The following is a 57,671-nucleotide window of genomic DNA, read 5'->3' on the forward strand; positions in this document are numbered from 1 at the left end:
TATTAGTAAATGCTCAGCAAAAGTATATTGTTAAGCAAGTAAGTGGGAAAGTACCGTACGGTGGAAATCTAGCAAATTGCTTTAATTTAATAGATGAACAAAGTGTAAACTATATTGACGTTCCAGATAGTAATCCAGTTGTTATTGAACTGGATTTTACGAAAAAACCAATACAAATGTTAAATTGTTTCGGAATGTATTTTGGATGGGGAGAGAGTCCAAAAAAAATTAAAATTGAATATGCATTAAGCGCAACTGGAAATTGGGTTATCGCATCGGATGTTCCATTAAATGTAGGCGATACAATTATATCGAATATGAAGGCGAATCAACTATATAAAGTAAGAATTACATTAAGTGGTTATTCTCAAGATCATAAGCGTTTTCGAATTAATCGCATTTTTGCAAGGTCTTCTATGGAAAATGGGAATGCTTGGTTAGCTACAACTGGTGGAAGAATGTTTGGAGATATTGAAATAGAGGCAAGTAAAGGCATAATCATGAAGACAGCTAGTGGAATGAAATGGAAAGTTACTATTAATGAAGCTGGCCAACTTATTACGACTAAAATAACTTGAGGTGATGCTTAATTGTATATCCTTGGACGAGTTATAACGTAGTGTGATAAAGGCAATGAAAAAGAGATTGTAATTTGGTTTCAACCAAACTACAATCTCTTTTTTAATTTAATTCCACCAAATCCAAGTCCAAAGGTAATTTCTTGCATTTTGGGGAGTAATCCGTATGAAGCGTTCACCGTCAAAGAAGCAATTTAAATTTGGAAGTGTTTCGTCTGGATTTTCTGGAACAAAGGTGACGATGTTTTCGTTGCTTGTAACGGTTACTGTAATTGGTGGATCGGTAGGCGAGACTTGAAGTTGTAACGAAATATTGGCCGTATTTTTAAATTGATTATTAATAGGTGGACTTATTACTTGTACTGTGAATAACACGATAATTGTTTCATTTGGCTCTAAATTAGTGGCAACTAGGAAACCGATATTTGGGTTCGCTAGTGGAGAGCGTTCACCGTTAATAAAGACAGTGCCGTTTATAAATTGTAAACCTGCTGGAATGGTATCTTGTAAAGAAATATTTGAGAGTGAAATTTCGGAAGTATTTGTAATACGCACCGTGTAATCAAAGTATTGGTTTAAATAAGCGGAGCTGACGGAAGCGTTTTTCGTGACTGTTGCAGTTACAAATTGAACTGGTATACGAACAATATTTGAATTAACAATGAAAGTAATAATTGGATCCTGTGGTGTCAATTGAAAAGCAGCGGTAACTGTTGCAGAATTTATAATTGTACTGTTTGAAGGAATAGAAGTTACGAGAACTTGAAATGTTATAGTTGCTACTGTATCTGCAGATAAAGAACCAATATTAATACCAGTGTCTGGACGAACATTTTGAACCGAAGTACCGTTAATTGTTACGCTATTTTCTATAAATGTTGTACCAGCTGGAATGCTGTCTATAACAGAAGTACTGATTGTCGGAATGGGGGAGTGATTAAATACCGCTAATGTGAATGTAATGATATCTCCTATAACGACAATAGATTTGTCAGTTGTTTTTTCAATGCGAACCATCGGATCAATGACTGTCGTTGTAACGGTATTTGTTTGTTTTGTAATTGTAATAGGTGGTTTTGTTGGATCAATGATAACGGTATAGGAAACAGAAGCATCATTATTAATTGTAGATTGAAGAGTAGAAGAAGATATTGTCACTTGGAACGTAATAATAACAGATTCATTAGGAGCAAGATTTCCTAACGTAATACCATTTTCAGGATTTTCATTAGGCTGATTGATTCCGTTAATCGTAACACTATCAGCAACAAAAGTCGTATCTATTGGTACGGTGTCTATGGCAAGAAGGTCTTCAATCGTTACATTACCGCTATTCGTAATCGTAATTGTATACGTTAAAGTTTGACCAGGTAAGGCATTCGTTACATCAACAGATTTTATGGCAATGACATTATCATTTTGGACAGTAGTTGTGACGGTATTTGTTGTAGTCGTATTTGTAACGGGTACGTTATTTGGGTTGACTATATAGTTAAAAGTAGTAATTGCGTTGTTGTTTAGTTCATTTGGTGTTGGAATAGAAGTCACAGTTACTTGGAATGAAACGATAGCATCTCCACCAACAATTATAGTGCCAATTGGTATGCCGCTTACTGGATTCACTCCTGGAAGAGCTTCTCCGTTTACAATGACGCTATTTTCTATAAACGTAGTACCTTGAGGAATAATATCTTGAATGTTTACATCATTTGTTGCAACATTACCGGTTTGATTTAGTGTAATCGTATACGTTAACGTATCACCAACCGTTGCAAATGCAAGGTCAACAGCCTTATTACTATTCAAATTCGCGTGATTAATTTCTGTTGCGGCAGCTGATGAAATAATAGTTTCGGTAATAGGTGGTCGATCTGGTACCGTGTATTCATATTCAATTGTACTCGTGTTAGAGATTGGATTTGTTTGTGGAATCGAAGTAACCCGTACTTGGAATAGAATAGTTGCTGTCGTATTAGGCGGAATGTTATCAATTTGTATACCGTTAAGAGGGTTGTCATTTGGCCGAGCATTGCCGTTCACGATAACACTATTCTCTATAAAGCTCGTATTTGCTGGGATGATATCTGTAACAATAATGTTTTCGACTTGTATATTTCCGTTATTTATGATGGAAATTGTATAAGGGATGATAGTTTGTAAGTCAGCATATTGGATAGGCGTTGTTTTTGTCGCAATTACATTAGCAGAAATAACTTCAGTGAAGGTAATATTGCTAGTCGATATTTGTTCTTCCGCGTTTATTGTATAACGAGAAGTTGATTGATTTTGAACATGGCCGCTAGCAGGAAGAGCTACGACGGTAACAGAAAATGTGACTGGGATAGAAGTGTTAGGAGTAATCGTTCCTACAAGTATACCTGCACTTGGATTGGCGTTAAGCTGAGGAATGTTATTTACTAAAACGCTACCGTCAATAAAAGTTGTTCCATCAGGTATATTGTCTGTAAATACAACAGCAGTGGCATCCGTATTCCCTGTATTCGTTAAAGTTGTTGTATAAGTTAAAATGTCACCAATTGTTACAGAGGTCAAATCAACAGTTTTAAGTGAAACGATATCAGCATCATTAATTTGAACGAAAGTAGTATTGGAAGTAGTAGATTTTTGAATTGGTGCAAAGTCAGGATTGAAAATAAAGTCGTAGACGATGTTTGCAGTATTAGGTGCTGGATTTACAACAGGTAAATTCGTAACGGAAACTTGGAATGTTATTGTAGCTATTTGACCTGCTGCGACATTAGGAATGGAAAAGCCGATATTCGGATCTGCTGCAGGAAGTACAGTATTGTTAACTATTACACTTCCTGGAATAAATACTGTTCCATCCGCTATAGTATCTGTAAAAAAGATGGAGTTAGTTGTAGTCGATCCGTTATTTTGAATGAATACTGTATATTCAATGGTTTCATCAATGTTAGCTAATACAGTATTAGCGGATTTTGTAGCAATAAGAATAGCATCAATAAATTGTATATTTGTACTATTGGAAGATGTCGTTTCTGAAATTGGTGGTGCGCTTGGGTCTGGTTCATACTCATAGTGAATGACTGCGATATTATTAATGTTATTTTGTGGCGGTATAGAGACTACGCTTACTTGAAAAGTAACAATAATTGTATTATTTGGAAGGATAATATCAAGGTTGATACCGGTAATTGGATTTTCATTAGGTCTCGGTATGCCATCTACAAGAATGCTATTTAGAACGAATGTGGTCCCAGCTGCAATTGCGTCAATTAGGAGAGTATTTGTAATAGGTACTGTACCGGCGTTTGTAACTGCGACTGTATATGTGATGATTTGACCAATGCGTGTAATGGATCTATTGGCGGATTTAATGGCACTAACATTTGCCGTCCGCACTTCAGTATTTACTGCATTTGATAACGATCTACGCTGAATAATTGGAGAACTAGGGTCAATTTGGTATTCGTACGAAGTGTCTGAAATATTAATGACTGTATTGCCCTCTGGTATATTTGTAAGTTGTAATTGGAATGAAATAGTGACTGTTTCATTTGGTTGTATCGTGCCGAGAGTTACTCCGTTTTCAGGATTAGCGCCAGGCTGAATTACATTATTTATTGCTAAGCTATCTTCAATGAATATAGTACCTTCTGGAATGTTATCAATGAAAACGGTATTGTTAGCTGGAACGCTTCCTATATTTTGAAGTGTATTTGTGTAGGTAATAATTTGCCCGATTGATACGAAAGTTACATCCGCACTTTTAACAGAAATAATATTTGCATTTTGAAGTGATGTTGTAACGATATTAGAATTTGCAGAACGATTTACTGGTGGGGCTGCAGGAATACTTACATATTGGTAAGTTGCTGAAGATTGATTTACAATTTCGGTTTCAGTAGGTGGATTATTTGTTTGCACTTGAAATAGTATCGTTTTGGAACTGTTTGCTGGAATTGTTCCAATCGGTATTCCGTTTTCTGGATTTACACCTGGCTGAAGGATACCGTTAATTGTGACACTATCGGGAACGAATGTAGTCCCAGCTGGAATAGAATCTGTGAAATTAATATTTATTGCGTCAACATTGCCGATATTTTTTACTTCAGAAATATAAAGTATAGTTCCGCCAATATCAACAGTTGTTGGATTGGATGTTTTTGTAATTGTCAATTGTGCTTGCACGAAATTTGTAATGACGATATTACTAGTAGATGTTTCAGTAATAGGCGGTTGCCCTGGGTCTGGCTGAATTGTATAAGTTGTGTTGGATTGATTTGTAATTGATTCTTGCGAGAATGAATCGTTAATAAGAATTTGGAACGAAATAAGGTGCGTAGCGTTTGCAGCTAGGTTAGGCAAAGTAACACCTACATTAGGATTGGCATCAAGTATAGCTGTTCCGTTAAGTGTAAAACTATTTTCTACAAAGGTAGTCCCTTGAGGGATAGTGTCTGAAAATGTGAGATTCGTAGTTGGGATATTTCCTGTATTTTCTAATGTTATTGTATAAGTCAAAATATCACCTGTTGTTGCTTGTTGTGCATTGACTGCTTTTAAAGAAAGGATAGTCGCATCCGAAATTTGTGTGAAAGCAGGATTAGACGTAATTGTTCGAGAGATGATGGGAGCAGTTGGATCAGCGATAAAAGTATAGTCAATACGGGCCGTATTGGAAATTGGATTCACGCTTGGAATGGATTGAACGATAACCTGGAATGTGACGGTAACTATTTCTGACGGTGCGATGGAGTTTAATGGTATTCCTACATTAGGATCGGCACCTGGAACGGAAACGTTATTAATAGTTACGCTATTAGGAATAAATGCAGTTCCTTCTGGAACCAAATCTGTTAAAGTAACTGTATTTGCAGTAGTATTTCCGTTATTTTGAACGACTACTGTGTAAGTGATTGTACCGTCAGTAGATTGTACGAGAGAATCTGTATTTTTAATTGCGGATAACGATGCATCAACAACAGCTGTGTTAACCGTATTAGATGAGGATGTTGCTGTAACTGGAGGTTGACTTGGATTGACGATATACGTGTAACTTGTAATGGCTTGATTGATAATTGCTCCTTGCGGTGGAATAGAACTAGCGAGAAATTGGAACGTAATAGTAGCAGAATCACCTGGTGCGATAATACCAACTGGAATACCGAGAGTTGGACTTGCATCTGGAAGTGAAACTCCGTTGAGCGTGACACTATTTGGAACAAATAATGCTCCCTCAGGAATGCCGTTAATGAGTAATACAGAGTTTGCAGGGAAGTTTCCAGTGTTCGTTAATGTTGCTGTATACGTAATTACATCTCCGATAGATACGATTGTTCGATTTGCTTGTAAAACAGTTGTAACAGTCGCGTTATTAATTTGTGTTGAAGCGCTATTAGAATTTATCGTACTTGTAACAGGAGGAGAGGCTGGATCAACGATGAATGCGTATTGAATAGATGCTACGTTTGTAATCGGATTTGAAGGTGGGGTTGATGTAACAATGACTTGGAAAGTAACGGTTAAGGAACTACCCGTGTTAACTGTTCCGATATTAACTCCGTTATTTGGATTTGCGCCTGGAAGGCTACTTCCATTTACAGTAAAACTATTTTCAACAAAGGTTGTTCCTGCTGGAACCATGTCTGAGAAATTTACATTCGTAGCGTTTGTATTGCCATTATTTTGAATCAAAACTGTATAAGTGATTGTATCTCCAATATTTGCAAAGGCTGTATTAGTAGTTTTTACAGCTGAAAGTATTGCTGAATTAATAGAGGTAACGAAGACGTTCGTTTCCACATTGCCAGGTTGAGCCTGTAATGCATTGCCTACGTTATATTGGAAGTTAACAAATCCTAAGTTTTGGAGTTCAGGTGTGAGCGTTGTTGGGTTGCTTACAATTTGAACTTGGAATACGATTGTTACGATTTGATTTGGAGTTATTGTATTTATGCCAACGCCGTCAATGATAGAAGCGGATGTTAATGGAGTTCCATCAACAACAACTGATCCTGCAACAAATTGTGTCCACGATGGTATAGGGTCTGAGAATACAACATTGTTAGCTGGGATATTTCCTGTATTCGTAATAGTTGTTGTATACGTAATCGTATCACCAATCGTTGCAAATGCTTTATCTCCTATTTTAATCGTATTTAAAATAGCACTTTCAATTTGTGTTGAAACGCTATTAGAAGTAATGTTTTTTGAAACTGGAGGATTAGCTGGATTAACGATATATTGAAAGCTAACGCTAGCTTGATTAGTAATTGGATTTATAGGCGGAATTTCATTGGCATTAATATGGAATGCTACGATGACAGATTCGTTTGGCGCAATATCACCAATTGGAACGCCTGTAATGATATTTGCATTTGGGATGCTAGTTCCGTTCAGTGTAAAACTATTCGGTTCAAAGGAAGTTCCGTCTGGAATAAGGTCGGTAAAAATAACATTCGTCGCACTAACATTTCCGCTATTTGTAATTGTAACGGTGTAGGTAATATCCTGCCCGATATCTACCGTAGATACATTTGAATTTTTTTGTGCAGTAAGGGTAGCGCTATTAATTTGTGTTGTCGTTGTATTAGATTGATTGGAAGTTGTAATAGGTGGCTGGCTAGGATCAACGACATAATGATATGTGATAGAAGCAGAGTTAGAAATGGGATTAAGTGTTGGAAGTGTAATAACAGTTGCTTGGAATGTAACGATTGCCGCATTACCACCATTAATGGAACCAATATTTACACCAGTAGATAAATCAGCGTTTGGAATGGTTTGCCCATTAACTGTGAAACTATTTGGAACGAAACTTAAATTACTATCAAGAATGTCAATAATAGTTACATTTGATGCAAGTGTATTCCCGGTATTAGGGAGGTTAAGTGTAAATGTTATTGTATTACCAACATCCGCGAAAGTAAGATCTGCTGTTTTTGTGCTAATAATAGTTGCGTTGTTTATTTGAAGGAGTGTAGTGTTGGAAGTAGCTGTACTCGATACTGGCGGATTACTTGGATCAACAGTAAACTCATACGTCGTTGATGCTGTATTTGGTGCTGGGTTACTAGGAGGAATACTGTTCACTGTCACTTGAAAGACGATACTATATATTTCATTTGGTGGAAGTGTTGCAAGTAATACACCTGTATTTGGATTCGCGTTAGGTTGTAAAACGCCATTGACAGTTAATGTGTTAGGAACAAATGTGAGTCCACTTGGTAATACATCTGTGAAAACAATGTTAGTTGCATCGGTATTTCCTACATTGGTAATAGAAGTAGTATAAAAAGCAGTTTGCCCGATATCTGCAAAGGATACACTTTCATTTTTCGTCATGGATAATATGGCTTCTTTAATTTGCGTTGAAACAGGATTGCTAATTGAAGTTTCTGCATCAGGTGGTGAGACTAATTGGTACGATGTTGATGAGAAATTTACAATGGGGTTTTCCGTTGGTAATGACGTTACAGTAACTTGGAACGAAACGGTTACTGTAGTCCCGGCTGTTATAGTCCCAATATTCACACCATTCGATGGATCCGCACCGCTTTGAGGAACCCCATTAATAGAGAATGTGTTTGCAATAAAAGTAGTTCCGCTCGGCATTGTATCTGTAAATATAACATTTTGTGCGGATGAGTTTCCATTGTTTGTTAAAGCGACAGTATAAGTGAGTGTGTCTCCAATACGACTAAAGGATTTATCGACTTGTTTTAATGAAAGAATGGTAGCTGTATTAATCGTAGTGAACACTGTGTTTGAAGTAACATTTCTTGAAACAATAGGGGCATTTGGATCAGCGATAAATGTGTAAGAAGCACTAGCGGAATTGGCAATAGGATTTTGAACAGGTGTAGAAGTAGCGGTAACTTGAAATGCTATAGATATTGAGCTGTTAGGAGCAATTGCTCCAATCGTTATACCTGTATTAGGATTAAGACCAATTTGCGTGATGCCATCTATTGTAACGCTATCAGTAATAAACGTTGTACCATCTGGTATAAGGTCGGTGAAAGTAATATTCGTTGCATTTGTATTACCATTATTCGTTAAAATTGTCGCATAGGTAATGGTATCACCTAGCGTTACAAGTGTTTGATCAACTGATTTAATCATCATTATCATAGCATCTAATACAGGGTTTGTAACAATGTTTGTTGAAGTAGAAGTAGTAGCAGGAGTTCCGTTTGGATCAACAGTATAAGAATATAAAATTGTATCGTTACCCATAATTGAGCTTGAAGGGGGAACAGAAATCACATTTACTTGGAAAGTAACAGTTACTGTTTCACCAGGAGCGATATTTGGTATATTTACTCCGAGTGCTGGCTGTGCACCAAGCTGCTGGATGCCATTTATAGTGACCGAATCTGGTACAAAAGTAGTACTAGGAGGAATCGCACTTGTAAAAGTTATATTTGTAGCTGGTGTATTTCCTGTATTCGTAATAGTCGTTGTATACGTAAGTGTATCCCCGACGGAAATAATAGATTTATCAACACTTTTTGTTGTAGTTAATACTGCGCTATTAATGGTCGTTGAAACTGTATTAGATACAGCTGTTTGTAATGCAGAAGGTTGGCTAGGATCAATCACATGTTCAAATTGTATGGAACTAAAATTAGAGATAGGATTTATACTTGGAATGTTTGTAACAAGTACGTTGAGAGAAATAACGGCCGTTCCATTTGGGTTTATATTTCCAATCTGTATCCCGCTAGCTGGATTTCCGATTTGCTGTGTACCAGAATCGTTTGTAAGAGTGCCAGATATGAATGTCGTTCCGTCAGGTAAAATATCTGTGAAAATTATATTTTGTGAAGTGACATTTCCAGGGTTACTTAATGTAATTGTATAAGAAATTGTATCGCCAATCGTTGCGAAAGTTTTATCTACAGATTTGATTGCCACAATTTCTCCGGAATTTATTTGTGTCGCAACGGGATTGGATGTCGTACTTCTTGAAACGAGTGGTAAATTAGGTCCTGTAATAAATTGATAGTCAATGGAGGCACTATTTACAACCGGTGAGTTTGGTCCACCAGGTCCAATTGTGAAAATTGGATTTGGAATACTAACTACTTGAACGCGGAAGGTGACGTTTGTAAAATCTCCTGCAATAATATCCCCAATTGGTATTCCATTCGCTGGATTTACCCCAGGCAATAAAACTCCGCCGACTCGAACGCTATCTTCTATAAATATTGTGTTATTTGGAATAGGATCTGTAAAAATGATATTCGTAGCAGTTGTGTTCCCTACATTTTCTAATAAAACTGTATACGTTAAAAATGAATTTCCAGGTGCTACGTCAGAAAATAGTCGATCCACACTTTTCGTTGCTTGAATAATTGCTTCATTAATTTGAACTAAAGTTGGATTACTTGTAGCTGTTTCTGTCACCGGTGGCTGGGTAGGGTCAACAATGATCAAGTATGTCGTACTGGATTGGTTCAAAGTTGGATTTGTAGCTGGTATTGAGCCAACGATAGCTTGAAAGCTAATTGTTGTCGTTCCTCCAACTGGAATTGAGTCTAAAGAGATTCCGCTATCTGGTCTAAATCCAAGTTGTGGGATGGTATTAATTTGTACGCTATCAGGAACGAATGAAAGTTCAGGTGGTAATATATCGATAAAAACAGGTGTGTTTGCGGTAGTATTTCCGCTATTAGTGAGAGTAGTTGTATACGTAATTGTATCGCCAACAGCGGCAAATGCACTGCTCGCAGTTTTCGTTGCGATAACGGAAGCTGAATTTACTTGCGTAAAAGTTGTATTGGATTGAACTGTTCGTGAAACAGGCGGTTCATTTATATCAACAATAAAGCTATATTGAAGCGATGATTTGTTCGGAATTGGATTAGGATTTGGAAGCGTTGTGATGTTTACTTGGAAACTGAGTGTAACCGATGCATTTGAATTTAAGTTACCAATATTGATACCGTTTTGTGGATTTGCATTCGGGACGGTTACACCATTTATCTTAAAGCTATTTGGGACAAGGGTAGTACCGTTTGGAATTGTATCAGTAAAAACAATGTTGTTCGCAGTAGTATTTCCTGTGTTTGTAACAGATGAAGTGAATGTAATTGTATCACCAATCGTAGCGAAAGTTGTACTAGCACTTTTATTTATTACTAAAGTAGCGTCAATAATCGGTGTAACTGTTGTGTTTGTAACGGTACTACCAATAGCTGGCGTTTCAGCTGGATTCACTGCATATTCGTAGTTTACAAGAGCATTATTCGTTAAAGTTCCACTAGGTGGAATAGCCAGAATTTTCACTTGGAATGTAATGAAAGTAGTGTTTCCTGGTGAAATATCGTCTAAATGAATCCCTAATGAAGGATCTAATCCAGGTTGGGAAACGTTATTTATTGTAACGGAATTTGGGATGAAGGATGCACCAGGTCCAAGCCCATCTGTTAAAACTGTAGCACTAGCAGGGATATTTCCTGTGTTCGTAACTGCAATTGTATAAGTAACGATATCTCCAATTGCAGCATTCGGTGTGTTCACTGATTTTGTAGCGATAATCGTGGCATTATTGATTTGAGTTGTTATTACGTTACTCAGCGCATTAGCGGATGCTGGAGGTAAGTTAGGATCTATGACATACTGATACGTTGTATTACTTTGGTTCGGGATTGGATTCGGGTTCGGGATAGAATTTACTTGTACTTGGAACGAGATGATCGTATTTGTATTCGGATCTATTGGATCGATTGCAATTCCGCTTGCTGGATTGACATTAGGCAGTGCATTCCCGTTTACAGTAACACTATTAGGAATGAACGATGTCCCGTTTGGGATTACATCTGTAAATATTACATTTGATGCAAGTGTATTCCCGTTATTCGTTAAAGTAGTCGTGTACGTAATAATATCATTTACGTTAGCAAACTGTTTATCTGCCGATTTAGTAGCGGCAATTGAGGCGTTATCAATAGTTGTCTGTACAGTGTTAGAAGCAACCATCTGCATCACAGCGGGTTTGGATGGATCATACGTATATTGGAATGTTGTGCCTGATTGATTTGTAATCGGATTTACAGCAGGGATAGTTGGTACAAAAACTTGGAATGCAACGGTGCGTGATGAATTTGCTCCTATCGTACCAATCGAAATGCCGTTAGCAGGATTTGCATTAGCTATAGGGACATTATTAATCGTTACAGTATTAGGAATGAAGAGGGTACCCGCTGGAATGATATCTGTAAACGTTACATTAGCAGCAGGGATATTCCCGTTATTTGTTAAAATAGTCGCATATAATATGATATCACCGACATCAGCAAAGTTTGTGCTTGTTAGCTTTGTAGCAATGATATTAGCAGTATTAATTTGTGTAGTTACTATATTGCTAGCAGCGTTTCTAACAAGAGCGGGTAAATTTGGATCAGCGATAAAGCTATATTGAAGTGAAGCGCTGTTTTGAATTGGATTTGGTGAAGGTAGCCCATTTGCACTTATTTGAAAAACAATCGTTGTAAAACCACCCGAAGGAATGGAGCCGACTTGAAGACCGGTACTGGGATCTGCACCTAGTTGTAAAGCACCACCTATAAAAATACTATTTGGTACGATAGTGGTGCCATTAGGGATTATATCAGTAACAATAACATTATTTGCTGTAGTATTGCCAAGATTAGCTAAAGAAATTGTATATGTGATTGGTTGCCCGACATCGGCGATAGTTAAATCTACTTCTTTGACAATAACTACATTAGCTAAATTAATTTGTGTACTTACAGTGTTACTTACAGATATTTCTATAGTTGGTGGATCTCCCGGATTTAGAATAAAACTATACTGTGTACTAGATGAATTTATCGTTGGGTTTTGTGTTGGTAAAGAGGTGACGGTTACTTGATAAGAGACGGTAAGTGAGCCGTTAGCAGGAATGGAAGGTAGTGGAACACCTATATTTGGATCTGCGTTATTTTGGAGTACACCATTAATAAGAAAAGTGTTTGGAATAAAGGTAGTACCGTCTGGATTTGTATCTACGAAAGTAGGACTATCAGCAGAAACACTTCCTGCATTCGTCAAAGTAACAGTATAAGTTAATATATCCCCTACGGTAGCGAACGCTTGATCCACTGTTTTTGCTGAAATGACATTTGCATCGTTTACTTGAGTAAATGTAGTGGTTGAAGTAGTGTTTTTATTTACAGGTGAAGCGTTTGGATCCACGATAAAGTTGTAGGAGACGAAAGCGCTATTTGAAATAGGGTTTGGATTTGGAATGCTAGTTATTACTACTTGGAATGAAGCTGTAATTGTAGTATTAGCATTGATGCTACCAATATTGATGCTAGCTGGTGTTATGCCCGGCTGAGTAACACCGTTAACTATAACACTGTTCGGTACAAAGGAAGTGCCATTCGCGATGGAATCGGATAGTAATACGTTGTTCGCTGCAACATTTCCATCGTTAGTAAGAGCAAAGGTGTAAGTTAATACATCGCCAACTTCCGCAAACGTCTTATCTACAGATTTATTAGCATGGAGATTTGCTAGTCTAATTGTAGATGTAACAGAATTAGAATTTGCTGTTTTTGAAGTTGGTGGCAGACTTGGATTTACAGTGTAAATGTAAGAGGCAAAAGCGTTATTAAGGATAGGATTTTGTGAAGTAATATTAATAACTGTTACTTGGAAAGAGAGGGTAAAAGTAGCTCCAGCAGGAATTGTGCCAATAGGTAAAGCAACGAGAGAATCTACATTTTGCAAAACGCCGTTGAGCGTTACCGAACCTAATGTTAATATCGTTCCATTTGGAAGTGGATCTGTTAGTTGTACGTTATTAGCGGCTGTATTTCCACTGTTTGTAATAAGGATTGTATAACCTATCGTTTCACCAATTGTGGCAAATTGTTTGTTAGTTGATTTTGTTAATGTTACATTCGCATTGTTAATTTGAGTGGAAACGAGATTAGAAGAAATGTTTTTTGTAACGGGTGATTGGATAGGATTGACGGTATATTGATAAGAAGCACTTGATCCATTAGATACGACATTTGACGCGGGTATTGTGTTTACTACTACTTGAAATGTAACATTTTTTGTTGTGCCGCTTGGGATGGATCCAATGTTCACGCCGTTAGCGGGATTTGCGCCCACTTGTGTAGTGCCATCTATTGTTAAACTGTTTAGAACAAAAGTTGTTCCAGTAGGAATGACATCTGTAAAAATAACATTGTTCGCATTTGTATTACCTGTACCTGTAAAAGAAACGGTGTACGTTAGTGTATCACCAATATCTGCAAAATTTTTATCTACTGCTTTTACCATTGTTACAGTAGCGTTATTCACTTGAGTAGATACGATATTTGTCGTATCAGTCCCACTTACTGCAGGTTGATTTGGTACAGGAATATATTGATATGTTGTTGTTCCACTATTTAATATTGGATTTGTTTGAGGGATAGAAGGAACGAGCACTTGGAATGAAATAGTAGTAGTGGAATTTGCGGCAATCGAACCAATTGATATACCATTAGCGGGATTTGCTCCAGCTTGAGTAACTCCGTTAACAGTTACACTTCCTGGAATGAAAGTAGTTCCGCCAGGAATCGGATCCGTATATATAACGTTCGTTGCAGCGATATTTCCTATATTAGCTAAGGCAATACTGTAAGTTAATGTTTCACCAATATCGGTAAAAATTTTGTTGACTGATTTTGTTCCATTAATATCTGCCAGGTTAATTTGTGTTCCAGCAGAATTGCTTGTTGCAAGACCGTTAAAGGTTGTTCCTCCGGCGATAGGTGTATATTGAAATGTAATATTAGCGGTATTAGAGATAGGGTTTTGACTTGGAAGAGAAACGACAGTAGCTTGGAAAGTTACTGTACGAGAAGCACCATTATTGATTGTTCCAAGAGATATACCAGCGGCGGGATTTGCGTTTGTTTGCGGGACATTATCTACTGTTACAGTGCCAGGTATAAAGGAAGTCCCGTTAGGGAGAATGTCTGTAAAGGTAACATTATTCGCCGGAAGAAGTCCGGTGTTAGGGATCGTAACTGTATAAGTGAGAATATCTCCAATTGCAGCAACACTTTTATTCACGCTTTTTGTTGCTTGTATAGTAGGTGAATTTATGTTGATTTGTAAACCGACTGTATTTAACATATACGCATCTCCGTTAGTTGTTAAACGGATTGCGGCGGACACTTGTGAGTTTGTTAAATAAGGAGAAATATCAATAGAAGTAATATCCCAGCCCTGTCTCCCAGCGGAGATGTTTGTGCCTGTAGAAGCACTTTGATTTCGCGTTCCAAATGTCCCAGTTGTATCTAAGTTTCCAACAGCATTATTAACTTGAGAACCGAAGAAATTATTTACAGCATTATTTGGCCCAGATAAAGCATTTAATGAACTGAAATTTGGTCCAAATAATGCTTGATCCCCTATTAAATCTGCATCTCCTTCAATAGAACTTAAAAATAATCTCCCGCTTACAGGTCCTCCTGAAGGTGTTAAAAATCCAGAAACAGCTACATCTGCACTACCGGTATCAGCAGAAACACGGTTACCCGCTACATAAATGGTTAAGTTTCTTGCAGGCAATGTCCCGTTTTGATAAGCGACAATGAGTGTCCATCCAGCCGAGTTAATAGATCCATTTGAAGCATCTAAAGGATCAACAAGTCCAGGGACAGCTCCTGTAGTATAGGAACCAGAACCTCCCGCTTGAATAAGAGTTGTTACGTCTGCTGAACGAGTATAAAAGCCAAATGTAATAGAGTTTGAAACGAATGTTTGATTTGAAGCTGTAACAGCTGAAGGAGTAATTGAGTATGTTGAAACGGGTGTCGTAAATGAAATGGGATTTCCTAGAACACTTGTAATATTTTGATCGCGAGTTAAATAATTTCCTCCCCATATGAGTTCTGCGTAAAGAATAGTACTGCCAGCAGGGATATTTAAAATAGCGGTAGAACTATTTTGTGTATAGTTTAACGTTGTACCAGCAGGAAAAGTAGGAACTTGTAAAGCTGTATTCGTAGTTACGAACGCACCAATGGCCCCGATTGTACCAGCACGGTTTTGATTACTAATTTTACTTAAGCCTAAAGTATTACCTGTAATAGCGAGTGCGCCGTTAGTGGTGGTAGAAAATCGATTCGTAATGGGCATGTTGTCACCTCATTTACAATATAGTCTTGGTCAAAATAACATATGTGTGTGACAAATAAAGGGAAACATGTACAAGTTGATTTAGTAATAATGATTTAAATGTCTAGATAAGGGGATGGAGTATGATTGAATTGGAAATTAGGGTGGAGCGTCTTAGGAAAGAACAAATAGGCGATATTGTAGCGTTATCTTCTTATATTGGCTGGGATTATAACAGAGAAGAAATTGAAGCAGTTTTTAACTCAGGTATTGTATACGGCGTCTGGAATGAGAGAAAGGAACTTATTGCTAGCGCAGCAATTATATTATACGGGGAGGCGTTGGCATCTATTGGAATGGTAATTGTACATCCAGATTATAAGGGGAGAGGGATTGGAAAGATGATAACGAATTCATGCATGAATAGCGTATCAGCTCAAACTCCATGTATGCTTATTGCTACGGATGAAGGGAAGCCCTTATATGAAACATTAGGATTTAGGGTAGTAAGCTATGTTTCTAAATATATTTGTAACTCGTACAATGCGAATCATAAATGTGCAGAAAATGAAGAATATATGATGGTTTATAAAGAGAGTGATTTAGAAGGAATAATAAAAATAGATAAAGGCGCATTTGGGACAAGCCGAAACGAGTTTTTAAAACAAAGAATTATGCAAAGTGAGCAGTGTGTCGTTGTAAAGGATACGAAAGAAAATGTAGTAGGATACGGTATAAGTATACAAACGCCAGAAAATAAAATAATAGGACCAGTCGTTGCTAAAAATAATGCGATGGCGATGAGAATAGTACATGATTTAGCAAGAGGGCATAATGGAAAATTAAGAATGGATGTACCAGAAGGAAAGAACGATTTCATGAAAGAATTAGAGATTGCTGGTTTTAAAAAGGTGAATACACCACCAATTATGATGAAAAATAGTAATCGGTTAATAAAGAGAAATAGTGAACTATATAGTATTGCAGCACAAATTTTTGGATAAAGAAAGAATCCTTTTAAATGAAGGATTCTTTTTTGAGCTAATTTAATCACGATATTGGTCATGAGTTGGCTGAAAGAGGTCTTCCTCGATATCTCTCACCATAGAAAAATGATCAACGTTATAATGACCGTGTAAAGTTTTATTGTGATGAGCAATAATTTGCTCTGCAGATAATACGTTAGAATCAGTTGTGGAATGACCGTTTTTAATTAATGTAACATCAAATCCTTGTACAGTCGCAGTTCTAACTGCGGTGTCGATACAATGCTCTGTTTTACATCCACCGATAACGATATGGCCAATTTTCTCTTCTTTTAAAAGTTCAAGTAAAGAAGTGCCGTAGAATGAATTGGTTGCTGCTTTATTAATAAAGATTGCAGACTGAGGTACTTGAATTTGATTATGTACTTCAAATCCTTCTCCGCTGCCAGAAGCAACATCGATATCTCTTACGAAAACAATAAGAGCATTGGAATCTATTGCTTTCTGCATGGCTGTATTTAGTGTAGATAATAGCTCGGTTTTACGAAAAACTTCATTTTCTTGCTCATTTCCATCAATTAATTCTTGTTGAGCGTCGATAATTAATAGTGCTTGTTTCATCGTGTCTCCCCTTTAATATGAAATAAGTTCCACTGTACATATTCCTTCAGATTGTTAGGAAATCCTCCATTGCAAGCGAATTAGAAGAGCGATTTACAAAGTTGTCAAAGAAATTTCATTCTCATAGCGTGTAAAAACATGTATGATAGGAGATGGAGAATTTTTGAGTAGGTGGGAATAACATGCAAACAGTAGAAGATTATCTTTCATTCTTACATACGAAAGGATTTAAATTATCAGAGGAAGCACAAGGGTTTATTATGTTCGGACAAGGATATACTGGTGCGTCTGATGGGATTGTGAACGCAGCAATAGAAGCGACAATTAAACATCAATTGCAGTTTGATGGTAGTTATTTCGTTGCGTTATTAGAACGATTGAAAGAGGAAGAAATTACAGATAAAAAAAGCGCTAAGGCTTTTATGCGGAAGTTACAAGCATAACTTCACGCAGCCTGCGCTTCTTTTTTTGTTTTGGAAGGCCATTCAACAAAAATCATGCCCAGGAAAATACATAGACATCCGATAATAGCAGAAATAGAAAGTTGTTCATTTGCAACGAGAACGCCTGTTAATGCAGCAAAAACGGGTTCCATTGCGAAAATAATTGCTACTCTCGTTGGAGAAGTGTGCTTTTGGGCCGATGTTTGAATGAAAAAAGCAATAGATGTTGCAAACAGGGCAGTTAGAAAGAGTGCGAATAAAAAAGATTGATTCGTCCATAGTGATACTGAAAATAATTTTTCCCAATCTTCAAACAAGAAAGCGCAAATAGAAGAAAATATACCAACAGCTAATACTTGAGATGTGCTTAATAATAAAGGTGATATTTTCTTAGAAAAGAAGCCGTTAATAAGAATATGGGCAGCGAAAGCGATTGCACAACCGAGAACAAGTATATCTCCTATATTTAATTGGAAAGAATCAGCAGCTGTTAATAAGTATAAACCTGCTGTTGCTACAGCAATACCAAGTACGATAAAAATGGTAGCTTTTTGTTTTAAAAAGATAAAAGACAAAATTGGTACCATAACGATACTAAGCCCTGTTAAGAAACCTGCTTTTGAAGAAGTTGTATAAAGTAAGCCAAATGTTTGTAATACATAGCCAACACATAAAAAGAACCCAACGATTAATCCAGCGAGGCTACTCTGTTTTATATCTTGTTTTGAAGTGTTTTTTGAGAAAATCATTTGAACGAATAATAAAATAATTCCAGCGAATAAAAAGCGAATACCATTAAAGGTAAATGGACCAACGAAAGACATAGCATTTTGAACGACAACAAACGTAGCTCCCCAAATAAAAGAGACAAATAATAAAGCAAGAGGAGCAATCCAATCTTTTTTCACACTCATACCCCCGTTAATTTTGTAATATAGCTTTTCTAGCTAATTCATCAGCTACTTTATTTTGACTACTTGGAATCCACTTAATAAAAAAGAGATCGAAGTTTTTTATGTACTGTAGTGCTTCATCTAAAAGAGGTGCAAATATTTTATTTTTTGCGTATTCCTTTTCAACAGCCCGTTCGACAAGCTGGGAATCTGTACGAAAAGAGACAGTGCTATAATTATGCTCGATGCAATATTTTAATGCTAGAAGTAAAGCGCGGTATTCTGCTTCATGATTGGACATTGTTCCAAGTGGTAATGATAATTGTACAGGTGGTTGAACGCCTTTAATAAACACTCCTGCACCAGAAGGACCAGGATTTCCTTTTGATGCACCATCAATATATACTTCAATCAAAATGAGAAACCTCCAAATTATAAGGTTATCCCCTACTTAAATATTTTTTTGAAGTAGGGGATAGAGTAGTTATCCGATTGTGATGCTGTAACGACATGTAAATGTTTCATTCGCTTGTAAAGATTGAATTCCCTTTTTGTCCTTGAAATCTTTTGCTGGATTTACTTCATCAGCGATTCCATACCAAGGTTCAATACATAAGAAAGGTGCGTTATCCCCTGGTGTCCATACGCCGACAAATGGGAAGCCATCAAATTCTACTTTTACAAATTTATTATGTTTATGAGAACGAATCGAAATTTCATTCGTATTCATATTTTCAAAAATAAGCGCATCATTTTTGAATAAATCATATGTAAGTGGCAATTCAGTTGTATTTTCAGCGATTAATTGCTTTTTGTTTGAAAGGTAAGGTCCTTCTAATACGCTTGTTTCTAAGCGTTCCGAACCATTAAACGATAAGTGATAATCTGTAAATGATTCACCATCCAATAAAGGGAAGTTGAATCCAGGATGTGCCCCAATTGAGAAGAACATCTCTTTAGAAGTAGGATTGTTTACTTCATATGTTACATGAACGCTTTGTCCTTCTAGCTCATAAGAAATGAGTAATTCGAATTCGTATGGGTATTTTTTTAACGTTTCTTCATTATTAGTAACGATATAAGTAATCTTTGTTTCACTTTGTTCTTTCACAGAGAAAGTAAGATCACGAGCGAAACCGTGTTGTGTTAATGAATATGGTTTACCGTCTACGTAGTATGTATTATCTACTAATCGGCCGACAATTGGGAACAAAATTGGTGCACGGCGTCCCCAATATGTAGAATCACCTTGCCATAAATATTCTGTGTTGTCTTCTTTTAAGCGAACGCTTTGTAATTCTGCACCTTTGTCAGAAATGGAAACGATCACTTTTTCATTTTGGATTGTTGCTATCATGAAGTGAAACCTCCTAAATCTTTCATATGTTTCATTATACGTTGTCTAAAAGAAAAAAGGTAGTTCATGATAGGAATCTATTGACGAAAGAGGGGCTACCACGTAAAATATAATCTTGTTGCTAAAAAAAAGAATAACGTGGTTCGAAACCATCCCACGTAAAAAAACTAAGGAGATTTTGTCATGAATATTAGAACTTTAGTCGGCAATGGTATTTTAGCGGCATTATATATTGCTGTTTCTATGCTTATTCAGCCATTTGGCTTTACGAATGTACAATTTCGTATTTCAGAGATGTTTAATCATCTCGTTGTATTTAACAAGAAAGCAATTTACGGAATTGTATTAGGTGTATTTTTAACGAATCTCTTTTTCTCACCTATGATCGCTTATGATTTAGTATTTGGAGTAGGGCAATCTATTCTTGCATTAGTTGCAACGATTATTTCTATGCGATTTATTAAAGGTGTTTGGGCTCGTATGATTTTTAATACGGTTATCTTTACGATTACAATGTTTATGATTGCAATTGAACTTCATCTTGCATTGGGTTTACCATTTATGTTGTCTTGGTTAACATGTGCAGTCGGTGAATTTGTTGTAATGGCCATTGGTATGCCTGTAATGTACTGGATTAATAAGCGAGTACAATTTGAAAGATTTATGTAATAGATGAAAGAGCTATTCCTATAGGGATAGCTCTTTTTGTATGTAATCATATTGAATATAATGCTGTGACTCTAGATAAAATATAATAAAATAAAGTGAGGCTTTCATTAGCTGGCTACATATAAGAAGTCTTATATAAGGGGAATCTAGTATGAAATATAAAATTCATTGGTTGTATAAAACGAAGCGAGGATTGCAGACGGAATTAACAACAGATTATATGAACATAGAAGAAATACTTCAATTTGCAGAGGATTTTGAGAAAACAGGAAGAGCTAAGGAACTTTTATTTTACGATGAAATGGATGCAGAATGGTCATTAAAGGAAATGAAAAAACTGAGTAAACAAGTAGAGGAAGAGCCCCAAGAAATACTCGTTTATTTTGATGGGGGGTATGATGTGCAAACGAAAGAAGCTGGCGTTGGTATATGTGTGTACTATAAAAAAGGAAATACAAACTACCGCATTCGCCGCAATGCATATATAGAAGGTATAGATGATAATAATGAAGCGGAATATGCATCACTATTATACGGTATGAATATACTCGAGGAATTAGGGATTAAATATGAAGCAGTTACACTTCGCGGAGATTCTCAAGTTGTATTGCAGCAATTGGCGGGAGAATGGCCTTGTTATGATGAGCATTTAAACCATTATTTAGATCAAATTGAACAAAAGGCGAAGCAAATGAAATTAAAACTTGTATGTGATCCGATATCTAGAAAACAAAATAAAGAAGCACATCAATTAGCAACGCAAGCATTAGAAGGGACAGTCATTGATAGTCATAAAGAAATAACCGAATAGAGAGGTGCAAAGGTGGATAAAAAGCAACTCATTACAGAGGTAAATGACTTATTAGAAACATATTGTGAAGGATGTTTCTTGCGAGAACATAATCGAAAGACAAATAGTAAATATTATGCACATTCATTTTGTATAAGACAATGTACAGTTGGAGAAACATTGAAAAAGTATGGAGAACAGTTGTCATAAAAAAACATCCAGAGAAAATTCTCTGGATGTTTTTTAGTGCTTTGCTTCGTTTAATTGCTCCTCGCATTTGCTTAGTTTCTTTTCCTCGTTCATTAAAAATGGTTCATCTAAATCTACTGCAACAGATTTCATAATTTCAAGCTGTGAGCGAGCTGCTTCTACTGCAGTAGTGGCATGCTCTAATGTGTCTGGATCCATTGAAATTGTTGCAGAACCTACCATCTTTTGTGCTGTTTCTACACGGAATTTTACTTCTTCAAAATCATTTACTTCTGATCCCATTAATAATTCCTCCTTTGTATAGTGCGCATTTTACATAGTTTTTGCTCTGTAAAACGGAAATATACAAAGGAATAACAAAGAAGGTTACCAAGTAAGGTAACCTCCTGTTATATGTTGGATTAAAGTTTTACTACGTTAGCAGCTTGAGGTCCACGGTTACCTTCAGTAATGTCGAAAGATACTTCTTGACCTTCTTCTAAAGCTTTGTAGCCGTCTCCTTGAATAGCAGAGAAATGTACGAATACATCGTCAGCGCCTTCCATTTCGATAAATCCAAAACCTTTTTCGTTGTTAAACCATTTTACTTTTCCTTGCATGTTACAATTCCTCCTAAAAGCGTTTACTATTTTCATTTAGTGAAATTCATTTAAAGAAATAATATAAACTAAAAATGCTATATTCTTGAATATTCTGCTAAATGATTAATTTAAATATACACGAATTGGGAGAATTTAGTCAAGTAAGCGGTTTTATTTTTTATATTTTTAAATAATTTCCCAATCAAATTTTTAAATAGGTATAGGACAGGCCGAGTATGTAATATTCTTAATTGAATGCTATACATAACGAGGTGAAAGAATGAATAGGTCGTACTTATTAGATAATGAAGGAATGAGAACGAGAACCGACATACCGGATTGGGTTGCAAAAGAATTTGAGATTTTTTCAAGTGTCGTGTTAGAACCAACTTTTCCATGTTATTTCGGTTTAACAGCTTTGAAAAAGAATGAACTTCGTTATTCATTTCTTTCTCATAATGATTGGAGTCATTTGCCGCATACAATGTTATCTTTTTTAGAGTTAATGAAAGAGAGGCCGATTGTAAGAAGGGGCTTTTTCCTTTTTGTAGAACCGGAATGTGAAGAACGATCACTCGAATATTACCGTGATTCCTTTTGGAAAGTGTTACAGTATTTACATGAAAACGATAATCAAGCATGGCCAAAGCAAATTCCTGAAGATCCAGACCATTATTTATGGGAATTTTCATTTTGTGGTGAGCCAATATTCGCATTTGGAAACGCGCCAGCTTATAAACAGCGAAAAACTAGACATTTAGGGAATTCTCTCGTTATTGGGTTTCAGCCACGCACTATTTTTGATGGATTAGAGGGGGATCGTCCTAAAGGAGCATATTCAAGACAAATGGTCCGTGAGCGAGTTGAAAAGTGGGATCAATTGCCGAAACATCCTAACATTAGTCATTATGGTGACCCAGAGCATCGTGAATGGAAACAATATTTTATAGGAGACGATGTAGAACCAATAAAAGGGAAATGTCCTTTTCTTCATAGGATAGAAAAGTAAGAGCCATCACCTAGATGGCTCTTTTGTATATTTTGGATAAAAAAGGGTATTTTATTATGAAAGCTAGTCTATTTTTTCAAATTACATCATTAACTAGTAGTAAAGAGAGTAGAAAGGATAGAGCGATGATTGGAGCAATTATACAGCAAATCGTATTAGGTATTTCATTAGCTGCGCCAGTAGGGCCGATTAATATTGAAATGTTAAAACGAGGAATTGAACGTGGGTTTTGGCATGCTTGGGTTGTTGGAATTGGTGGAATGACTGCAGATGTTTTATTTATGCTTCTCATTTATTTCGGTTTATCTTCTGTGTTTATGTATACATATGTACAAGCCTTCATGTATTGCACGGGTTTTTTCTTGTTATTTTATTTAGGATTTCAAAGTGTAAAACAAGGAATTTCCCACTCAAACATGGAATATAAAAAAGAAGAGGTAGGTGGTCTTAAGCAATCGTTTATGGCAGGATTTTTAATTGCGATATCCAATCCATTAAATCTTGTTTTTTGGTTTGGTATATACGGAAGTACACTTAGCTCATTACTTACGAAGGTAACGAAACAAGAAGCTTTTTTGTACAGTCTTTGCATTATTGCAGGTATTATTTTATGGAATTTAAATATTGCTTTTTCTGTACATTTTGGAAGAACTTTATTAAAACCAAAAGCGCTTGGCTACATAACAGCCGGAGCAGGTATTATTTTAGTAGGTTACTCTATACATTTTGCATACAAAGCTTTACAGTTGTTCACATAAGATTGAAGGGGAGATTTTTATGTATCGAACCACTATTGACGGAAAAGAAATTATAATTACGTTAGCGCCAAAAATTCGAAAAGAAATTACTGATAGAAATCCACTATATGAAGCAGTATTTCATAATGCTGCAAGATTGCTACAAACAAAGCAACCGACGTTTGCAGTAAATCATCAAATATTTGGTCTCATTATTGGAGAAGTGCAAAGAGGAGAAGTAACAGTGTTTGCAGTGGAACATATTATTCCAAAGCAAAATATATTTGGACCAAACAATTTTTTCTCGACAATAGAACAGCAGGCAAATTTGTAAAGTGAATAGAATAAGAATAGAAAAGAAATAGTCGTAACGATATGTTGCGGCTGTTTTTTTGGAAAAGGGGGAAACAAGATGAAGAAAGTGGGGAAAGAGTTCTTTTTACAATATGATATCGTCATTATGTATAGCATTCTATTTATTTTCATTATTATTTTAAAAATGCAATTTTTAACGTGGTTTGGCATGTTAGCATGTATGTTTGGAATTGTTTTCTATACACTGAATGAATATATGACACATCGTTTTTTATTCCATATAAAGCCACCTAAAAACACATTTCTATTAAAAATGTTAAGAAGATTACATTATGATCACCACGTATATCCAGATGATTTAAAACTTTTGTTTTTACCTGTATGGTTTAGTATACCTAGTTTTACTATATATTTACTTATAGCATATGGTATTACAAAAAGTCTTACTATTACACTTTCATTTGGAATCGGAATGATTATTATGCTGCTCGTTTACGAATGGAAACATTATATTGCCCATAGACCGATTCGTCCCGTCACTAAGTTTGGAAGATGGCTAAAAAAACAACATATATTACACCATTATAAAAACGAAAAGTTTTGGTTCGGTGTTTCAAATCCAGTATTCGATTTTATATTTGGAACACTTAAAGACGGAAAAGAGGTTGAGTTAAGCGAAACAGCTCGTAATTTAGAAAAGGAAAAAAAGACAAAAGTAGTGCGTTAAGCACTGCTTTTGTCTTAATGAGGAAAAAATAAGTAAGGTGTCACTTTATGTTGAAAAAGTATATTAAAAATTTAGGGGAAATTGCCGAAAAATGTCTATCAAAAAATCTTTGCATGAATGCACGGATTGTCTACAATAAGTATAGGTTTCTGAATATTTATAAAATTTAGTCTTTAGGTATGCAAGGGGGAAGTGCATTTCAAGTAAGAGAGGGGATCGGTTAATGAAACGAGATGATACGTCAGCACGTAAGTTGCAAAATGAGGTGAATTATACAGAGGTCGTTCAGTCGGAAGAATTTCAATTGTTATTAAATACGAAAAAGAAGTTTATCATTCCAATGAGTATTTTCTTTTTTAGTTTTTTTATCGCATTACCTATTTTAACATCGTATTCAAAGGTGCTCAATACACCTGCATTTGGTGACGTTACATGGGCGTGGGTATTTGCTTTTTCCCAATTTATCATGACATGGGCACTATGTATGATTTATAGCAAAAAAGCAGAATCATTTGATGAAATCTCCCGAAAAATTCTGCAAGATATGCAAAAAGGGAGGGGCTGAACTTGAATACTACTGCGTTTGCACTATTTTTAATTATTGTTCTTGGTACGCTTGTCATAACCTATTTTGCATCGAAAAAAACGAAAAATGCGAGTGAATTTTATACGGCTGGAGGGGGATTAACTGGTTGGCAAAATGGTCTGGCCATTGCTGGAGATTATATGTCTGCTGCTTCATTTCTTGGTATAGCCGGAGCAATCGCATTAACTGGGTTTGATGGATTCTTTTATAGTATCGGTTTTTTAGTTGCTTATTTAGTTGTACTATATCTTGTTGCAGAACCGCTTAGAAATTTAGGAAAGTACACTTTGGCGGATATGATTGCAGCACGCTTTGATGCGAAAAAAGTTCGCGGAGTCGCAGCTCTTAATACGATGACGATTTCTATCTTTTATATGATTGCACAATTAGTTGGCGCGGGTGCACTTATTAAATTATTATTAGGAATTGAATATACGACATCTGTATTAATCGTTGGAACACTTATGACGGTGTATGTTATTTTTGGTGGTATGACAGCAACGAGCTGGGTACAAATTGTAAAGGCTGTATTACTTATGGCTGGTACGTTTATTATTTCTGTTATCGTTTTCGCAAAATTCAACTTCAGCGTGACTGAAATGTTCGCTCAAATGAAAACAGCTACACCATTAAAAGATTCATTTTTAAATCCAGGTGTAAAGTATAAGGATGGTCTTGATACACTTTCTTTAAATTTAGGACTAGTACTTGGTACAGCTGGATTACCACATATACTTGTCCGCTTTTTTACAGTACGTGATGCAAAAACTGCACGTCAATCTGTCGTATATGCGACGTGGTTAATTGGTGCATTTTATATTATGACGATTTTCTTAGGATTTGGTGCGGCGGCTTTTGTAGGAAATGAAGCGATTATTAAAGCGAACCCAGCTGGTAATATGGCGGCACCTTTATTAGCAAAAGCGTTAGGTGGAGATTTCTTATTTGCTTTCGTATCAGCAATTGCTTTTGCAACAATTTTGGCTGTAGTGGCAGGTCTCGTATTAACGGCAGCATCAGCATTCGCTCATGATTTTTATAATGAGATCATTCGCAAAGGGAAATCAACAGAAAAAGAGCAAGTATCTATGGCTCGGTATGCATCTATTGGCGTAGCGATACTATCTATCATACTTGCATTATTTGCCCAAACATTAAACGTAGCATTTTTAGTATCATTAGCATTTGCAGTTGCAGCGAGTGCAAATCTACCAGTGATTTTATTTACAATATATTGGAAGCGTTTTAATACAACGGGTGCTATTTCCGGTATGATTGTAGGGCTCGTATCAGCAATTGTTCTCGTAGCGTTGAGTCCGAATGTTTGGAACCCTGTAGCTGGAAAAGCTATTTTTGTTGGGGAAGCGATATTCCCATATACGACACCAGGAATTATTTCAATTCCGCTCGGATTTCTTGCAGCATATTTAGGAACTGTTTTATCTAGTAAGAAAGAAGATGCAGCGAAATTTGATGAAATTCTTGTGAAATCTAATACTGGTCACGGTATTAGTGATGCGTCTTCACATTAAATAAAAGAGGAGCTTTTCGATAGATAAGAAAAGCTCTTTTTTCTTTTGTCATTTTCTTGTAAATATTACTGATTTGTAAGTAGGATTTGTCTTAATTTTGTGGAATGAAAATAGCAGGGAGAAATTTAAGTCATCATGGCACCAGCGCAGCTTTTGTGAAAAATAAGTTGTTATGGAAGGTGGAAGTAATGATGAAAACGAAGCAAACTGATGAATTATTAGCAAAAGATGAGCAATATGTTTGGCACGGAATGCGTCCCTTTAGTCCAAATAGTACAATGGTAGGGGCAAAAGCTGAAGGGTGCTGGGTTGAAGATATACAAGGAAAAAGATATTTAGATGGTATGAGTGGTCTTTGGTGTGTGAATAGTGGATATGGAAGAAAGGAGCTCGCAGAAGCGGCTTATAAGCAATTACAAACATTATCATACTTTCCGATGTCACAATCTCATGAACCAGCTATAAAGCTTGCTGAAAAGTTAAATGAGTGGCTTGGGGGAGAGTATGTTATTTTCTTCTCAAATAGTGGTTCAGAAGCGAACGAAACAGCTTTTAAAATAGCAAGGCAATACTATGCGCAAAAAGGTGAACCACATCGTTATAAATTTATGTCACGTTATCGTGGGTATCACGGGAATACAATGGCGACAATGGCAGCGACGGGACAAGCGCAGCGTAGATATCAATATGAGCCGTTTGCTTCAGGCTTTTTACACGTAACACCACCGGATTGTTACCGTATGCCTGGGATTGAAGGGCAGCATATTTATGATGTAGAATGTGTGAAAGAAGTCGATCGTGTTATGACGTGGGAATTAAGTGAAACAATTGCCGCTTTTATTATGGAACCAATTATTACAGGTGGGGGCATTTTAATGCCACCACAAGACTATATGAAAGCTGTTCATGAGACGTGTCAAAAACACGGTGCCTTGCTTATTAGTGATGAAGTGATTTGCGGCTTCGGTCGTACAGGAAAAGCATTTGGATTTATGAATTATGATGTGAAGCCAGATATTATTACGATGGCAAAAGGCATTACGAGCGCATATTTACCATTATCTGCAACAGCTGTGAAAAAAGAAATATATGAAGCATTTAAAGGGAAGGGAGAGTATGAATTCTTCCGACATATTAATACATTTGGTGGAAATCCAGCAGCTTGTGCATTAGCACTTAAAAACTTAGAGATTATGGAAAATGAAAATTTAATCGAGCGATCTGCGCAAATGGGTTCCCTTTTATTAGAGCAACTAAAAGATGAAATTGGAGAACATCCGCTTGTTGGGAATATTAGAGGAAAAGGTCTATTAGTTGGAATCGAACTAGTAAATGATAAAGAGACGAAAGAGCCAATTGATAACGACAAAATTGCAAGTGTCGTAAATGCTTGTAAAGAAAAGGGCTTAATTATAGGACGCAACGGTATGACAACAGCAGGATATAATAACGTCTTAACATTAGCACCGCCGCTTATTATTTCAAGTGAAGAAATTGCCTTTGTTGTTGGAACGTTGAAGACGGCGATGGAACGTATTTAATAAATAGAGAGAGGAGCGAGCTGTAATATAAGGCTCGCTTTTGTTTAGTAGGAGGGGACTTTTAATGGAGAAATATGATCCGAACAAACATTATCACATCGGATATTATGAAGATGGATATGATTTAGAAGTGACGGCGTACAAAAGAATAAATGAACCAGTTTGGGATGCTTATCTTCCGCACTATGAGGTAGACGGTTTTTATAAGAAAGTGGAGGAAATGAAACTAGGCGAATATATAGATGATTATGGCATTAAGGTGTATTCATTTAGTAATGATATCGATGATGAAGAAGCACGAATTATTTTTGAAAAATGGTTAAAAAAGAACGAGATTGTTTAAGGGTAAAACAAAAAGGAGATTGCTATTTTATAAGATAGCAATCTCCTTTTATTATAGTAAACTTATTTACTTGCTTTCATTCATTGCTTTATCTTTAGCACCAAAAGTGTATTTTAACATTGGTGGTGTAATCATTGTAGTTAAAATAACGACAATAACGATTGCTGTAAAGTAATCTTGTGCTAATAGACCTGAAGAGAGTCCTGTTCCTGCGATGATAAGTGCAACTTCACCACGAGAAACCATACCAGAACCGATAATTGCAGAAGACTTTGCATCAAATCCAGTCATGCGTGCACCAACACCACAACCAATTAGTTTTGTTAATACAGCGATTACTGTTAATGCTAGGATGAACCAAATTTGATTGCCAATACCGTCAAATGTAATATTCATACCGATACTAACGAAGAATACTGGAACGAACATAGCGTAAGCAATTGGTTCTACTTTCTTTTCTACTTCATGTTTGTAGTTTGTTTGAGAAATTGCAATACCAGCAGCGAAAGCACCGATAATACCAGCAATTCCTAATAATTCGCCGAAATATGCGAATGAGAAACAGATGATAAGAGCTGCGCTCACGATAGACTCAGATACGCGTAGTGGTGATAACCAGCGCATAATCACTGGTACACCTTTCCATCCGATTAAAATAATAGAAGCGAAGAATACTACTTTCTTCAAGATAACCATTGTTAAGTTAACATCATCTGTGCCTAAGAAGCTCATTGCGAATGCTAATAAAATAACAACAAGAATGTCATCAAATACAGCGGCTCCAAGCATCGTCGTACTTTCACGTGTTTTCATTTTACCTAAATCACGAAGTGTTTGTACGGAAATACTAACACTTGTCGCACATAGAAGTAACCCTAAGAATACAGCGTTTCCTTGTTCCATTCCCATAACAAGACCGGAAACGTAACCACCTACGAATGGAAGAATGATACCCCCGAGTGCAACTGCTAAAGAAGAATTGCGATTTGCGTTTAATTCATCTAAGTCTGTTTCAAGTCCTGCCATAAACATTAAAAGAATAACACCGACATTACTTAATTGAGTTAGAAGCTCTGAATTTTCAATCCAACCTAATATAGCTGGGCCGATAACGATACCGACAATTAATTTACCTAGCACAGAAGGTTGACCTAATCTAACACTAAGATCACCAGCAAGCTTTGTACTTAATAAAATAAGTGCAATTTGAAAGAAAAATTCGAATTCCATCTGATCCTCTCCTCGTCATTTTTAATTTTATCATACGATTTCTCGGAATTTGCCTAATGAAAATATGTAAAACCCATTAAACAAAAGGGTCTGATTACAAGTTCTTTTGAACTCGTAATTTGAACCTGTAATTAATATATAATAGATTTTATAAAAAATCAATGAAAAAATGGGAGCTTTTTGGGGAAGAAGCTGTCTTATTGAGATATAGGTGTAAGAGTAGCGTGTGAATTTTATATGTATAAAATAGTATGAAGTCCTTTTTCATTACAAATAATAAAGCCTAAATGCTATTTCACGAATTATAAATGTGAAAAGGAGGTTTTATCATTTGAATTCATTAAAAAATAACTTGTCTATTGTTGCTTTAGGTGGAGTAAATGAAATAGGAAAAAATATGTATGCTATCCAATATGAAAATGATATTGTCGTCATTGATTGTGGGTCTAAATTTCCAGATGAAAGTTTATTAGGGATTGATTTAATAATTCCAGACGTCACATATTTACAAGAAAATAAAGAAAAAATTCGCGGTTTAGTAGTAACGCACGGGCATGAGGACCATATTGGCGGAATACCATATTTTTTAAAACAACTAAATGTACCAATCTATGCAACAAAGTTAACGTTAGGTTTAATTGAAATTAAATTAAAGGAACACAATCTTCAAAATGATACGGAATTAATCGTTATTCATTCAGAATCAGAAATTGATTGTGGTTCTATTAAGGCAACCTTTTTTTAAACGAACCACAGTATTCCGGATTGTCTCGGTATTGTTTTTCATACACCAGAAGGTACTGTAGTACATACAGGTGATTTTAAATTTGATTTAACACCAGTAAATAATCAACATCCTGATATTCATAAAATGGCTAAAATAGGAAGTGAAGGTGTACTAGCTTTATTATCTGAAAGCACAAATGCAGAACGCCCAGGTTTTACTCCATCAGAAAGGTCAGTAGGAGAACGGATAGAGGAAATATTTATGAAAGCAAATAGAAAAGTAATTATTTCTACGTTTGCTTCTAATGTGAATCGTGTTCAGCAAATAGTTGAAGCATGTATAAAAACAAATCGAAAATTGGCTTTGCTCGGGAGAAGTATGGTAAATGTAGTAGAAGTTGCTCTAGAGAAAGGATATTTACATATTCCAGACGGCATGTTAATTGAAGCAAATGAGGTAAATCGTTTAGATCCAAAGCAGGTTGCATTACTTTGTACAGGAAGTCAAGGAGAACCAATGGCAGCTTTAGCGCGTTTAGCTAGTGGAAACTATAGACAAGTGGATATTTTACCAGAAGATACGGTTATTATAGCCGCGACCCCTATCCCAGGAAATGAACGTAATGTTTCTCGAATTATCGATAATTTATTTGCATTAGGAGCAAAGGTGATTTACGGATCAGGTAGTTCTACTGGAGTGCATGTATCCGGTCATGCATATCAAGAAGAGTTGAAGTTAATGCTTACATTAATGAAGCCAAAATATTTTATTCCAATTCATGGAGAGTTTAGAATGCTACATCACCATAGTTTGTTAGCAGAATCAATTGGTATTGAAAAGGAAAATATCTTTATCGTACGTAATGGAGATGTTGTAGATATAAGTAATGAAGTGGCAATTCAATCTAGAAGAATACAGGCAGGAAATATATATGTAGATGGATTAGGAATTGGAGATGTTGGAAATGCATTATTACGTGATCGTAAACAACTTTCAGAAGATGGAATGCTCGTTATAGTTATTACTTTTAATAAAGTGGATGGAGAAATAATTTCAGGTCCTGATATTATTTCTCGTGGATTTGTCTATGTTCGTGATTCAGAAGAATTTTTAAGAGAATTAAATAAATTAGCTGTTATTACAATTAATAATTTAAAGAAAGAGAATGTGAATAGCTGGGGTATTTTGAAAAGGGAGGTAAGAGAAGCGTTAGGGAGGTATATATATACAAATACAAAACGAAAGCCGATGATTCTTCCTATAATAATAGAGGTTTAATAGTAAAAAAAGAATTCTCGTATGGGAATTCTTTTTTGTTTTGAAGACAAAATGAACATATAATGAAATAAATAGAAATGGAAGGAAATAAAAGATGTTATTAAATAAACGCTTTACAATTGGAGAAATGGCAAAAATGCATAATATAGCGGAATCAACTTTACGCTATTATGATGAGAAGGGAATTTTTCATCCGTCCACTGTGGACCCGCAAACAAATTATCGTTATTACACAATCGATCAATTTTCACTATTAGATACGATTAAATTTTTACGCCAGTTAAATATTCCGTTAAAGGAAATTAAGAAATATATTGATGAAAGAAATCCAGCATACGCACTCAATTTACTGGAAAAACAACAAGAAATGATGTTGAAAAAACAAAGAGAAATTGAGTATGCTTTGGCGAAAATGGAGCATAGAATTCATTTAATTAAGGAAGCAACAAAAGCAAAAGCTGAACAAATGGTAATTAAAGAGATCCCGCAGCGGAAAATTACAGCAATTGCGGTTGCCCCGAATACGACGGATGATATGTTTGAGTACTACATCCATTCGTTGCAAAAAAATATGAGGCAAATGGATGATAGTTTATTTTCTGGAGATATTGGTGTAACTGTTGCGAAAAAAGGATTAATGCAAAATGAGTTTCAAGCATATAGCAGTGTATTTATTCTTTTGGATTATATGCCGTATGAAGTGCATACTTCAGATGAAATTAAAGAAGGTTTATATGCTTGTTCTTATCATCATGGACCATATGAAGAAACAGATGCAACGTACAAGGAGTTACTTACATACATTGATAAAGAAGGTTACGAAGTACATGGAGATTCGATTGAGATTGGATTGATTGATTGGTCTGTAACAGAAGATCCTGAGGAGCAAGTAACAGAAATTCAAATTCCTATAATGAAAAAATAAAGCAATAAGTTGTAAGACTCGTATAATTACAAATGAGGATCAAACACGATAATTAAGTTACTTATTTTTCAATTCTCTATTGACCTTAAAGTTACTTGAAGGTTTAAACTAAGAAAAGAGAGTTGAAAAAAAGGAGCATATTAGAGTATGGAAGCAACAGAAAAATTAAGAGAAAAACCAATTAAAAGTTTATTTATTTCTTATTTAATACCAGCCGTCCTCGGAATGGTATTAATGTCAGTGAATATTGTAATTGATGCGGTTATGATTAGTAGAGGAGTTGGGGCGAACGGTTTAGCAGGAGTGAACGTGGCTATTCCAGCCTTTTCGATTTTCTTCTCTATTTCATTATGGATTGGAATGGGCGGGGCAACGTTATATTCCATTGCATTAGGTGAAAATAAACGAGAGAGAGCAAGGTCTATTTTTACTCAATCAATGACGGTAGCAGTTGTTATCGTAGGTGTTTTAGCAGCTATTTGCTTATGGAGAATAGAAGATTTAGCATACTTATTTGGTGCAAATGAAGTGATTTTACCGTATGCATTAGACTATTTACACGTATTATTAACATTTGGAATGATATACGTTTTAGAAAATATTTTAAGCACATTTATTCGAAATGATGGAAATCCTAATTTAGCGATGGCAGGTCTTGTTGTAACGGCTGTATTAAATATCGTGTTTGACTACATCTTTATTTTTATTTTTGGATGGGGCGTAACAGGTGCTGCTTCAGCGACTATTCTTTCGGCAGCGATTGGTTTCCTTGTATTATTAACTCATTTCTTTAGAAAAAGTAGTATCTTAAAGTGGACGAAATTCCATTTTGACTGGGATACTGTCAAACAAATTATGGTGATTGGTTTCCCAAGTTTTACAGCAGAAAGTACGGTTGCAATCGTAACGATTGGTTTTAATATCGCATTCGTCCAATATGCAGGAGAAGTAGGAGTAGCTTCCTATGCGATGGTGAATAGTATTCATGCAATGACATTACTATTATTCTTCGGTGTAGGTGCTGCATTGCAACCAATTGCTAGTTTCCATTATGGTGCAAACTTATCAGAAAGATTGCGTGAAGGATTGAAGTTTGCTGTGAAAATTGCAGTTGTCCTCGGAGGCGTTGCGATAATTGTCGGATTATTCTTCGGGAAATATATCATTGGTTTATTTGATGTTCAATCTCCAGAATTATTGGAGTTAACCTTAACAGGTATTAGTTTATTCTTTATCCAATACGTATTTTTAGGTTATAACATTGTGTATGGAGAGTACTTCCAATCAGTGCGACAAACGAAGAAATCAGTACTTATTATAATGAGCCGAGGATTACTATTTATTCTTCCATTGTTATGGATTATGCCAAAATTATTTGGGATAAACGGAATTTGGCTCGTTATGCCAGTTGCGGAAGTAATGACAGCGATTATCGTATTTACGATGAATCGTATAAAACATCCTGTTCCATTAAATATGGCAGGAGAGAAAGAAGCGATATGATGAAGAAAATCCCCTTAAGCAATTAAGGGGATTTTTTATTCCTTTAAACTAATCGCAAAAGATCCATCCGTTTCTTGAACAGAAGCAAAGGCAACGTTTTTAATATTTGTAATTCCTTTTTCTTTTAATTCTTTATATAACCATTTTTCATTTTTATGTATTAACTTTAAGTTATCATATTGAATTTGTGAATCGACGATAAGGGCAATTGGTAACCCAGCATACTTAACATCTATGTTTAAATCTTTTGGAGTTAATGGTACAAGTTCTCTTTTTGGTAAAATACTAATAGCGCCGTTTGCTTCTAAAATAGCGTATTCAATTTCATGAACACTTGGATAACCTGCAACGCGAAGATTAGAAAGGAGTTCTGCAATGGGGTATCTACTTTTTTGTAAGTTCTCAAAAATAATATCACCATGTTTAATTAAAATGATAGGGTGTCCGAGAATAAAGCGATTTAGTTTGTTAAATAGGCTTAATTTTGTAAGGAGTAAATGTAAACATGTGATAACAACCATACCGAGAAATGCTTGTAAAGCACCAGAGACGGGTATGGCCTGGAAAGCTAAATAAGATAAAAAAATTATAGCCCCAAAATCATGAGGAGTTAGTTGTGCTAACGCGGATTTACCGAGTAACTTAAGCGATAGTAAAAATAAGATAAAAAAGAACGACACGTTACATAAAAAGAGAAGCAATAGAGACACTCCTTCGTGTAAAGTTGTACTTACTATTCCCGAAAGTAATATAAATATTACCTTTCAGAGGATAAATTAGGGTTTATTGAAATCTGTCTGTATACAAACAAATAAATGGATATTATCATGAAGGAAGTAAAAGAAAATAGGAGTATATGAATATGAGAAAGAAGAAAATAATGAAGTGCATTTTAGTTGTCATAATGATTTGCGCCGTGTATATGGGTTTTTTACAATATCACATTTATAAGCATGGGCATATGAATGCAACCTACGATGCTGACTACATAATTGTACTAGGATCGAAAGTAAATGGGACGAAACCATCTTATTCATTGCAATATCGTATTGATAAAGCAGCTGAATATTTAAAATCACATGAGAAAACAATTGCTATTGTATCTGGCGGACAAGGAAAAGGTGAAGACATTTCAGAAGCATTAGCAATGAAACAAGGATTAATAAAACAAAACATCGCAGAAGACCGTATTATAATGGAGGACAAATCTACGAGCACAGATGAGAACATTACATTCTCAAAACCGTTAATACCAGCCGATATGAAAAAAGGTATGATCGTAACAAACGATTTTCATATGTTTAGAGCGAAAAAAATAGCGGCCAAACAAGGTTTACAATTAGAAGGTCTTCCGGCAAAAACACCGAAACCAATCATCATTCCATCGAATGTACGTGAATATTTAGCAATTACACAATATTGGTTTATGAATCGAATATAGAGAAAATAATCCTGCCTGAAATTTCAGGCGGGATTATTTTAGAGGGAAATCTTACAAATATGTCACGTTCGTGAAAGGTAAAGCGATAGTTTCTAGAATGGTTTCCTGACATAATGAAGGTAACAAAAACTATTTAGAGGTGAATCGGATGAAAGGAAATAATATTTTATCTTCGTTATGTTACTTTAGTATATTTTTTGCACCATTTTTACTACCAATTATCGTGTACTTTGTTGCAGAAGATGAAGTGAAGTATCACGCGAAAAAAGCATTTTGGTCACATGTTTTCCCATACGCAATCTTATTTGGAGGACTAGCAGTATCAGGAATGTACGGTTTAGGTTTCGATCAATCTGACGGTGCTGGAATTGGAATGATTATCACATATGCAGTGTTCATTCTTGTAGGAATTTATTACTTTATTTGGAATATCGTCAGAGGTATTAAAGTTTTGAAAACGGCGTAATAAGATAAGTATAATTTCATTTACCGTATTGATAAACGTTTTAAAAAAGAGCAATTCAAAAAGAATTGCTCTTTTTGTGCTTATAAGTTGTGAATATTGAAAAAGGTATGTTAATTTTTCATTATGAAGAGAAAAAAGGAGTGATTTTCATGAATGAGATGATACATAAGATGGAGCAACATGTTTCAGTTCGTAAATATAAAGAAGAATCAATTCCGAAAGATGTAGTAGAAAAGATGGTGCATGCTGCGCAACATGCAGCTTCATCACATTTTGTACAGGCGTATTCTGTTATATATGTAACAGATCAGGAATTAAAGGCTAAACTAGCAGAGCTATCCGGAAATCGCCATGTGAAGGACTGTGCAGCATTTTTTGTTTGTTGTGCAGATTTAAAACGACTTGAAATTGCATGTGAAAAACATAGTACAGAGATAAAGCATGAGGGAGTAGAAGACTTTATCGTTGCGACGGTAGATGCTTCCCTTTTTGCGCAAAACTTAGCACTAGCAGCAGAATCATTAGGATACGGTATTTGTTATATTGGTGGTATTCGTAATAATCCGAGAGAAGTGAGCGAATTGCTTCATTTACCGGATAAAGTATATCCTGTATTTGGAATGACAGTCGGTGTACCAGATGAAGAACATGGAGTTAAACCACGTTTACCAGTAGCAGCAGTTCTTCATGAAAATGGATATGATGAACAAAAATATGATGAATTACTAAACGAATATGATGAAACGATGAACGCGTATTATAAAGAAAGACCATCAAACAAGAAAAACGTAACATGGACAGAATCAATGAGTTCGTTTATGTCTAAAGAAAAAAGAATGCATATGAAAGAGTTTTTAAGTGAAAAAGGATTAAATAAGAAGTGAGTAAAGAGGCAAACCTGTGATGTGGGTTTGCCTTTTTTGGAAGGAGAAATACCTAAGTTCTTTATTCTTTCTGAACTTAGGTATTTTGTTTGTTATCATATACATAGAAATAAAAATTAATAATTTTTTACAAAAGTGATAGAAAAAGAGAATGAAATGCCAATAGTAAGTAAAAGCAGCTGCTAAAGGGGAGCTGAGGAAGGAAGATGCTTATGATTTTCAATTCTGAAGAGGATTTAATTATAGCTATGAAAAAACATGATCAAGATGCTTTGAAAGAAGTGATTGATCAATATGGAAAATTAATTTTGTACATTATTCATAAATCATTAAGTACCCCTATTGAAAAACAATATGTGGATGATTGTTATAACGATGTATTTACTGTCATTTGGTTTAATATCGACCAATTTGATAATGATAAAAAGCGGCATAATAGCCGCTTTTTATCGTTATCACGTTTAAAAATATATCATGATATTTCATTCGAAACCTAATTCTTAATGCATAACCTAAAGCAACTTCTATAATAAATGCAAACTTTCAATAAGAAGATACATACCCGTACAACTTAAAAGGATATACGTAAATATTTTAAAAATCCGTTGATTAAGCCATTTAAAAATAATTTGACCTATAAACAAACCTAAAAATATAATTGGAATGGCATAAAAACTTGATTCCCAAATGGTTTTGTTTGTGCCAGTAAAGAGTATTTGAGTTACTAGACTAATGAAATATATAAACAGATAAAAAGCTAATGTAGTTGCTCTTAACTTCTCTTTTTCAGTATTAGTTCCTGTAAAATAAAGTAACAGGGGTGGACCTGGCATACCGATACTTGTCGTTAAAAGACCAGATAATCCGCCAACTATGAAATCTCTAGATTGTGTTGATCTAACCTTAACGTTGCATATTAGCAACAATGTTAATAGTAAGAGTAGGATGCTAACTGCTAATTTAAAAGTGTTTATGTTAACGGAAATGAAGATTAAAATACCAAAAGGTACACCAACTATACTTCCCAAAATAAACCTTTTCAGTAGAACAAAATCAACGTCCATTCTTATTTTCCAAATGAGTGAAATGGAGATAATTAAAGATAAAATAATGTTTATTTGTATAGCTTCTTGTGGTAAAAATAACATAAGTAAGAAAGGGGTTGCCATTATGGAAAAGCCAAAACCTGTACTTGCTTGCAGAATAGAAGCCACTAATATAATACATATGAAAATGAATGTGATACCCAAAACAGCCCTCCTCTTTAATCCAGTTTAACTAGTTGAAGTCTCTTATTTAAGTGCAAACTTTCACAAACTTATTTATATTTTAACATAAATATCTAGTTTTTTCTCAAATAGTGTTGCCATATAAGGATCATTAACTAAAAAATTAGACTGACATTTTTAAGCAATTTTATTATTGGGAAACAAATAATGAATGGGATCTCAGTGAATAATCTATTGATTATCATTAGATTATTCACTGAGATCCCCGCGATAAACAAGAAAAGCCATATAAAATTTACAAAAATACAGCATGTAGCTAATAAACTGCCAATTATTTGAGGAGAAAGAATTTCTAACAGCCCTCCTGTAAAAAACATAGATAACTGAATAAGAGATCCGTAAACGGAATAATGGAATGAAAAAACTTTACCCATCATATTTTCGTGTGTGTAAGTTTGAAGTAATGTCGTATCAAGTGGAACGAGGATTCCTCCTGCTATGCGCATACAGAATAAAGTAACGATACCGATAATAAGTTGATCGGATAGAATGAATCCGAGAAAGAAAATTCCTTGTAATAATTAGGCTCAACCGAATACTTTTTTCATTTTTTCTTTATTATGAGACATATAAAGATTAACGAGGAGGCTTCCAATCATAAGCCCAATGCCTTGAACTGTATATAAAATTCCAATGTTAGTGTGGAAAATTCTCTCGGCATAGATCGTTAGGAGTAGCTGATAAGCCCCTCCAATAATGCCCCATGAAATGCCGACAAGAATTAATGTTAAAATAATTTTTGTTTGTAATATGTATGTATAACGATCTTTTATATCAGTGAAAAATGTTTCTTATTCCATATTAAACGATATTTTGTTAGTTGAAATCGCAAATAAGAGGGATATAAATTCATACGAAAGTATGAAAAAAAACAGCTCAAATATGAGCTGTTTTTCTATAGTTTTTAGTTCATTTGTCAAGGATAGGATATATTAATATCCGTATCCGCCGCCACCCCAACAGCTACATCCGATGATGATTAGAAGGATGAATAGTACGATAAGCAAAGCAAATCCACCGCCGAAACCAGCGCAACTTCCACCATAACTCATATGTTTTCCTCCTTTTTAGTAAGTTAATCTATATGGTTCATGGACTACTATATACAGTATGTTTTTTGTATAGAAAACGAGCCAGTCTCATTTATAATTAGACAAATGCCTGTAGATTCATTAGGATTGTATGTTAGTGATTTGTAAATGAACCTTTACGTGATTCGTAATTTAGGCATAAAAAAATAAAAAATTGTAAAAAAAACCATTTTTTTATTTTTTTATGAGAGAATATGTACTATAATTTTACAAGTAATATTATGGGAAAAGGGAGTTTTAGTATAGAGATGGAGATGGGACAATTACAAAATAAAATAGAAAACAAAAAGAAAGAGTTAATTCAACTTGTTGCGAGACACGGATTGGATCATGATAAAGTTTTGTTATTTAGCCGAGATTTAGATATACTAATTAATAAGTTTATGAATGGAAAAGACAAAGTGCATAAATAAAAAATTTATAGTTTTTTATATTAAGATGTTTCACGAGAAGGAGAGGACAGTAATTGGAACATTTACAGGAAGAATTGTATAAACAAATAAAAGAAGAAAAAGGTACAGTTACAATTTTCTTAAAGAGTGGCGTTAGAATAGTAGGAGAAGTTGTTGGAGTAGATAAATTTACAGTTTTAATATTAGTGGATGGAAAACAACAGCTTATTTATAAGCAGGCTATATCAACAATAATGAAATAAGACACTCTTGTTGAGTGTCTTATTTCATTATTGCTTGCATGCCTCAACATCAATACCGGCAGCAATTAACTTCTTTTCTCCATCTTGTTCAATAATTTTTTGTAATTTAGATAGGAAAGAATCAAAGTTTGTATGCTTTGCTACTTGGAATGTCATTTTATGTTCAATTGGTAACCACGTATCAATATCAGCTTCGTTATGTTGGATTTTCACCTCAAGTTTATCGAGTGCATTAGCAACTTTTGCTTCGTACGTTTCTTTCGCTTCAAACTCCATCCATAAGTCATATAATTCCTCACCGAGAGAACTTGTTAATGTTTGTTTAATATTTAAAATAGCTTCTAGTTCATTTTTTTGTTTTTGTAGTTGTAATTCGTGACTATTCATCGTATCAAAAGCAGGGATATCACCAGCTTCGGCTTCGACTAGGTCGTGAATAATAACCATCTTAAGTAATTTCTCAATATTTACTTTTTGATCCAAATAAGGTTCAACTAAAATAGCCATTAGAGACATACGCCATGTATGTTCGGCAACACTTTCTTGACGTCCGTTAGAAAGCCAGCTATGTCGCATTTCATATTTTAGTTTTTCTGCTAATGCAATGACTTGTAAAATGTTGTGTTCCATCGTGATCCTCCTCATTTATCCATACTATAATTCTAATATAGAAATGAAATGTGTCAATTTCATGAGTATATTGCGATAAACAGATGATAAGCGTATAATACATGTTATATGTGAAAACGTATTATTAAAATAAAAAAATGTTATATAAAAATGGAAAGGAAAGGGCAGAAATATGGGAGAGAAAAATCAAGTATTAGCTAGACCACAAAGAAGAAAAAGGAAGTTTGATATTTCTAGCCCAGTGGGCATTATAGTAGGTTTCATTATAGTGATAGCAGCAATTATGCTTGGCGGCGGTGGAATAAAAGCTTTTAAAAACTTTTTAGATGTTTCATCTATTTTAATTGTCATAGGGGGAACAACAGCGACAATTGTTGTGGCATATCGATTTGGAGAAATAAAAAAATATACGAAAAGCATTTTTACTGTTTTACATAGAAGAGAAGAAGATTTAGAACAGTTAACGGATTTGTTTGTCGATTTTTCGAAAAAGTCTAAAAAGCATGGCTTGCTTTCTTTAGAGGTTGATGGAGAGCAAGTAGACAATCCTTTTATTCAAAAAGGAATTCGATTAATGTTAAGCGGTTACGATGAAGATGAATTAAAAGAAGTGTTACTGAAAGATATTGAAACGGAAGTGTATGAGTTAAGAAAAGGAGCAGCATTATTAGATAAAATTGGTGATTTTGCTCCAGCTTGGGGAATGATTGGTACGTTAATCGGTCTTATCATTATGCTCCAAAACTTACAAGATACATCGCAAATTGGTACAGGGATGGCAGTTGCGATGTTAACGACATTATATGGGTCCGTACTTGCGAATATGATTGCAATCCCTCTTGCGGAAAAAGTATATCGTGGTATTGAAGATTTATATACAGAGAAGAAGTTTGTAATAGAAGCAATTTCAGAATTGTATCGTGGACAAATCCCTTCTAAATTAAAGTTGAAACTGGATACATACGTATACGAAACAAAGGTAAAAAAGGTAAAAGGAGCAGCCTAATATTTCAAGGAGTGGTATGATGAGTAAAGGACCGCAAAAGGGATCGCCTCGTTGGATGACGACTTTTACAGATTTAACAATGTTATTATTAACTTTCTTTGTATTACTAGTTGCTACATCAAAGCAAGATGCAGTAAAATTGTCAAAGATGCTTGAAAAGTTTAGTGATACGGGGCAAGTAGATGCAAAAGTAATGGAAAATACAATACCGGATATTTCACATGAAAAAAATGATGAAAAGATGATCTCAAAAAAGAGAATGGATGAATTATATAAGAAGTTAAAAGCGTATGTAGATAATAACGGTATTAGTCAAGTGAATGTATATCGAGAGGATACAGGGGTAAGCGTCGTTATAGTAGATAATTTAATATTTGATACAGGCGATGCAAACGTTAAGCCCGAAGCGAAAGGGATAATAAGTCAATTAGTTGGATTTTTTCAATCCGTACCTAACCCAATTGTTGTAGAGGGACATACAGATAGTAGACCTATTCATAACGAGAAATTCCCTTCAAATTGGGAGTTATCTTCAGCACGAGCGGCAAATATGATTCACCATTTAATTGAAGTGTATAATGTGGATGATAAAAGGCTAGCTGCGGTAGGATATGCAGACACAAAGCCAATTGTACCAAATGATTCACCGCAAAACTGGGAAAAAAACCGTCGCGTTGTTATTTATATAAAAGAGTAGTATATTATTATTTTAATAATAAAATAATAAAAATACGAAAATTCTTTTAAAAAAATATTAAATTTTATCATTTTATTTTGTATAATGAGTGAGAATGATAAGGTGAAATATTAAGATATATTTATGCATAGAAGGAGAGAATTAAAAAGAATGGCACATAAAATTTTAGTAGTAGACGATGCGATGTTTATGCGAACGATGATTAAAAACTTATTAAAAAGTAATGCTGAATTTGAAGTTATTGGCGAAGCAGAGAATGGGGTAGAAGCAATTCAAAAGTATAAAGAACTTCAACCTGATATTGTAACATTAGATATTACTATGCCAGAAATGGATGGGCTTGAAGCATTAAAAGAAATTATTAAAATTGATTCAAGTGCAAAGGTTGTTATTTGTTCTGCAATGGGACAACAAGGTATGGTATTAGATGCAATTAAGGGCGGGGCAAAAGACTTTATTGTAAAGCCATTCCAAGCGGATCGTGTAATTGAAGCTTTAACAAAAGTAGCAAATAGTTAATATAGAAGGGGTGCCACAAGGAATCAAAACAGTGATAGCGGATCGACGTGTGGCCCCCTTTTTTCTCATTATAAAACACTAAATTGTTATACATAAATGAAATGTTTGTTAGACAGGTAGGGGATAAAAATGCAAACAGATCTATTAAATATATTTTTTGAAGAGTCAGAAGAACATTTACAGTCGCTAAATGAAAATGTGCTAGTGTTAGAGCAAAATCCTGCTGATATGGATGTTGTAGGAGAAATATTCCGCTCCGCTCATACATTCAAAGGTATGTCTGCGAGTATGGAATTTACGGAGATGGCTGATTTAACACATAAGATGGAAAATGTGTTAGATGAAATTCGTCATGGGAATATAGTTGTAAATGCGGATATTATTGATGTGATTTTTGAGTGCATTGATAATTTGGAGAAGATGGTTGCAGATGTGCAACAAGGTGGAATGGGCAATATTGATGTAGTCTCAACTAAACAGAAATTAGAAGCATTATTGAACGGTAATGTAGAAACTACTACGGAACATATAGAGCAAAATCATATAGACAACGATGATGCAGTTTCGCATGCAGTGCATATAACAGTTGAACAGCAAGCAATTTTAAAAGCAGTACGTGCCATTATGTGTATTGAAGCATTACAAAATGTGGGGAATATACAAAAAACAGCTCCGAGTATTGAAGAAATTGAAGCAGATGCTTTCGGATTTGAATTTACAGTATTTATGGATACGGATTGTAGTATAGAAGAATTGAAACAAGTAGTACTTCATGTTTCTGAAATTGAGAAAGTGGAAGTAAAGCAAGGAGAACCTATATCGAGGGAAGTAGCTTCTAAAAAAGTCGTTACACAAGAAGTTGTGCAAGTAGAAGAAACGCTACAACCAGCTGTGGCTACGCAGGTAGAATCACCGATAGTGGCAACGAATCAGCCAGCTAAAAGTACTACAAAAACGAAAAATGCTAAAGTGGAGAATCGTTCAATTCGTGTTCAATTAGAGAAAATTGAAAGATTAATGAATATGTTTGAAGAAAGTGTAATTGAACGTGGGCGCATTGATGAATTGGCTCAAACGATTCAAAACAAGGAACTAATTGAACATTTAAATCGATTAGGCGATATTTCAAAAGATATTCAAAATGTACTATTAAATATGCGTATGGTGCCAATTGAAACTGTGTTCAATCGTTTCCCGCGTATGGTACGTATGTTAGCGAAAGATTTAGGGAAAAAAATCGATTTACAAATTACAGGTGAAGATACTGAAGTAGATAAAATTGTTATTGATGAAATCGGTGATCCGCTCGTTCATTTAATTCGAAATGCAATCGATCACGGTGTTGAAACTGTTGAAAAACGACGTGATGCAGGTAAAAATGAGACAGGTACTATTAAATTAGAAGCTTTTCATAGTGGAAATCATGTCGTTATTCAAATTACGGATGATGGAAACGGTATTAATAAAGGGAAAGTATTAGAAAAAGCGATTAAAAATGGCGTTGTAACTGAAGCAGATGCGAATAGATTAACAGATCGTGAAGTGTTTGATCTTATTTTCCAACCAGGATTTAGTACAGCTGAAGTTGTATCAGATCTTTCTGGACGCGGTGTCGGATTAGATGTTGTAAAACATACGATTCATAGTTTAGGTGGACATTTAATTATTGATTCTGAGGAAGGAAAGGGAAGTACATTTAGAATTGAACTTCCGTTAACGTTGTCTATTATTCAATCTATGCTTATTCAAACGAATGATAAGCGTTATGCTTTACCTCTTGGAAATATCGTTGAAGCAATTCGAATTAAGAAAGAAGACATCCAATCCTTACAAGGAAAAGATGTGTTAAATTATCGTAATCAAATTATTGAAGTGAAACATTTAAGTACTGTATTTGGTGAAAAAACAGTAGATGAGGCGTTTGCGTCATATGATGGTCAAATGGTTCCTGTGTTAATTGTTCGTAATACACATCGCAGCTATGGACTTATTGTAAACACAATTATCGGTCAAAGAGAAATAGTCTTAAAGTCATTAGGTGACTTCTTTGCAGAGAGTTCTAATTATTTCTCTGGTGCGACGATTCTCGGTGATGGACGAGTGGTCCTCATTTTAAACCCAGAAGGTTTATAATAGGAATGAAGGAAAGCTCCCCAATTGTATACAAGTGGGGAGCTTTTTGACTAATCGTTACTACTCTAATAATGGCAATAAATACATATTAACGTTTTATATAATAAGTTTGCTAAAATCAAATGAGAGTTTATATCATTTGATAGAAAAACAGAAATGAGGAGGCAGGGAAAATGCCTGAGCAACACACAAAAGGGGATACGAGCACGATTGTGCTAGAAAAAGAAAATGAGCATTTAACGCCTCAAGAATGCGATATTCTTGGCGAAATTGCAAATATATCATTTGGTTCAGCTTCGACTGTATTATCAACAATTTTAAATAGGCAAGTAAGCATTACTGCTCCTCGCATAGAGTTGGTAGATTTATATGATTCAAGAGATGTCGAAGTTCCACATGTTGTATTAAACATTCACTTTACAAAAGGATTAGATATGGAAAACCTTCTTGTCCTTAAGCAAGATGTTGCATTGTCTATTGCTGATTTAATGATGATGGGAACAGGCGAGGTGGAGGACGGAAAAGAACTTGGTGAATTAGAGCTAAGTGCTGTACAAGAAGCGATGAATCAAATGATGGGATTCGCAGCTACATCTATGTCGGAATTCTTCCAAGATACAGTAGATATGTCTCCGCCGACGATTAAAGTTGTAAAGTTATCAGAAGAAATGGAGAAAATCTCTGAAATCGATGGAAATCATACGATTGTTAAAGTGTCGTTTGATTTAAAGATAGATAATCTTGTAAACTCTAAACTTGTACAAATTGTTTCTGTTGAGCATGCGAAACAAATGGTAAATAAATTAATGCAATTATCTGGTGGAGTAGAAGAAAAAGACGAGACAGCAGAAGTAGTGGAAACTGAGATTGTAGAAGAAGTTGAAAAAGAGCATTTAACACAAGAAGAGAAAGATGTGCTTGGTGAAATTGCAAATATTTCAATTGGTTCCGCTTCAACAGTATTGTCAACGCTTTTAAATCAGCCAGTTACAATTAGTACACCAAATGTGGAAGCAATCAATGTTCGGCATTATGATGGAGTACCAGTACCATTTGTTATTTTAAATGTCGACTTTGTTGAAGGGCTAAAGAATGAGAATGTATTCGTATTTACAAAAGATGTCGCCTTAACAATGGTAGATTTAATGATGATGGGAACAGGGGAAGTTGATCCGGAAAAAGAGTTGACTGAATTAGAACTGAGCGGTATTAAAGAGATTATGAACCAAATGATGGGGCATGCTGCTACGGCGATGTCAGAAATGTTTCAAGAAAAAATGGACATGACGCCGCCAAATGTTAAATTTGTAACGTTAAAAGAAGAAATGGAGTATTTGGGAGAGTCAATGGAAGTGGACGAACTCGTTCAAATTACGTTCAATCTTGAAATTGGCGATCTGCTTCAATCGAAAATGTATCAAATTTTGCCAATTTATGAAGCGAAAGAAATGGTAAGGCGACTTCTGTATCCAATGGTGGAAGAAGAGATTGCAACAGAAGAAATTGAAGAAGAAAAAATTGTAGAACCAGTTGTGCAACCTATTGAATTTAAAGAAGTAAAACAAATGGAGCCAGTATATATGGACACGTCCATTCTACAAAATGTAGAAATGAACGTGAAATTTGTATTTGGAAGTACAGTGAAAACGATTCAAGATATATTAAGTTTACAAGAAAATGAAGCAGTTGTACTAGATGAAGATATTGATGAACCGATTCGTATTTATGTAAATGATGTATTAGTGGCGTATGGTGAACTTGTAAATGTAGATGGATTTTTCGGAGTAAAAGTGACGAAATCACTATAAGGCAATGAAATAGGAGTTTGAACTAGTAGATGAAAAACGTAAAGTTTTTTCTAATGAGTTGGCTATGCATACATGTGTGCTTGTTCTTCCCCTTGCAAAGTCAGGCTGAGGAACAAATTGAGCCAGATCAAAAAATAAATGAAGTGAATGTACAAGAAGAAAAGTCAGAGCAAGTGGAAACGAAACAAGATGAAGAGAAACAAAAAGAAGTAGAACAACAAGAAGTAGAACAACAAGAAGCAGAACAACAAGAAGTAGTAAATAAACAATTGGGTGAAAGAAAGATAGAAACGGAACAAGGAATTGTTACAGTAAATAAGCCGGAGCTTAAAGTTGGCGAAGAAGTGCGAATTGCTGTAGAACCAAATGGGAAAAACATTCAAAGCATGAAAGGTATATTGCAGTTACAAAAAAATGGCGAGCAATATGCGCAAGAAAGAATGCTATCTTTTGAGTATGATGAAGAAACGAAGAGCTGGGTTGCTAACTATAAAGCAGGGGATTTTGATTTGCAAGGTGATTGGAATCTTCAGCTCTTTCAAAGTTACAAAGAGAATGAGAAAGAAGACCTCATAAAAAATGAATTGAAAGTCCCGCTCATTCGTATTAAAAATGAAACGCCTACTATAGATAAAGAATTGCCAAAGTTACAGGAAGTTACTATTGATGAAGTAAAAGAAAACTTAGTTGAACGAAAACAGGGAGATTCTATACATATACGAGTAAAAGCGTCAGATATAGAATCGGCTGTAAAAGAAGTGCGCGTTACATTAAAAGGGAAAGAAAATAAAGAGCTTTCGTTTTTATTAGACTACAACAAGTATGATATGGATTGGCAAAAAATATTTGAAATAACAGAAGAATTGCCAGCTGGGCCATACGAATTACATGTAGAGATAATAGATGCAGCAGGTAATAAACTTGTTGAGGAAAGTGAATATACCATTTCTATTTTGGCGCCAAAAAACGAAGATGACAAAAAGATAGAAGAGAAAGAGAAAGAAGATAAATTAGATAATAAACTAGAAAATGAATTAGAAGATAAGAAAGAAAATGAGAAGCAAGAGGATTTGAAAGTCAAAAACCCGCTTCCAGAAGAAAAATTACCAGTTGTTCAAATTCCGAAGCAAGATGAGGAAGTAAATAAGTTTATAAAAGAACCGTTGAAAGAGAAAGAGGAATTTACTTACGTCATAAAAGAGCCGTTCGAAGACAACAAGGAAGTACATAAGGCGAAGGACCGAAAAGAGAAAAATAACAAACAAGTTGCCTCTAAAAAGAAAGAACAAAAAGAAGAATCAAAAGACAAGAAAGAAGAAAAAGGTGAACAGGGAGTACAAGCTTCGGATGTGTTTACTATCATGTCAGGTTTATTCGTACTGTTTTTAGTTTTAAAGAGTAATAAAGAATGGGGCTAATTATTTCATAGTAGTGGAGGCGCTTAAATGGAGATTAAACGTACGACAATTGAAGATAAGGCGTTACAACCATTAAAACAGCCTGCAGCTATTTCGGAGCATGAAATCCAGAAAGAACGAAAGCGTAGCAATTTAGTGTTTACTGGACAGTCTAAAATTATTTCGAAAAATAATGAAATAGGTATTTTACTTGCAAGTTTAAGTGATGGAAAGATTATGAAGGAAATGCTTTCTAAAGAGATGGATACAGTGTTACAACTTTTTAAAAAGCTACATACGTTATCTGGAGAAGGTAAGCAAACAGAAAAAATATTTGAACAAGTAATTAGAAGCCTACAAGGGCTTGTTAAGCAGGCGCATATAAAAGACCTTCCTTTGTTAGATGGAACATATGATTTCGCTGAAGTACAACTATCATTTGGTAGAAAAGTACATATTCCGTTACTAGATGTGAGCGCACTTATTTCTAGAGTGGAAAGTGATTCTTCAGAAGGAAATATAAATTTGATGGTAACGGTTATTACTGCTTATATAACGAAATTGTCTAACGAAACAATTTTAATTAGTGTTACAGACCGCATTGCTAAAGATCGGGATGTAAGTGTATGGAGAGCGCTTGCGGAAATTAACATGACACAATTATCACAGGCATTGAAACAAACGATGCAAGAACATAAATGGTCTATGACGTTTCTTTTTCTCTTCATATGGATTGTCGGTATTATTTTAATTCGAGTTATGTAAAAAGGTCGTCACTCCATTGTGACGACCTTTTTTATATTTTTTCGTAGAAGAATGTATCAAATCGCTGAAGATTGTAACGCTCGGGTGTTAAAATTTGTTCCGTACTACCAACAAATAGTACGCCGCCTTTTCGTAAAGAACGACTAAATTTTTCATAAAGTTTTACTCTTGCTTCTTCGGTAAAATAAATCATTACGTTGCGACAAATAATCAAATCATAATTTGTATCGAATGACTGCATTAAAAGGTCATGTTGTTTAAACGAGACGTTTTGTTTAATGTTTTGATGCAATGAATATAGATCATTCTCTTTTGTGAAATGACGTTCTTTCAAATCATTAGGTAATTCCTTTAACGAACGTTCTGTATATTGACCGCGTTTTGCAGTTTCTAAAATATGAAAATCAAGATCTGTTGCTTGAATTTCAAAACGAAATGGAGCTAGATGCTTTGATAAAATTAAAGAAAGTGTATACGGTTCTTCACCAGCAGCGCAAGCGGCACTCCATACCTTTAATTTTCCGCTATTTTGTTCGAGTAATTTAGGTAGTGCTTTCGACTCTAAAGTTTGCCATCGTTCTTTATTTCTAAAAAACTCTGAAACGTTAATTGTAATATAGTCAATAAAATTTAAAAATAAATTTTGATCAGCACGTAATTTGTTTAAAAAATTAGTGTAGTTTTCAAAGCCTTTTCTCGAAATGAAAGCATCGATTCTACGGCGCATTCTATCTTGCTTATACGAAGCGATATCCATATTGAATTGTTGTTTAAAACTCGCGATAAAATGATCATAATCTTGTTCAATTATCATATTTACAATGGGCACAATAATGATATTGTGCCGCCCCCTTTACATCATACGAATTTTTTGTTCAAAGCTTTTTTTCATTTGCTTTTCATGTAATCCTGGTAAATCATAAATGACAGCATCAATACCTGCTTCTTTTGCAACATCGACAGGGATGACAGATGTATGTTTGTCCCCATTATAAAAACAGAGAACTAAATCAGTGTCTTCAATAATTTGTTTAACAAAAAACATATAATCTGATCGGTAAATGGAGTCAGAAGGATGATCGAAAGCAACATATTCGGCTCCGTGTTTTTTTAAGTAATCAACGACTTCTTGAAATTCATCTGTTATTGCTTGCAATGGTTGCAGCGTGTAAAGGCATAAATTTTGAGCGAGTCTTTCATTCTCAACGAAAAAACGAAGAACCTCATTTTCAATAGATTTATAACATAATATGTAAATTTTATGTTTGTGAGCATAGTCAGTTAAAAATTTTTTAATTTCTTCTTGATCTAATGCTGTTAATTGATTTGAACCACAAAGGAAAATATTCATAGAATTGTGCCACCTCATGCTAAATTGTAACATATCTTTTATAAAAAATAACTGCAAAATATTACTGTTCAGAGTATAATTATAAATAACTGGATTTTACGATTAAGTTTAGGAAGAAATAAAAAAATAAATAGGTGATATATATGCTACGTTCTATCTCGCATAATCCAATTTTATCGCATATACCGCCTGCTACTCAAATGCCGAAAGAAGCAAATGTCAGGACAGGACTTGCATTTTCGGATAATTTGCATGCAGATCCGAAAAAAGATAAATTACTAGAACAAATGGAAGCGTTTGTCGATAATATTGGAGAAATTAAAGAAAAAATTGAAATGGAATTAACGCTTGATAATGTAATGGAATACAAAAATACAGTAAAATCATTTTTGAATTTTTACGTTGATAATGTATTGCAGTATAAAGATGTCATGTCTCGTCACCCACGTTATGGATATTCACAGAAAATGACGATTGTGAAACAGGCAGAAATGGGATTGAATGAATTAGAAGATGTTATGAATTTAATTAATACGAAAACAGGACATTTAGAAATGTTAAATCAAATTGGAGAAATCCATGGTTTAATTGTGAATTTAGTCTTGTAAAAGGAAGGAAGCTATATGTACATACAATTATATGAAAAGCTCGTTATTATACAAAAGGCGTATGAAAATATTCAAGCGCTTGGAGAGCAAATATATGAGAATTTAAAAAATAAAGATATAAATGCAGTTCAAAAGTTACAAGTAGAACAATTGCAGTACATTGATGGTTTAAAAGGACTATCTAGCTCATTCGAAGAAATGGTTGTTCAGTTTTGTAAAGAAAAGGATGTTGAAGCATCTCGTGTAAGTGCATTATTTTCGTATTTTTCTCAAGAAGAAATTGAAAAAATGGAAGAATTACAAAAAAACGTAACTGAATTAGAAGAGAATGTAAAAATGATTCTTTTGAAAAATCAATATTACTTAAACGTACTATTAAAAACTACAGAAAGTATTGTGGATTCTGTTTCTGAATATAATTTAGAGCGAAACAATAATTCGCAAATCTTTATGAATGAACTATTGTAAAGGAGAAGTGAAGCTTTATGAGATTATCTGATTATAATACACCGCTATCAGGGATGCTAGCGGCTCAAATGGGATTACAAACAACGAAACAAAACTTATCTAACATTCATACACCGGGTTATGTGCGTCAAATGGTGAATTACGGATCTGTTGGAGCAAGTAATGGTCATACGCCAGAACAGAGAATTGGTTACGGTGTACAAACGCTAGGTGTTGACCGTATTACTGATGAGGTAAAGACGAAGCAGTTTAATGATCAATTATCTCAGCTCTCTTACTATAACTATATGAATTCGACTTTATCACGTGTAGAGTCTATGGTTGGAACGACAGGAAAGAATTCATTATCTAGTTTAATGGACGGTTTCTTTAATGCCTTTCGTGAAGTGGCAAAAAATCCAGAACAACCAAACTACTACGATACATTAATTTCTGAAACTGGGAAGTTCACAAGTCAAGTAAATCGTCTTGCGAAAAACTTAGATACAGTGGAAGCGCAGACGGCAGAAGATATTGAAGCGCATGTTAATGAATTTAATCGTCTTGCTGCTAGTTTAGCAGAAGCGAATCATAAAATTGGACAAGCAGGTACACAAGTGCCGAATCAACTTTTAGACGAACGAGATCGCATCGTTACAGAGATGTCTAAGTATGCAAACATCGAAGTATCTTATGAATCTATGAATCCTAATATTGCGAGTGTTAGAATGAATGGTATTTTAACAGTAAATGGACAAGATACATATCCACTTCAATTAAATAAAGAAAAAGACCCAATGTCAGTTGAGATTTACGGTTCAGAAATCAATGTAACTAGCGGAGCGATAAAATCAGCGATTGACACGAAAGCGAAGATTGTTGATTATAAAAAAAATCTTGAAGACTTAATGAGTTCAGTGAAAAATCAAGTGAATACAGTGATGGGAAAAGATTTCTTCGTTGGAGATCATGCGAAAGATATGAAGTTAAATCCAGAATTTCAAAAAGATATTTCGAAAATGAAAATATCTGCTGAAACAGCAAATAAACTAGCAGCAATTACAGATGGAGACTATAAAGAAGGTCTTTCTTATAAAGCAGCATTAGACCAATTCATAGTTCGTGTAGCTTCTGATAAAAGTGCAGTGAATGCTTATCAAAAAATTCATGGGGACTTATTAGAAGGCATTCAGCAAGAAAAGATGAGCGTTGAAGGGGTAAATATGGAAGAGGAAATGGTAAATTTAATGGCCTTCCAAAAATATTTCGTGGCGAACTCTAAAGCTATTACTACGATGAATGAAGTGTTTGATAGTCTATTTTCGATTATTCGATAGGTGATAGTAATTGATTGAAAATATATAAGGAGGAGATAGAAATGAGAGTATCTACATTTCAAAATGCAAACTGGGCAAAGAATCAGTTAATGGATTTGAACGTGCAACAGCAATATCATCGAAATCAAGTAACTTCAGGGAAGAAAAATCTTCTTATGAGTGAAGACCCACTTGCGGCAAGTAAGTCATTTGCGATTCAACATTCATTGGCGAATATGGAGCAAATGCAAAAAGATATAGCGGATTCGAAAAATGTATTAACACAAACTGAAAATACTTTACAAGGTGTTTTGAAATCTCTAACGAGGACAGATCAATTAATGGTGCAGGCATTAAGTGAGCAAAATGGTGAAAAAGAATTGAAGGCCATTGGTGCAGAGATTGATCAAATTTTAAAACAAGTTGTATATTTAGCGAATACGAAAGAGCAAGGTCGTTATATTTTCGGTGGTGATAGTGCAGAAAAACTGCCATTTACAGAAGATGGTACGTATCAAGGTGGACAAAATGATGTGAACTGGCAACTAAATGACGGTTATGAAATAAAAGCATTTCGAAACGGAGAGGCATTATTATCTCCGGTTATAAAGACGTTAAAACAGATGAGTGAAGCGATGCAAAAAGGTGATCAAAAAGCGTTACAACCGTTATTAGGAGAAAACAAGAAAAACTTAGATGGCATCATTAACCGTACAACTGAAGTTGGTTCAACAATGAACACAATGGAGACGTTTAAAACAATTTTAAGCGAACAAAATTTAGCGCTTCAAGAAAACCGTAAAGAAATTGAAGATGTCGACTTAGCGGTAGCAATTTCCGACTTAGCATATATTAATGCAACATATGAAGCGACGTTAAAAGCTGTTAGTACGATGAGTAAAACGAGTATTTTAGATTATATGTAAAAAAGGAGTGGTAGTTAATGGCAGTTACATCAACAGGTATTGGTAATAGACAACAAATTTGGAATCTAGGCAATAATATAATAGATACTTCAAAGCTAGTAGAATTAGAATTACAAGCGTTGGATATGAAGAAAACTCCTTATAATAATGAAAAGGAACAACTTACACAAGAAAAATTATTATATGCAAGTTTGAAAAAGGAATTTAGTTCTCTAACACAAACAATGAAAGATTTATCTAGTTTTAAAGGGAATGAAAAAAAAGTAACACTCTCTCAAGAAGGATATATTAGTGTGACAGCAGATGCTTCAGCAATTGCAGGAACCTTTAATATTGAAGTCAAAGAATTGGCTCAACGCCATCAAATTTCAAGTGAAAAGATAGCGGATTTAGATGCTAAAATTGATATGGAAGAAACAATAAAGATTAACAATCAGGATATTGTAATTACAAAGGATACTACATACCGTCAATTAATAAATAAAATTAATAGTGGAAATTATGGAGTTTCGGCATATTCTCTTGGAAATAAGATATTCTTTTCTTCTTCAAAAATGGGCGAAAAGGGAGCTATTAAGTTAGAAGATAGCGGTCAATTTTTAGAAAAGATGGGATTTGTAAAAACAGATGGTACACTTAATGAAATAGAAAAGGCTAAAAATTCAACATATGTAATTAATGGGGTTGAAGAGCATGGAGAGTCAAATACAATAGAAACTCTTCCAGGTGTTAAAATTCAACTAGATAAATCTGAGGTAGGAAAGAGCGTTAAATTTACAGTAGAAGATTCAAATGTAAAAGAAGCGAATGAACTTATAAAAAAAATGGTAAGCAATTATAATCAAGCGGTATCTACAGTAGAATTATTTGGTGGGAAAAATGGAGCGCTTCAAGGCCAAAATATTATGGGTGATATTAGAAGGATTATGAATAATATTGTAACATACTCACAAGATGGAAATTATTTGTTTTCGTATGGTATTCAGGTGACAAAAGAGGGTACATTACAAGTTGATGAAGCAAAATTAACAAACGCTTTGAAAGAAAACCCGGATGCGGCAAAACAATTCTTTTTTAGTGCAGATGGTCTTGGAAAACAAATAGATACACAATTTAATAAGATATTCGGTGACGTGGGAATCATAGGAGAAAGAATAAAAATTATAGATGACCGTGTGGGGAAACTAGATCGTAAAATCAATGATATTGACATTCAAAATAAGCAAAAACAAGATGATATTGTAAAGAAATATCAAAAATTAGAAAGTACATTAGCGGCGCTTGATAGTCAGCTAAAAACAATTAAAGCAATGACAAAACAAAAAAGTGATGATTAATGAAATCTAAGGAAGTGATCGTATGCAAGCATGGCAACGTTATATGCAAAATGATATTATGACGAGTAATCCGATTAAAAATACAATTTTTATTTATGAAAGATGTATTGTAGAGTTTCGTAATTTAGAAGAACTTTTACATACTTTTAACTTACAAGAAGGAGATGCGCTTCTTGAAAAGTTAGAACGTATTTTTGAAGAATTAAAACTTCAATTAAACCCTGAAATTACAAAAGATTTATATGATAGTTTATATGGCTTATACGATTGGATTAGCATTCAAATTCAAACGATGAAAGTGACTCGTGAGGCAAAAGACATGGATGCAATTGTGAAAGTATTACAAGATTTAATAGATGGTTACCGCGGAGCACTTGAAAATGAACAATGATATTTATCGGACGTTTGTCGGCTGTTTTAATGAAATCGGTGAATTGCAAGTGTCAGATGGAGAGTTTGCTGAGAAGAGTGAAATGTTAAATCGCTGGATGATGACATTGGATGAAGAAACACGTGCACAAGTTGCAGCAGAAGTAAGCCCATTCATTATTAAGGCAGCTCAGCATATTCGAGATAAGCAAAAGATTTTGGAAGAAATGATAATGGAAAATGATGGGCGGATGAAAGCTAATTCATTTTACGGTAAATATTAATGATAGAGTTTGGAAACGGATTCCCCTTTTAAAAGGGGATCCATTCCTTTGTTTAAATAAAGAATTCCGCTGATTGAGGTTTCACTTTATGACTGTAATAAAAAAGTAGTAATCTAAATAATATAAAAATGAACTTAGTTTGTAGTTCATATGTTGAAATGTTTCATGAATTACTGCGTGTATACAGTTTTTTCGTATTCTTTTTTATATTTTTATATTTTTCTAAAGACAACAATGGAAAAATGGAATAAAATATGTAAGGGTACATAATAGTTAATATTTTAATAAATACATATAAGAAAATAAATAATGAAGTGAAACTTCCATCAGTGGATCATTAAGTTAGAAAAGGAAGGGTGTGGAATATGCCAGATTTAGTGAGTGATGTAAGCCATTATATGAATTATTTAGTAACGAAACGAAATACGGTTTCTAGTAATATTGCAAATGCGAATACACCTGGCTATAAAGCACAAGATGTAACATTTGCTGAGCAGATGAATAAAAGTAGTGCATTATATAAAAACAATGCGGCTGATTTAAAGAGCAATCCAGATTTATATCAAACGAATGAAATGCACTTGCCGACAGTAAATATGAAAAATACATATGCAAAGATTCAAACAAAATCAATGCAAACGAATAAAGACGGAAATAGTGTGGATGTAACGACAGAAATGCTAGATTTAATGAAAGCAAATCAGTTATACGGTATTTCAATTAACGCGATTAATACACAATATGCAATTAACCAAGCGGCACGCGGACGTTAAGTAGAAGGAGAGACAACGGATGTTTCAGGCAATTAATGCAAGTGGCTCAGGGCTAACGACAGCGAGAAAGTGGATGGAAGTTACTTCTAACAATATTGTAAATGCGAATACGACGGCGGCTCCGGGGGCAGATTTATATGAGCGTCGTAGTGTGGTGCTAGAATCAAACAATAGTTTTGCAAGTATGTTAGATGGTGCTCCTACTAATGGAGTAAAAATAAAAAGTATTGAAGCAGACAAAACGGAAAATTTAGTGTATGATCCGACGCATCCGCACGCAAATGAAGAAGGATATGTACGTTATCCAAATATTGATGTAACTGCTGAAATGACGAATGTAATGGTTGCTCAAAAAATGTATGAAGCGAATACGAGTGTATTAAATGCAAATAAAAAAATGCTTGATAAAGATTTAGAAATCGGCCGAGGATAAGGGGGAAGATAGTAATATGAAAATCCAACCAATGTTACATACACAACCATTTGGAGCAATTCAGTCAATTGGTGCACCGAAAACTTCTCAAACATCTGTAGTTGAGGGGAAAAAGTTTATTGATTTATTGGAAGATATGAATCAAACGCAAAACAATGCACAAACAGCAGTATATGATTTACTAACTAAAGGGGTAGGAGAAACACATGACGTTTTAATTCAGCAAAAGAAAGCTGAGTCTCAAATGAAAACAGCTGCTCTCGTACGTGATAATCTTATTGAAAATTATAAGTCACTAATTAATATGCAAATTTAGGAAAGTGGACGGGTGTGTTTAAATGGAAA

General features: G+C 34.7%; 54 protein-coding genes, 2 pseudogenes and 1 riboswitch (2 of these 57 only partly in view). Of the genes and pseudogenes, 41 read left to right on the forward strand and 15 right to left on the reverse strand.

Annotated features, from left to right (window positions below; all coding sequences use genetic code 11):
• Positions 1 to 578, forward strand: the 3' portion of a protein-coding gene (locus tag ASE54_RS01530) for a hypothetical protein (RefSeq protein ID WP_000006066.1). Its footprint begins 970 nt before the window's first position; only the last 578 of its 1,548 coding nucleotides appear in the window; the start codon falls outside the window, past its left edge; it ends in the stop codon at positions 576 to 578.
• Positions 579 to 686: 108 nt separating this feature from the next.
• Here ASE54_RS01530 and ASE54_RS01535 read toward each other — a convergent pair whose 3' ends face one another.
• Positions 687 to 15,719, reverse strand: a complete 15,033-nt coding sequence (locus ASE54_RS01535; protein WP_001123130.1) for a DUF11 domain-containing protein — start codon at positions 15,717 to 15,719, stop codon at positions 687 to 689.
• 122 nt (positions 15,720 to 15,841) lie between these two features.
• On the opposite strand from ASE54_RS01535, the gene ASE54_RS01540 reads away from it, so the two are divergent.
• Positions 15,842 to 16,702, forward strand: coding sequence for a GNAT family N-acetyltransferase (locus ASE54_RS01540; protein WP_000571019.1), 861 nt, complete (start codon positions 15,842 to 15,844; stop codon positions 16,700 to 16,702).
• A gap of 42 nt (positions 16,703 to 16,744) precedes the next feature.
• Here ASE54_RS01540 and ASE54_RS01545 read toward each other — a convergent pair whose 3' ends face one another.
• On the reverse strand, positions 16,745 to 17,305 hold the full coding sequence (locus tag ASE54_RS01545; RefSeq protein WP_000806325.1) for a cysteine hydrolase family protein: 561 nt from the start codon (positions 17,303 to 17,305) through the stop codon (positions 16,745 to 16,747).
• Positions 17,306 to 17,487: 182 nt separating this feature from the next.
• On the opposite strand from ASE54_RS01545, the gene ASE54_RS01550 reads away from it, so the two are divergent.
• A complete protein-coding gene (locus ASE54_RS01550; protein WP_001195212.1) occupies positions 17,488 to 17,748 on the forward strand; it encodes a DUF6123 family protein in 261 nt (86 codons plus the stop codon).
• A 2-nt stretch (positions 17,749 to 17,750) separates the two neighbouring features.
• Here the strand turns inward: ASE54_RS01550 and ASE54_RS01555 are convergent, their stop codons facing one another.
• The 3 genes from ASE54_RS01555 to ASE54_RS01565 form a co-directional block, all read right to left on the reverse strand.
• Positions 17,751 to 18,656 carry a DMT family transporter gene (locus ASE54_RS01555; protein ID WP_000711161.1) on the reverse strand — a complete coding sequence of 302 codons (906 nt, stop codon included), beginning with the start codon at positions 18,654 to 18,656 and terminating at the stop codon, positions 17,751 to 17,753.
• A 13-nt stretch (positions 18,657 to 18,669) separates the two neighbouring features.
• The gene (locus ASE54_RS01560) at positions 18,670 to 19,056 is read right to left on the reverse strand and encodes a reverse transcriptase-like protein (protein ID WP_000573877.1); all 387 of its coding nucleotides are present in this window, start codon (positions 19,054 to 19,056) and stop codon (positions 18,670 to 18,672) included.
• Positions 19,057 to 19,125: 69 nt separating this feature from the next.
• The gene (locus ASE54_RS01565; protein WP_000562116.1) at positions 19,126 to 19,998 is read right to left on the reverse strand and encodes an aldose 1-epimerase family protein; all 873 of its coding nucleotides are present in this window, start codon (positions 19,996 to 19,998) and stop codon (positions 19,126 to 19,128) included.
• A gap of 132 nt (positions 19,999 to 20,130) precedes the next feature.
• A riboswitch (PreQ1 riboswitch) is annotated at positions 20,131 to 20,175 on the forward strand.
• Positions 20,176 to 20,181: 6 nt separating this feature from the next.
• Here ASE54_RS01565 and ASE54_RS01570 point away from each other — a divergent pair.
• The 3 genes from ASE54_RS01570 to ASE54_RS33415 all read left to right on the forward strand — a co-directional run bounded on the left by ASE54_RS01570 (position 20,182) and on the right by ASE54_RS33415 (position 21,667).
• Entirely contained in the window at positions 20,182 to 20,667 is a 486-nt protein-coding gene (locus ASE54_RS01570; protein ID WP_001026475.1) for a QueT transporter family protein, read from the forward strand.
• A gap of 151 nt (positions 20,668 to 20,818) precedes the next feature.
• Positions 20,819 to 21,478, forward strand: coding sequence for a ribonuclease H family protein (locus tag ASE54_RS01575; protein ID WP_000875533.1), 660 nt, complete (start codon positions 20,819 to 20,821; stop codon positions 21,476 to 21,478).
• A gap of 12 nt (positions 21,479 to 21,490) precedes the next feature.
• Positions 21,491 to 21,667: a zinc-finger domain-containing protein gene (locus tag ASE54_RS33415; protein WP_000358801.1), complete on the forward strand. Its 177-nt coding sequence runs from the start codon at positions 21,491 to 21,493 to the stop codon at positions 21,665 to 21,667.
• Positions 21,668 to 21,700: 33 nt separating this feature from the next.
• Here ASE54_RS33415 and ASE54_RS01580 read toward each other — a convergent pair whose 3' ends face one another.
• Positions 21,701 to 21,949 carry a DUF2564 family protein gene (locus ASE54_RS01580; protein WP_000534397.1) on the reverse strand — a complete coding sequence of 83 codons (249 nt, stop codon included), beginning with the start codon at positions 21,947 to 21,949 and terminating at the stop codon, positions 21,701 to 21,703.
• Between the two features lie 119 nt (positions 21,950 to 22,068).
• Positions 22,069 to 22,266 carry a cold shock-like protein CspB gene (cspB, locus tag ASE54_RS01585; RefSeq protein WP_001161731.1) on the reverse strand — a complete coding sequence of 66 codons (198 nt, stop codon included), beginning with the start codon at positions 22,264 to 22,266 and terminating at the stop codon, positions 22,069 to 22,071.
• A 262-nt stretch (positions 22,267 to 22,528) separates the two neighbouring features.
• Between cspB and ASE54_RS01590 the strand changes: the two genes are divergently transcribed.
• From ASE54_RS01590 to ASE54_RS01625, 8 genes are all read left to right on the forward strand, one after another.
• On the forward strand, positions 22,529 to 23,257 hold the full coding sequence (locus ASE54_RS01590) for a YqcI/YcgG family protein (RefSeq protein ID WP_001082150.1): 729 nt from the start codon (positions 22,529 to 22,531) through the stop codon (positions 23,255 to 23,257).
• 14 nt (positions 23,258 to 23,271) lie between these two features.
• Entirely contained in the window at positions 23,272 to 24,015 is a 744-nt protein-coding gene (locus ASE54_RS01595) for a LysE family transporter (RefSeq protein WP_001196842.1), read from the forward strand.
• A gap of 19 nt (positions 24,016 to 24,034) precedes the next feature.
• Entirely contained in the window at positions 24,035 to 24,328 is a 294-nt protein-coding gene (locus tag ASE54_RS01600; protein WP_000286367.1) for a hypothetical protein, read from the forward strand.
• Positions 24,329 to 24,406: 78 nt separating this feature from the next.
• A complete protein-coding gene (locus ASE54_RS01605) occupies positions 24,407 to 25,036 on the forward strand; it encodes a sterol desaturase family protein (RefSeq protein WP_000755405.1) in 630 nt (209 codons plus the stop codon).
• Between the two features lie 223 nt (positions 25,037 to 25,259).
• Entirely contained in the window at positions 25,260 to 25,601 is a 342-nt protein-coding gene (locus tag ASE54_RS01610; protein WP_000817366.1) for a DUF485 domain-containing protein, read from the forward strand.
• 2 nt (positions 25,602 to 25,603) lie between these two features.
• Positions 25,604 to 27,154, forward strand: a complete 1,551-nt coding sequence (locus tag ASE54_RS01615) for a sodium/solute symporter (protein ID WP_001098235.1) — start codon at positions 25,604 to 25,606, stop codon at positions 27,152 to 27,154.
• 191 nt (positions 27,155 to 27,345) lie between these two features.
• Positions 27,346 to 28,695: an aspartate aminotransferase family protein gene (locus ASE54_RS01620; protein WP_000850964.1), complete on the forward strand. Its 1,350-nt coding sequence runs from the start codon at positions 27,346 to 27,348 to the stop codon at positions 28,693 to 28,695.
• 64 nt (positions 28,696 to 28,759) lie between these two features.
• Complete coding sequence (locus ASE54_RS01625; RefSeq protein ID WP_000417071.1) at positions 28,760 to 29,038, forward strand: DUF3986 family protein; 279 nt, start codon at positions 28,760 to 28,762, stop codon at positions 29,036 to 29,038.
• Positions 29,039 to 29,104: 66 nt separating this feature from the next.
• Here the strand turns inward: ASE54_RS01625 and ASE54_RS01630 are convergent, their stop codons facing one another.
• Positions 29,105 to 30,268, reverse strand: coding sequence for a monovalent cation:proton antiporter-2 (CPA2) family protein (locus tag ASE54_RS01630; protein ID WP_000393876.1), 1,164 nt, complete (start codon positions 30,266 to 30,268; stop codon positions 29,105 to 29,107).
• A gap of 331 nt (positions 30,269 to 30,599) precedes the next feature.
• Here ASE54_RS01630 and ASE54_RS01635 point away from each other — a divergent pair.
• The 3 genes and pseudogenes from ASE54_RS01635 to ASE54_RS01645 all read left to right on the forward strand — a co-directional run bounded on the left by ASE54_RS01635 (position 30,600) and on the right by ASE54_RS01645 (position 34,701).
• Positions 30,600 to 32,273 (forward strand): annotated as a pseudogene (locus ASE54_RS01635) (ribonuclease J).
• A gap of 94 nt (positions 32,274 to 32,367) precedes the next feature.
• The gene (locus tag ASE54_RS01640; RefSeq protein WP_000925950.1) at positions 32,368 to 33,198 is read left to right on the forward strand and encodes a MerR family transcriptional regulator; all 831 of its coding nucleotides are present in this window, start codon (positions 32,368 to 32,370) and stop codon (positions 33,196 to 33,198) included.
• A 147-nt stretch (positions 33,199 to 33,345) separates the two neighbouring features.
• Positions 33,346 to 34,701 carry an MATE family efflux transporter gene (locus ASE54_RS01645; protein WP_000388395.1) on the forward strand — a complete coding sequence of 452 codons (1,356 nt, stop codon included), beginning with the start codon at positions 33,346 to 33,348 and terminating at the stop codon, positions 34,699 to 34,701.
• A gap of 35 nt (positions 34,702 to 34,736) precedes the next feature.
• On the opposite strand, the gene ASE54_RS01650 is transcribed toward ASE54_RS01645, so the two are convergent.
• On the reverse strand, positions 34,737 to 35,402 hold the full coding sequence (locus ASE54_RS01650) for a DUF421 domain-containing protein (RefSeq protein ID WP_000923923.1): 666 nt from the start codon (positions 35,400 to 35,402) through the stop codon (positions 34,737 to 34,739).
• 161 nt (positions 35,403 to 35,563) lie between these two features.
• Between ASE54_RS01650 and ASE54_RS01655 the strand changes: the two genes are divergently transcribed.
• From ASE54_RS01655 to ASE54_RS01670, 4 genes are all read left to right on the forward strand, one after another.
• Positions 35,564 to 36,142 (forward strand): YdcF family protein, encoded by a 579-nt coding sequence (locus tag ASE54_RS01655; RefSeq protein WP_001227671.1) that lies wholly within the window; start codon positions 35,564 to 35,566, stop codon positions 36,140 to 36,142.
• 148 nt (positions 36,143 to 36,290) lie between these two features.
• Positions 36,291 to 36,608, forward strand: coding sequence for a DUF4870 domain-containing protein (locus tag ASE54_RS01660; protein ID WP_000678054.1), 318 nt, complete (start codon positions 36,291 to 36,293; stop codon positions 36,606 to 36,608).
• A 149-nt stretch (positions 36,609 to 36,757) separates the two neighbouring features.
• On the forward strand, positions 36,758 to 37,492 hold the full coding sequence (gene nfsA / locus ASE54_RS01665; RefSeq protein ID WP_001004530.1) for an oxygen-insensitive NADPH nitroreductase: 735 nt from the start codon (positions 36,758 to 36,760) through the stop codon (positions 37,490 to 37,492).
• 212 nt (positions 37,493 to 37,704) lie between these two features.
• Entirely contained in the window at positions 37,705 to 37,989 is a 285-nt protein-coding gene (locus ASE54_RS01670; RefSeq protein ID WP_000577072.1) for a hypothetical protein, read from the forward strand.
• A gap of 27 nt (positions 37,990 to 38,016) precedes the next feature.
• On the opposite strand, the gene ASE54_RS01675 is transcribed toward ASE54_RS01670, so the two are convergent.
• From ASE54_RS01675 to ASE54_RS33425, 3 genes and pseudogenes are all read right to left on the reverse strand, one after another.
• Positions 38,017 to 38,742: a sulfite exporter TauE/SafE family protein gene (locus tag ASE54_RS01675; protein WP_000513089.1), complete on the reverse strand. Its 726-nt coding sequence runs from the start codon at positions 38,740 to 38,742 to the stop codon at positions 38,017 to 38,019.
• 251 nt (positions 38,743 to 38,993) lie between these two features.
• A pseudogene (locus ASE54_RS33420) lies at positions 38,994 to 39,590 on the reverse strand (MFS transporter); the annotation flags it as partial.
• 123 nt (positions 39,591 to 39,713) lie between these two features.
• Positions 39,714 to 39,833, reverse strand: a complete 120-nt coding sequence (locus ASE54_RS33425) for a YjcZ family sporulation protein (protein ID WP_000120179.1) — start codon at positions 39,831 to 39,833, stop codon at positions 39,714 to 39,716.
• A 233-nt stretch (positions 39,834 to 40,066) separates the two neighbouring features.
• Between ASE54_RS33425 and ASE54_RS01680 the strand changes: the two genes are divergently transcribed.
• Together ASE54_RS01680 and hfq are read left to right on the forward strand one after the other, a co-directional pair.
• On the forward strand, positions 40,067 to 40,285 hold the full coding sequence (locus ASE54_RS01680) for an aspartyl-phosphate phosphatase Spo0E family protein (protein ID WP_000291690.1): 219 nt from the start codon (positions 40,067 to 40,069) through the stop codon (positions 40,283 to 40,285).
• Positions 40,286 to 40,338: 53 nt separating this feature from the next.
• Complete coding sequence (hfq, locus tag ASE54_RS01685) at positions 40,339 to 40,527, forward strand: RNA chaperone Hfq (protein WP_000400665.1); 189 nt, start codon at positions 40,339 to 40,341, stop codon at positions 40,525 to 40,527.
• A 27-nt stretch (positions 40,528 to 40,554) separates the two neighbouring features.
• Here the strand turns inward: hfq and ASE54_RS01690 are convergent, their stop codons facing one another.
• Positions 40,555 to 41,157, reverse strand: coding sequence for an HD domain-containing protein (locus ASE54_RS01690; RefSeq protein WP_000400770.1), 603 nt, complete (start codon positions 41,155 to 41,157; stop codon positions 40,555 to 40,557).
• A 172-nt stretch (positions 41,158 to 41,329) separates the two neighbouring features.
• Between ASE54_RS01690 and ASE54_RS01695 the strand changes: the two genes are divergently transcribed.
• From ASE54_RS01695 to ASE54_RS01725, 7 genes are all read left to right on the forward strand, one after another.
• Positions 41,330 to 42,163 (forward strand): flagellar motor protein MotP, encoded by an 834-nt coding sequence (locus ASE54_RS01695; protein ID WP_000504191.1) that lies wholly within the window; start codon positions 41,330 to 41,332, stop codon positions 42,161 to 42,163.
• A gap of 19 nt (positions 42,164 to 42,182) precedes the next feature.
• Complete coding sequence (locus ASE54_RS01700; protein ID WP_000033627.1) at positions 42,183 to 42,860, forward strand: OmpA family protein; 678 nt, start codon at positions 42,183 to 42,185, stop codon at positions 42,858 to 42,860.
• 150 nt (positions 42,861 to 43,010) lie between these two features.
• Positions 43,011 to 43,379 carry a response regulator gene (locus tag ASE54_RS01705; protein WP_000940568.1) on the forward strand — a complete coding sequence of 123 codons (369 nt, stop codon included), beginning with the start codon at positions 43,011 to 43,013 and terminating at the stop codon, positions 43,377 to 43,379.
• 129 nt (positions 43,380 to 43,508) lie between these two features.
• Positions 43,509 to 45,512: a chemotaxis protein CheA gene (locus ASE54_RS01710; RefSeq protein ID WP_001192626.1), complete on the forward strand. Its 2,004-nt coding sequence runs from the start codon at positions 43,509 to 43,511 to the stop codon at positions 45,510 to 45,512.
• 173 nt (positions 45,513 to 45,685) lie between these two features.
• Positions 45,686 to 47,320 carry a flagellar motor switch protein gene (locus ASE54_RS01715; RefSeq protein WP_001115008.1) on the forward strand — a complete coding sequence of 545 codons (1,635 nt, stop codon included), beginning with the start codon at positions 45,686 to 45,688 and terminating at the stop codon, positions 47,318 to 47,320.
• Between the two features lie 29 nt (positions 47,321 to 47,349).
• Positions 47,350 to 48,738, forward strand: a complete 1,389-nt coding sequence (locus ASE54_RS01720; protein ID WP_000800060.1) for a hypothetical protein — start codon at positions 47,350 to 47,352, stop codon at positions 48,736 to 48,738.
• Positions 48,739 to 48,765: 27 nt separating this feature from the next.
• Positions 48,766 to 49,482, forward strand: a complete 717-nt coding sequence (locus ASE54_RS01725; RefSeq protein WP_000403948.1) for a hypothetical protein — start codon at positions 48,766 to 48,768, stop codon at positions 49,480 to 49,482.
• 31 nt (positions 49,483 to 49,513) lie between these two features.
• Here the strand turns inward: ASE54_RS01725 and cheR are convergent, their stop codons facing one another.
• Both cheR and ASE54_RS01735 read right to left on the reverse strand, forming a co-directional pair.
• A complete protein-coding gene (cheR, locus tag ASE54_RS01730; RefSeq protein ID WP_000582876.1) occupies positions 49,514 to 50,296 on the reverse strand; it encodes a protein-glutamate O-methyltransferase CheR in 783 nt (260 codons plus the stop codon).
• 39 nt (positions 50,297 to 50,335) lie between these two features.
• Positions 50,336 to 50,833: a flagellar motor switch protein FliG gene (locus tag ASE54_RS01735; protein WP_001020110.1), complete on the reverse strand. Its 498-nt coding sequence runs from the start codon at positions 50,831 to 50,833 to the stop codon at positions 50,336 to 50,338.
• 143 nt (positions 50,834 to 50,976) lie between these two features.
• On the opposite strand from ASE54_RS01735, the gene ASE54_RS01740 reads away from it, so the two are divergent.
• The 11 genes from ASE54_RS01740 to ASE54_RS01790 form a co-directional block, all read left to right on the forward strand.
• A complete protein-coding gene (locus ASE54_RS01740; protein ID WP_000946323.1) occupies positions 50,977 to 51,441 on the forward strand; it encodes a YaaR family protein in 465 nt (154 codons plus the stop codon).
• Between the two features lie 15 nt (positions 51,442 to 51,456).
• Positions 51,457 to 51,909 (forward strand): flagellar export chaperone FlgN, encoded by a 453-nt coding sequence (gene flgN, locus ASE54_RS01745; protein WP_000275875.1) that lies wholly within the window; start codon positions 51,457 to 51,459, stop codon positions 51,907 to 51,909.
• 17 nt (positions 51,910 to 51,926) lie between these two features.
• Positions 51,927 to 53,225: a flagellar hook-associated protein FlgK gene (gene flgK / locus ASE54_RS01750; RefSeq protein ID WP_001239708.1), complete on the forward strand. Its 1,299-nt coding sequence runs from the start codon at positions 51,927 to 51,929 to the stop codon at positions 53,223 to 53,225.
• A gap of 41 nt (positions 53,226 to 53,266) precedes the next feature.
• Positions 53,267 to 54,130, forward strand: coding sequence for a flagellar hook-associated protein 3 (locus tag ASE54_RS01755; protein ID WP_001266418.1), 864 nt, complete (start codon positions 53,267 to 53,269; stop codon positions 54,128 to 54,130).
• Between the two features lie 17 nt (positions 54,131 to 54,147).
• Positions 54,148 to 55,467, forward strand: a complete 1,320-nt coding sequence (locus tag ASE54_RS01760) for a flagellar hook-associated protein 2 (RefSeq protein WP_000301747.1) — start codon at positions 54,148 to 54,150, stop codon at positions 55,465 to 55,467.
• A 22-nt stretch (positions 55,468 to 55,489) separates the two neighbouring features.
• Positions 55,490 to 55,858 (forward strand): flagellar protein FliS, encoded by a 369-nt coding sequence (locus tag ASE54_RS01765; protein WP_001149524.1) that lies wholly within the window; start codon positions 55,490 to 55,492, stop codon positions 55,856 to 55,858.
• A complete protein-coding gene (locus ASE54_RS01770; protein ID WP_001058079.1) occupies positions 55,848 to 56,120 on the forward strand; it encodes a hypothetical protein in 273 nt (90 codons plus the stop codon). Before ASE54_RS01765 ends, ASE54_RS01770 begins: the two co-directional genes overlap by 11 nt.
• A 365-nt stretch (positions 56,121 to 56,485) precedes the next feature.
• A complete protein-coding gene (gene flgB / locus ASE54_RS01775; RefSeq protein ID WP_001113106.1) occupies positions 56,486 to 56,893 on the forward strand; it encodes a flagellar basal body rod protein FlgB in 408 nt (135 codons plus the stop codon).
• A 19-nt stretch (positions 56,894 to 56,912) separates the two neighbouring features.
• Positions 56,913 to 57,326: a flagellar basal body rod protein FlgC gene (gene flgC, locus ASE54_RS01780; RefSeq protein WP_000484680.1), complete on the forward strand. Its 414-nt coding sequence runs from the start codon at positions 56,913 to 56,915 to the stop codon at positions 57,324 to 57,326.
• 16 nt (positions 57,327 to 57,342) lie between these two features.
• Positions 57,343 to 57,642 carry a flagellar hook-basal body complex protein FliE gene (gene fliE, locus ASE54_RS01785; RefSeq protein WP_000701672.1) on the forward strand — a complete coding sequence of 100 codons (300 nt, stop codon included), beginning with the start codon at positions 57,343 to 57,345 and terminating at the stop codon, positions 57,640 to 57,642.
• Between the two features lie 22 nt (positions 57,643 to 57,664).
• Positions 57,665 to 57,671, forward strand: partial view of a flagellar M-ring protein FliF C-terminal domain-containing protein gene (locus ASE54_RS01790; RefSeq protein ID WP_000413954.1) — the start only. 1,571 nt of this gene lie beyond the right edge of the window; only the first 7 of its 1,578 coding nucleotides appear in the window; its start codon is at positions 57,665 to 57,667; its stop codon lies off the right edge, out of view.

It is taken from the genome of Bacillus sp. Root131, assembly GCF_001429475.1.
Classification (GTDB): domain Bacteria; phylum Bacillota; class Bacilli; order Bacillales; family Bacillaceae_G; genus Bacillus_A; species Bacillus_A thuringiensis_S.

What these genes read in the sequence shown, in the direction of transcription:
- flgN (WP_000275875.1), top strand. Translation starts at nt 51,457, where the DNA reads ATGTACATACAATTATATGAAAAGCTCGTTATTATACAAAAGGCGTAT.
- flgK (WP_001239708.1), top strand. Translation starts at nt 51,927, where the DNA reads ATGAGATTATCTGATTATAATACACCGCTATCAGGGATGCTAGCGGCT.
- ASE54_RS01640 (WP_000925950.1), top strand. Translation starts at nt 32,368, where the DNA reads ATGTTATTAAATAAACGCTTTACAATTGGAGAAATGGCAAAAATGCAT.
- ASE54_RS01765 (WP_001149524.1), top strand. Translation starts at nt 55,490, where the DNA reads ATGCAAGCATGGCAACGTTATATGCAAAATGATATTATGACGAGTAAT.
- ASE54_RS01570 (WP_001026475.1), top strand. Translation starts at nt 20,182, where the DNA reads ATGAATATTAGAACTTTAGTCGGCAATGGTATTTTAGCGGCATTATAT.
- ASE54_RS33425 (WP_000120179.1), bottom strand. Translation starts at nt 39,833, where the DNA reads ATGAGTTATGGTGGAAGTTGCGCTGGTTTCGGCGGTGGATTTGCTTTG.
- ASE54_RS01625 (WP_000417071.1), top strand. Translation starts at nt 28,760, where the DNA reads ATGGAGAAATATGATCCGAACAAACATTATCACATCGGATATTATGAA.
- ASE54_RS01690 (WP_000400770.1), bottom strand. Translation starts at nt 41,157, where the DNA reads ATGGAACACAACATTTTACAAGTCATTGCATTAGCAGAAAAACTAAAA.
- ASE54_RS01700 (WP_000033627.1), top strand. Translation starts at nt 42,183, where the DNA reads ATGAGTAAAGGACCGCAAAAGGGATCGCCTCGTTGGATGACGACTTTT.
- nfsA (WP_001004530.1), top strand. Translation starts at nt 36,758, where the DNA reads ATGAATGAGATGATACATAAGATGGAGCAACATGTTTCAGTTCGTAAA.
- ASE54_RS01595 (WP_001196842.1), top strand. Translation starts at nt 23,272, where the DNA reads ATGGCTCTTTTGTATATTTTGGATAAAAAAGGGTATTTTATTATGAAA.
- flgB (WP_001113106.1), top strand. Translation starts at nt 56,486, where the DNA reads ATGCCAGATTTAGTGAGTGATGTAAGCCATTATATGAATTATTTAGTA.
- ASE54_RS01715 (WP_001115008.1), top strand. Translation starts at nt 45,686, where the DNA reads ATGCCTGAGCAACACACAAAAGGGGATACGAGCACGATTGTGCTAGAA.
- ASE54_RS01720 (WP_000800060.1), top strand. Translation starts at nt 47,350, where the DNA reads ATGAAAAACGTAAAGTTTTTTCTAATGAGTTGGCTATGCATACATGTG.
- ASE54_RS01540 (WP_000571019.1), top strand. Translation starts at nt 15,842, where the DNA reads ATGATTGAATTGGAAATTAGGGTGGAGCGTCTTAGGAAAGAACAAATA.
- ASE54_RS01620 (WP_000850964.1), top strand. Translation starts at nt 27,346, where the DNA reads ATGAAAACGAAGCAAACTGATGAATTATTAGCAAAAGATGAGCAATAT.
- ASE54_RS01740 (WP_000946323.1), top strand. Translation starts at nt 50,977, where the DNA reads ATGCTACGTTCTATCTCGCATAATCCAATTTTATCGCATATACCGCCT.
- ASE54_RS01655 (WP_001227671.1), top strand. Translation starts at nt 35,564, where the DNA reads ATGAGAAAGAAGAAAATAATGAAGTGCATTTTAGTTGTCATAATGATT.
- ASE54_RS01600 (WP_000286367.1), top strand. Translation starts at nt 24,035, where the DNA reads ATGTATCGAACCACTATTGACGGAAAAGAAATTATAATTACGTTAGCG.
- ASE54_RS01660 (WP_000678054.1), top strand. Translation starts at nt 36,291, where the DNA reads ATGAAAGGAAATAATATTTTATCTTCGTTATGTTACTTTAGTATATTT.
- ASE54_RS01755 (WP_001266418.1), top strand. Translation starts at nt 53,267, where the DNA reads ATGAGAGTATCTACATTTCAAAATGCAAACTGGGCAAAGAATCAGTTA.
- ASE54_RS01645 (WP_000388395.1), top strand. Translation starts at nt 33,346, where the DNA reads ATGGAAGCAACAGAAAAATTAAGAGAAAAACCAATTAAAAGTTTATTT.
- ASE54_RS01575 (WP_000875533.1), top strand. Translation starts at nt 20,819, where the DNA reads ATGAAATATAAAATTCATTGGTTGTATAAAACGAAGCGAGGATTGCAG.
- ASE54_RS01770 (WP_001058079.1), top strand. Translation starts at nt 55,848, where the DNA reads ATGAACAATGATATTTATCGGACGTTTGTCGGCTGTTTTAATGAAATC.
- ASE54_RS01705 (WP_000940568.1), top strand. Translation starts at nt 43,011, where the DNA reads ATGGCACATAAAATTTTAGTAGTAGACGATGCGATGTTTATGCGAACG.
- ASE54_RS01670 (WP_000577072.1), top strand. Translation starts at nt 37,705, where the DNA reads ATGATTTTCAATTCTGAAGAGGATTTAATTATAGCTATGAAAAAACAT.
- flgC (WP_000484680.1), top strand. Translation starts at nt 56,913, where the DNA reads ATGTTTCAGGCAATTAATGCAAGTGGCTCAGGGCTAACGACAGCGAGA.
- ASE54_RS01550 (WP_001195212.1), top strand. Translation starts at nt 17,488, where the DNA reads ATGCAAACAGTAGAAGATTATCTTTCATTCTTACATACGAAAGGATTT.
- ASE54_RS01725 (WP_000403948.1), top strand. Translation starts at nt 48,766, where the DNA reads ATGGAGATTAAACGTACGACAATTGAAGATAAGGCGTTACAACCATTA.
- ASE54_RS01695 (WP_000504191.1), top strand. Translation starts at nt 41,330, where the DNA reads ATGGGAGAGAAAAATCAAGTATTAGCTAGACCACAAAGAAGAAAAAGG.
- ASE54_RS01610 (WP_000817366.1), top strand. Translation starts at nt 25,260, where the DNA reads ATGAAACGAGATGATACGTCAGCACGTAAGTTGCAAAATGAGGTGAAT.
- ASE54_RS01760 (WP_000301747.1), top strand. Translation starts at nt 54,148, where the DNA reads ATGGCAGTTACATCAACAGGTATTGGTAATAGACAACAAATTTGGAAT.
- ASE54_RS01565 (WP_000562116.1), bottom strand. Translation starts at nt 19,998, where the DNA reads ATGATAGCAACAATCCAAAATGAAAAAGTGATCGTTTCCATTTCTGAC.
- ASE54_RS01580 (WP_000534397.1), bottom strand. Translation starts at nt 21,949, where the DNA reads ATGGGATCAGAAGTAAATGATTTTGAAGAAGTAAAATTCCGTGTAGAA.
- ASE54_RS01545 (WP_000806325.1), bottom strand. Translation starts at nt 17,305, where the DNA reads ATGAAACAAGCACTATTAATTATCGACGCTCAACAAGAATTAATTGAT.
- cspB (WP_001161731.1), bottom strand. Translation starts at nt 22,266, where the DNA reads ATGCAAGGAAAAGTAAAATGGTTTAACAACGAAAAAGGTTTTGGATTT.
- ASE54_RS01590 (WP_001082150.1), top strand. Translation starts at nt 22,529, where the DNA reads ATGAATAGGTCGTACTTATTAGATAATGAAGGAATGAGAACGAGAACC.
- ASE54_RS01630 (WP_000393876.1), bottom strand. Translation starts at nt 30,268, where the DNA reads ATGGAATTCGAATTTTTCTTTCAAATTGCACTTATTTTATTAAGTACA.
- fliE (WP_000701672.1), top strand. Translation starts at nt 57,343, where the DNA reads ATGAAAATCCAACCAATGTTACATACACAACCATTTGGAGCAATTCAG.
- ASE54_RS01710 (WP_001192626.1), top strand. Translation starts at nt 43,509, where the DNA reads ATGCAAACAGATCTATTAAATATATTTTTTGAAGAGTCAGAAGAACAT.
- ASE54_RS01605 (WP_000755405.1), top strand. Translation starts at nt 24,407, where the DNA reads ATGAAGAAAGTGGGGAAAGAGTTCTTTTTACAATATGATATCGTCATT.
- ASE54_RS01680 (WP_000291690.1), top strand. Translation starts at nt 40,067, where the DNA reads ATGTACTATAATTTTACAAGTAATATTATGGGAAAAGGGAGTTTTAGT.
- cheR (WP_000582876.1), bottom strand. Translation starts at nt 50,296, where the DNA reads ATGATAATTGAACAAGATTATGATCATTTTATCGCGAGTTTTAAACAA.
- ASE54_RS01735 (WP_001020110.1), bottom strand. Translation starts at nt 50,833, where the DNA reads ATGAATATTTTCCTTTGTGGTTCAAATCAATTAACAGCATTAGATCAA.
- ASE54_RS01535 (WP_001123130.1), bottom strand. Translation starts at nt 15,719, where the DNA reads ATGCCCATTACGAATCGATTTTCTACCACCACTAACGGCGCACTCGCT.